Source organism: Micromonospora sp. LZ37 (assembly GCF_059359015.1).
Map to the genome: position 1 here is coordinate 112,620 of NZ_JCADBL010000011.1, position 55,148 is coordinate 167,767.

The following is a 55,148-nucleotide window of genomic DNA, read 5'->3' on the forward strand; positions in this document are numbered from 1 at the left end:
AGGTTGATGCAGCCGTGCGACCCGATCGCGCCGTTGTGCAGCCAGGTGGTGGTCTCGTGGAAGCCGATCCCGCCGTTGAACTGCTGCCAGTACGGCAGCCAGACCTCGTACGGGTCGGACCATTCCTTCAGGTCCCGGTTGAAGATCTTGTAGGTGCCGGCGGGGGTGGCGAAGCCGGCCATCCCGGTGCGGGTGACGGTCGGGCCGGCGACGACCTCGCCGCCGCGCATCACCCAGGTGGTCTGCCGGGTCAGGTCGACGCAGAAGGTGGTGCCGGAGCCGGCCTTGCACCGCTTGACGTCGGTGGTGGCGAGCCGCTTCGCCACGCCGTACGTGAGGGGGCCGGCGCGGCCGGCGACGGGGCGGATGTCGTACCGCTTCTGGAACTTCTTGATCGCTTTGCAGTCGGCGGCCGACTGCCGGCCGTCGACGGTGACCTTGCCGAACCCGCCGAGCTCGGCGAGGTACGCCTCGACCTCGCGCTGGTGTTCGCCCTGCGGGCACCCGGCGGCAGGGGCCTGCGTCGGCGCGGTTCGGCTGGGCTTCGGCTGCGGCGTCGCGGGGGTGCCGCGCACCGGTTTGGGGGCGGTGGTCGCCTTCGTCCGGGTGGGGGTGGGCTCCGACCGGGTCGGCTGGTCGGGCGCGGCGACGGCGCTCGCCCCCGATCCTTGTCCCGCCGAGCCGACCGGGGCGAGCCCTCCTCCAACGCCACCCGGGTCGGCCTGCGGATCGAGCGCGCATCCGGCGACACCGACCAGCGCGACCACGGCCAGGGCGGCGACCCGGAGGTGCAGTCGAACCTGTGTCATGTGTGTCCTCCCGAGTCTGCCGTCCTCTTGGTAGACGTGTCGGGCTTGCGAAACGTTGCACCCGGTGACCGTTTTTTTCGGGGGTCACCCGGTCGCGTGCAACACTGGATGGTCGGCCGGGCGGGCGGGTACCGCCTGTGAGCTGCCGACGATCCCGGTCGACGAGAGGACGCTGGCGTGAGTGGTGGACCGCTGATCGTGCAGTCGGACAAGACCCTGCTGCTGGAGATCGACCACCCCGACGCGCAGTCCTGCCGGATGGCGATCGCCCCCTTCGCCGAGTTGGAGCGCTCCCCGGAGCACGTGCACACCTACCGGTTGACGCCGCTGGGGTTGTGGAACGCCCGGGCCGCCGGCCACGACGCCGAGGCCGTGGTGGACGCGCTGATCAAGTACTCGCGCTACCCGGTGCCGCACGGGCTGCTGGTGGACGTGGCGGAGACGATGGACCGGTACGGCCGGCTCCAGCTCGCCAACGACCCCGCGCACGGGCTGGTGCTGCGGGCGCTGGACCGGCTGGTGCTGATCGAGGTGGCGAAGAGCAAGAAGCTCGCCGGCATGCTCGGCAACAAGATCGACGACGACACCATCCAGGTGCACCCGTCGGAGCGGGGCCGGCTCAAGCAGGCGCTGCTGAAGCTGGGCTGGCCGGCGGAGGACCTGGCCGGGTACGTCGACGGCGAGGCGCACCAGATCGACCTGGCCGAGGCCGGCAAGGAGGGCCGCAAGCCGTGGACGCTGCGGTCGTACCAGCGGGAGGCGGTGGAGGCGTTCTGGGCCGGCGGCTCGGGCGTGGTGGTGCTCCCCTGCGGCGCCGGTAAGACGCTGGTCGGGGCGGCGGCGATGGCCGAGGCGAAGGCCACCACGCTGATCCTGGTGACCAACACCGTCGCCGGCCGGCAGTGGAAGCGGGAGCTGATCGCCCGCACCTCGCTGACCGAGGAGGAGATCGGCGAGTACTCCGGCGAGCGCAAGGAGATCCGCCCGGTCACCATCGCGACGTACCAGGTGCTCACCTCGCGGCGCGGCGGCGCGTTCACTCACCTGGACCTTTTCGGGGCCCGCGACTGGGGCCTGGTCGTCTACGACGAGGTCCACCTGCTGCCCGCGCCGATCTTCCGGTTCACCGCGGACCTCCAGGCCCGCCGCCGGCTCGGCCTGACCGCGACTCTGGTCCGCGAGGACGGCCGGGAGGGCGACGTGTTCAGCCTGATCGGCCCCAAGCGGTACGACGCGCCGTGGAAGGACATCGAGCAGCAGGGCTGGATCGCCCCGGCCGAGTGCACCGAGGTACGGGTGACGCTGACCGACGCCGAGCGGATGTCCTACGCGACCGCCGAGGCCGAGGAGCGCTACCGGATGGCGGCGACCGCCCGCACGAAGCTGCCGGTGGTGCGCGCCCTGGTCGAGCGGCACCCGAACGACCAGGTCCTCGTGATCGGCGGGTACATCGACCAGCTGCACCAGCTCGGGGAGTACCTCGACGCGCCGATCGTGCAGGGGTCGACCACCAACAAGGAGCGGGAGCGGCTCTTCGACGCGTTCCGCACCGGGGAGATCCGGACCCTCGTCATCTCCAAGGTCGGGAACTTCTCGATCGATCTGCCGGAGGCGGCGGTGGCGATCCAGGTTTCCGGGACGTTCGGGTCGCGGCAGGAGGAGGCGCAGCGGCTGGGGCGGGTGCTGCGGCCGAAGGCCGACGGGCGACAGGCGCACTTCTACACGGTGGTGTCCCGGGACACCATCGACACCGAGTACGCGGCGCACCGGCAGCGGTTCCTGGCGGAGCAGGGGTACGCGTACACGATCGTGGATGCGGACGACGTACTGGGGCCGAGGCTCCCGACCAGTGACTGACGCGGGCATTTATCGACTCCGTGGCACTGTCCGGCCCACCCAGGGCTAATCGTCCGATCCCTCGTCCGACTCAGCTATCAACAGAGGCAGCATAGGAGCCGAGGCGGTGCCGGCACTATCGATAAGTTCTCGAGATAGCTCGCCTTAACGCCTCCCCTTTGCGGCTACTCAATCTTCTTAGATTTGCGGCTACTCATCTTCTTAGCGACTAGCAGGGATCCGCTGCTCATCGATGAGGGCGGCGTACCTTTCATATTCCGTGGCCACTTGAGAGGCGATGCGCACTAGGGTCCCCTCTTCCATTCGATAGGTCCGATCCGGGTCGCCGCGGAAGGAAAGCCAGTTGAAGCTTGTTGAAATCCAAGTATCATCAAAAATCAAGATCTTGGCGTGGGTGCTTGGCAGTCGCGCGAACGTGAACAGATCGTGATACCGGCGCTGAAGATTGCCCAGGCGCTCGAGCGCCTTCGGATCCGATCCACGATCGTCGTTTCCGAAACCATACGCGATGGACACTCGAACACCCGCGCGGATCCGCCGTTCCAGCCGGCTAAGGAAGCTAGCGTCAACCACAGCCGCCTTGACCCAAGGGGAAATCACCAGAATTCTAGAACGAGCGGTTTCCAGAGCCTCCCGCAGCAGTTCCCTGTGCTCCAGCATACTTACGCTCCGAACAGGAATGTTCGCAAGTTCCTGCTCTGCGCTGCTCGTTGGCGCCAACTGTGTAATCGACGGGGCGCTTACCTGGGCGGCTTCGAGCCGTCCGTTGATCGTCGTGGCGCGCAGGTCCGCGATGTCCGCTTGTCCGACCCGTGCAGCTTCAATTTCCTCGTTCAACATGGGCCGCGGCACCGGCTCAGCCACCCGGATACCAAGTCTTTCTGCCCCACCGAGCGCATTCAGGGCTAATTCGTGACGTTGACTAAGATCCCCGTCAACAGACACGGCAAGTTGCACCTCACCTCGGTCCACATCGCCGTAGACGAGGAGTTTTACGGGCAGGAATCTATGCGTGTTGGGATGCACCTTGCGGACGTTCAGAACCTCGAAACGGGGACGGTCGACGGTGCGGCCAGCGAGCAGAGCATTCAGGGCGGGAGCCGTCAAGTCAGCAGCGGAGATTCGGGACGTCCGCGACGCCGGAAGCAAAATCATTCCCGATTCTTCAGCCTCCCGCCTCGCGATCAGCTCATTTCTCGAGTAATCAGCGACTGCCCATGTGAGGCGGTCGAAGGTCACCGGCAATTGCTTCTCTACCGGCTGCACAGCCTCGAGTTCCTGCACCGCCCGTTTGCCGCGAGGAGTCAGGATCAGCGGACGCCTGCCAGCCGCCCGGCTGATGTTGTCTGAGCGCGCTTGATCGGCGACAGTTGATTCGACAAGTTGCGGCTCTAGCCCGAGAAAGGCGGCAATGTCGTCGACTGATGGCAGCCCCGCATCCGTGAAACGCAGGACGAACTCATCGAGAAGTGGGAGAGCCTTTCGCTCCTGTGCCAGCACGTCCGTGCCCACGACCGTCACCGGTAGAGCTGCATCTTCGATGGCTATCAATTCGAGACCAGGGCGCTGATTACGGAAGCGTTGCTGCAGGAGCGTATCGGCGTCAAGCATGGTCGGCCTTTCGAAGCTCGCAGTCTTCAGGATGGGAGGCGATGTAGTCCAAGACCTCGCGGAGTGCGCCAGGCGAAGACCGACAGAAGTCAGCATCACCAACGATGGTCAGGCCAAAGCGTGCTCTGGACAACGCGACATTAATACGCCGCCAGTAATCTGCTCCCAAGAAGCCCAGCCGACCCCCGGAATTGCTCCTCGTTACAGAGAAAAGAGCGACATCGCATTGCCGCCCCTGTACCGCGTCAACCGACTGAACATTGATGTCAAGATTGCGTAACGAGGCAGTCGCCGTACGTCGCTTGAGTTCGTCAACCTGCCTGCGATAGGGGGCAATCAGGAGAACCTCGAGTGGTCTACCATTTGAGGGCTTGGCAATCAAGTTCTTGCTGACCGCTCCGTCCAAGGCCCGCAGCCGATCGAGAACTATCCTTGCTTCCTCTCGGTTGGCCACACTTCTGTCCGAACCACTAGGCACGTCCTCCCGGCGTCGATCTCCGAGATGTGCGGTGTCTATCCACAGGACTGGTTTGCCGAGAAGCTCATAGCCTCGCAGGCCTTGCGTATTTGGTGAACGAAGCTTGCCGTCGTAGAAGCAGGTGGAGATCATGTCGCCGATGGCGCGGATCATTCGATATTGGTCAGTAAGCATGAACTGCGAGTGCGCCGGCAAGCGGTGCGCCATCCGCTGGAACAGCGTCTGTCGGACGAAATCCGCCTCGAGGCCATACTCGCCGAGCAACTCGGGCGAGCGAAGAAGCTCCTCGTCTAGCGGAGGAAGCTGGCTCGTATCTCCCACCAGGATCCAACGTCTCGCGCGGGCCATAGGCACGAGAGCCTCGGTCGCAGTGGCTTTAGACGCCTCGTCGAGGATGCATAGGTCAATATCTAGGCTTCTTACAGCAGCATGACTCAGGAACCCGAGGCACGTGCCAGCAACCACTCTGGCCGTATTTAGGAAGGCAGTCGCGAGATTGCGGTCAGAGGAAACCCGCTGGAGCCACTGGGCTTGAAGATCAAGTAGTCGCAGGAGTGTCTGCCCTCTACCGGTGCTGCCGATGAGCACGTCGACGGCCGACCGCGCATCATCGGCGGACATGTCCACACGGACCGTAAGATCGCCTGCCAATTGACGCTGCGCCTCTGCAACCAGTTCGGTCTGTTGATCCAGCAGGCGGTCCATCCGCTCCTGTAGGCCAGCAGCGTCGTCAACAACCCCGAGGCTGGTCGCAAGATCAGAAGAGTCGCCGGAACCGCTGGAGGCGTCAATGTATGCCTGCACAGCATCCTGCTCTTGCAAGACACTGACAAGCTGCTGCAGCGCCAGTGCTGCTCGCAGGTGAGCCGACTCGATTCCGACCGCGCCTGCTTCCTGCTCCAAATGCCCTTCGGCTTTGCGCCGAATGGCGGCTGCCCATTTACTCATACGTTGGTCTAGAAGCAGGTGTTTCACGGCCACGTCCACCCGCGGATCATCCGGTTTACCGAGCCGGACCAAGCCTCCAACACCTGCGGCTTCTAGTCGGGAAAGGGCATTGTCAACGGCAACGTGGGTCTGACTCACAATAAGCACACGGCCGTCGGGCTGCATCTGGAGGAATTGGTAGACGGTCTCGGCGATAAAGTCCGTCTTTCCGGTTCCGGGTGGGCCCTGCACCAGGACCAGGTCGGGAGCCCCGAGAGCTGCCGAGACAGCATTGCGCTTGCCGTCGTCGAGGCTTCGGTTCCAGGACGTGATCGTCTTTGGCACCGGCGCGGAGACCACGGTCGGATCGAGGACTATATCCCGCAGGTCATCCCGTGCCGACGTTCCACTCTTGATCGCCGAAACGGCATCCATCTGCCTTTGCAGGGCAATCTTGGTCGGACCGAGGTACGGAACGAGTGTGGCGCGGGCCGGCAAGACAGGAAGTGCACGCCTTGCTCGCAATGTGATTTCACCGTCAGCCTGCGCGATGACCTCTCCACGGGCAATGGTGCGACGCGACTCCTCAATTACTACTTCCATCTCGTCGCCGACAAGGTCAAGGTCCGTCTGGTTGGTCAGAGAGAAGTCCACCTCGCGACCACGCGCGTGGCGACCTTGGTACTGCAGTGGGCGTCGCTCGCCACGCGCGATCTCTTCACGCGCCTGGAGAAGGCGCCCCCAATCGTCGAAGAGGTCATCTTGCAGCGCTCGGTCCTGGGCGAAATCCCGCGCGGCCAGTTTCGAGTCGTAAAAGTCTTCTAGTCCTCGAATGAGAGCCTCAAGGCCAGCGTTAGCCGAGCTGCGGTCCTGCGGCGGTGCGCAGGTCCATGTCACCTGTCGTCCGACATTCATTGAACGGCGCCGTATGGCTTCGAGTGCCTCATAGTCGAGTGTTCGAGCGGCGGTAACGATGAAGGCGCCTTGACTTTCGTCGGGCTTCAAGGTCAGCCTCCAGCCAGCCCCAACTACGAAGATAACTTTCCGATCAATGTTCGCTGTTTCACGGTCGAACCGGAAATCGGCGAAAACCTCCCCCTTCAAATCGGCCATAACTAGCGCCTCGGGGGTGTCCGCATCGTCTGTAATGCCGCCGGCGAGCAGTTGCCGCTGGGCGCTCGCGGTCAACTTCAGCCATGCCACGTTTCGTCGGGCAGCGCGAAGGCCAACATCCCTGCCGACGGCTTGTCTGAGTTCTTCCGCAAATACCGTGCCATTTGCTGGCCTTTGTGTGGGGTCGGTACTAGTACAGCGTTGGAGAAGTCTGCGGACATCCGGTGGGACATTTATTGCTTCGAGCGCGGGGGCGACCTCGTGGAAGTCGGTAATGCGCGCTTGATGCATGGCCTGGATTAGGAGAACGCCCATCGAGTAAACGTCACGGACATACGGCAGGGGCGCATCGGCCTCGGGAGGCGCGTAAGGACCTGATCGAAACATCCCAACCGTTCGATCAGATTGGTCCAAACTGGTGCGGATCTTCGAAATACCGAAGTCTGCCAACAGCGGAGACCCGTCTGCTGCAATCAAAACGTTCTTTGGCTTGATGTCTCGATGCTCGATCAGTTTCAGATGGGCGTGGGACAACGCGGATGCCAGTGGTTGTGCGACCGAGGTGGCTAACTGCTCCCATTCATAGGGTCCGCCCTGTTTCAATACATCGTTGAGGGATCGGTCGACCCAATCGAGCACCAGGTAGAAAGCCCCAGTCTCTTCCTCAATTCCAGAATCCCGGAGTTGAATTATGTTTGGATGACGAAGAGCCTTAAGCCCTTCCATCTCTCGATCGAAGATCAGGCGAGTTAGGTGAGCATCGTCGTGGCTCACAAACTTGACGGCAACGGCCGTCCCGTCGAGCCGATCCACCGCCCTGTGGACCACCGAGAACCCACCTGTCTTGGGCTCGCCGGCCAGCAATACGTAGCGATCCGCGATCAGCGGGTCCACCCCGACCCCCCCAAACGTCGTAGACAGGCACCGTACCGCAGGACACCGAAGCTGGTCACGGGTCAAACCTCGGTAAGTCGTTCAACCTGACCGCTTAGGGTAGGTACGGGTGGACCCGACCCACTAGCACCAGGCCAGCGACCTCGCTAGCAACCTCTGGGTTACTCGCGCTGCCTGCCCGTGCCTATCCGCCTGCAGCAACGACACCTCTGATCCGGGCGTCGACCCGCTGATCGCTTGCAAGGTCTCTGAAATGCTCCGCTGAATCAGGATGCCGGCGCAGCACAGCCGCCACCACGCGCGCGGAGTCACCGGATAATGCAACAAGCCACGAAGCTATTTGGTCCTGCGGCCGCCATTGGTCCCACCGCCCGGCCCACAGAAATAACACGTCAGCAGCCTCCTCGAGAAGGTCCCAGTCACGAAGCTGAGCGGCACGTTCCGCGATCACGAAGAGCCACGTGATCACATCGTTGGCGCGCTCATGTGGAATCCCGCTAGCACCATTCAAATGTCCAGCCATTGCTCGGACGAGCTCAGCCGATCGAGCAGGGTTGCTAGTCACCGCTTGATACGTCCGCTGTCTTGGCACCTGCACCAGCGGACCTGTATAGAGATCGAAGTCACTAGTATGGGCAGCCGCCAACTCGAATAAATCATCCCCGGCCCTTGTGTCGCCGGACTTTGCCAGCATCAGCAGTTGCCCTGCGAGCTCGCCGGTCACCGGTGGCGGCTCGTCAACCTCGAAAGCAACCAGGGCACGAAAGCTGCCAACATCCTGAGGCCTGCGTTCAGGGTCAATTTGGGTTGCTGCCCTCACTATGCCGCGCCACGGCCCTTGCTTTGGAACCAACGGCATGTTCGCCTGTGGCCACTCGCGTCGAATGATCCAACCGATTAGCTGGCCCAAGCTGTAGATGTCTGAGGCTGGTCCCGCCGCGTGCGCGTCAGTCCCAAGCTCCGGCGGCGCGAATCCCTCAGTGCCAAGGAATGTCCCGACTCGGGTGCGGTTCGCTTCGGTTGTTTGACCACGTGGCCGCCGTCCCAAGCCCCAATCCGCTAGCATCCACTGCCCATCGAGGCGAAGGACGTTAGCGGGTTTCAGGTCGCGATGTACCCAGCCGAGCGAATGCGCCGCTTCAAGGGCATCACACACAGCCGAGACAAAGGACCGAAGCTCTTGAGCGTCTTGCAGTTCGTCGACGAAAGCTTCCGCACTTCCCTCTGCAAGCGGCATCACGAACCAGTCGTAGTTGGGACTAGAATCGAGCACCTGTATGACGTGCGGTGTAAAACCCAACTCCCGGCCACAGTCGATTTCACGCTTCATCCTGGCAACGGCCTCTGGGTTTCTGGACGTAAGCCGTTTAAACGCAACCCTTAGGTCCGTTTGCTTATGGATTGCGGCAAACACATCAGCTTGCCCGCCTCTGGCGAGCGGCGCGCGGTCGAGGCGGTAGTCGGTCCGAATCCCTCGCGCTAGCTGCAGGACGTCGTCGTAGGAAGCCACGGCCCAATTCTCAACCATTGCCGGCGAGCGGGCTTCACCCGTCACTGCTAAAGCTCGTGTCGAGATCTAGGGCAGAGGCCTGCCGCTCTCTGGCTCCCGTCGGCGTTGGTCCAGCAGGATCAGGGGCAGACGGTGACACCATGCAGGGCTGGGAAGTCGGACGATTGACGTTGCGCCTGCTCGCGTCTGCCGCCAGCAGTCAGCGTCGTGCGGACTCCGCAACGAAGACGCCGCGACCCGGGCGGCCGACCAGCACACCCTGCTTCCGCAGCCTCGCCACCGCCCGGCTGATCGTGGACTGCGAGACGTCGTACTCGTCTGCCAGCGCACGCCCTGAGGGAAGCTGCGAACCGGGCGGATACGTCCCGTCCTTGATCTTCCTCCTGAGGGCGTCGAGCAGGTCGTCCATCGTGGGCGGAATAGGCACGTGGGGCCCCTTGCAGTCGGTTGGCCCACCCAGTATTGATCAGCCGTTTCGACGCAGGCAACACACGTAGCGCGAGTGACACAAGTGACTAGCTGACTCAGAGACGTGCTTGACATAGGTGACTCGGTGGCAATAGCGTCGCTCTCGGTGATGCGGTGCTGCTGCGGTCGGTTGGCGCCTCTCGTACCGGTCTCGCATCGCCGCCGAGACCCCACCCGCCGCGCTCCCCGGCGCGGCCCTGCTGCCGTACCGCCGATCGAGGCTGCGGTGGCAGGGCGGGGCGGTCTCCGCCGACCGCAACCGGCGGAGGCCGCCCCCTCCACTTCGACGTGACCCGACGAAGGGCGGTCCCCCGTGCGCGACCTGTTCCGCCGGCTGTTGAGCCGGCGCGAGGAAAGACCACCGACAGCGGAAGCCCACCACAAGCAGCCCCTCCGGCCCTGGCAGATCCGCGAGCGGTGCTTCAACGTGCGCCGGCGCGGCCTCGACCCCGTCGAGATCCGCGCCTTCCTGCACCGGGTGGCCGACGAACTCACCGCCGCGCAGACCGCCCTGGTCGCGGTGCAGGAGGAGAACGTACGGATCAAGAACGCGCTGCGCGTCTGGCAGAGCGACCAGTCGGCGAACCACCGCTACCGATGACCGAGCGCTGGGTGATCCACCTGCCGGTCACCGCACCCGACCTGCTCCGGGCCCGGATCTTCGCCCGGACCGCCGCCCGGGTGCTGGCCCGGCTCAGCGCCCGCGTCGAGCCCGGCGGGGTGACCGTCTCGGCCGAGGACCAGCAGGGCGTACGCCACTGGGTCTTCTGTGATCGACCGCTGCCGGACGGCGGCGGGCGGTGTGCCCTGCCGGTGGATCACGCCTCGGCCTGCTCGCGGCGTCCGCCGTGGCTCAGGCAGCGCTGAGTCGTTTGCGTCATCAGCTCTAAAGCGCGCGCACATGGAGGCAGCCCGCGGACCTCGACCGCCCCCAAGGCCGAGGAAGGGGGCGCTCAGGGGCTCAGGACGGGCTCCGTTGATCTGCGCCAGCCGCCACGACGTGCTGCCCGCGACCATGTCCGATCCGGGGGCCGGGCGCGGCCGATGGCTCGGGCAGATCGACCGGCGCGTCCTGGCTGGCGAAGGGCAGGTCGACGGCGAGGCTGGACACGGCGTCGCAGCGCGCCGCCCTGCTCTCCGCCCGCTGACCGGCCCCCGCCAAGGAGCACCAGATGTCCCTGATCGCGCCCGACTTCACCGAGTCCGTCATCGTCCGCGCCGCCGACGCGGAGGTCGTCGGCCGGGCACCCACCACGATCCGGCTGCTCGCCGACAGCAGCGCCACCGGCGGTGCCCTCTCGACCCAGCGGGTCACCCTCACCGGCGGGGCCGACGGCGCCCGGCCGCACCACCACGCCAACTCGGCCGAGCTCTTCTACCTGTTGGACGGCGCCGCGCAGTTGCTCTCCGGCGACCAGGTGGTCACCGCGGAACGCGGCGATCTGGTCATCGTGCCGCCCGGTCTCGCGCACGCCTTCGCCGCCGCCCCCGGCGAGGACGCCGACATCCTCATCGTCATCACACCCGGCGTGGAGCGCTTCGAGTACTTCCGGCACCTGGAGCGGATCTCGTACGGCAAGGTGCCGCCGCAGAGCCTGCTGGAGGTGCAGGAGCTGTACGACACGTACTTCCTCACCAGCCCCGCCTGGGACGCTGCCCGTGCGACAACGGGGTCGGCGGGCCGCTGAGTGCGGCCCGCCGACCCCGGCGATGCTTCTTGTCAGCCGGCGCCGCCGGCCCGGAACGCCACCCAGGCGTCGCTCATCCGGTCCGCCTGTCCGGCGGTGAACATGTTCATGCAGGAGTCCTGCGTGTAGTCCATGAAGTTGTGGATCGGGTCCAGACCGGGTGCGGTGCAGGTGTCCGCGCCCACCGGGCAGTTGAACTGCGGGTGCGCCTCGCGCGGGGTGTCCGCGACGAAGTCGCCGGAGGCGGAGCAGCCGTGCGCGAAGGTGTGCTCCAGCATCAGCCAGTGCCCGACCTCGTGCGTCAGCGTGTCACCCAGGGCGTACTTGCCGGCCGTGCCGCCCGGCATCGACTCGTCCAGGATCACCACGCCGTCGATGTAGTCGCGGCCGTTGTTGTAGCCCTTCGGGAAGTACGCCCAGCCGAGCAGCCCGCCGCCGATGTTCGCCGCGTAGACGTTCAGGGTGCGGGAGTCGCCGGTGTACAGCGCCTTCTTCATGTCCCGCTCGTTCTTGCCCGGCACGACCGTGTACCAGTCGCTGTTTACCGTCCACGTGGTGTCGACCAGGTCGAACCGGAACGGCGTGTCGGCGGCGTTCGCCGCGGTGCTGCCGGCGAACGAATCGTTGAGCACCTCCATCTGCGCCGCGATCAGCGTGTTCCACCTGGTCGTCTCGGCCGGGGTGAGCGGGTGGTCGGAGACCATGTGGAAGACCGTCGGCACGGTGACGCTGCCGTTGGCCAGGCGCGGCGCATCCTTGATCACGCCGTAGGCGTTCGCCTCGTTCTTGGAGTAGAGCTCCGGCTCCTTGGCGGTGGCGCCCTCGGCGACCCGGGCGACGCTGTGGTCGTCGGCGTGCGGCTCACACGCCTCGACGCCGGGCGAGCCGGTCATGGGCGCTGCTGCCACCGCGCCGTAGGCGCCACCGGACGCCAGGAACGTCGCGGCGGTGGCGGTGAGGACTGCCAGTCGGAAGATCGGTCTCCTGTGCATCGGTGCACCTTTCAGAGATGGAGCGGTGCGGAATCGACGCGGGGTTGCCATGACCAGGGTCGATGACGTCGTCTTCCGGTATGAGACCACGTCAGCGGCACCGGCAACAGACCTGCGGCCTGGGCGGATGTGGCTGTAACGGCAGGGGGCCGGAGAGCGCTACCGGGCGCCCCTACAGGACCCGGGTGACCTGCTCGGCGGCGATCCGGGCGTCCCGCCGGGCCGGGTCGAGGTTGGCGCAGAGCACCACGGACGCGCCGACGGAGAGCGGTGCCAGCAGCCACTTCAGCGGCTGCTCGTGCTCGGCCGCGTCCACCAGCAGCCGGTCGCCGGCCCGCAGGTCGAGCTGGTCCGCCAGCTCCCGGGCGATGCTCCCCCACTCGTCGTAGCTGGTGCCGTCCGGGCTCGCCGGGTCCGACGGGCGGATCGAGGCGTGGTCGGGAGGCGTGTCGGTGTGCCGGAGCACCTCCGTGGACCAGTCGAGCCAGCCGCCGGGCACCTCGGTCAGCGGCTCCGCCCCGGTGCCGACGAGGTAGCGGTGCGTCCCCTCGGGTACGTCCTCCAGCCAGTCGTCGAGGCGTTCCGGGGTCACGAACACCGCGTCGTACGGCAGGTCGCCGCCCGGCTCCAGCACCGGCAGCCCGGCGGTGGCGCGCGGCCGGAACGACACCGCCATCCCGACCGACCAGGCGCCGAGCAGCACCGCGGCGGTACGCCAGTGCGGTGGCAGCAGCACCGCGACCCGGCTGCCCGGGGCCAGGCCGCAGCCGTCCCGCAGCAGGCCGGCGCTGCGCGCCGCCCAATCCCCGAGCTGCCCCGCGGTCAGGTCGACCCGCTCGCCGGTCGCGTCGTCGCACCAGCTGAGCAGCGGTGAGTCGAGCGTGGTGGCGGTGGCGGGCAGGCCGGTCATCGACGTACTCCTTCGGTCCGGATTCGCCTCACCCTAGCCACCGGCCGGGGCCGCTGGGCCACCCCCGCCGGGTCGGGCCCGGTCGGAGGCTGCCACCGGCCACGGCGGCGGGTTCGCCGGCGTCGACCTTTGTCGACCCGTCATCGACCTTGGGCTCTACCGCCCGGACCCGCGGCGGCCCCAGGGTTGGTGCAGCGGGGTCGCCCCGACCGCGCGGCGGGAGGTCGAGGATGTCCACAGACACCGGTCCCCACCTCGACCCGGCCGCCGTACCGCCGCCGGGTCGCTGGCGACGGATGGGCCCCGTCCTGGCGCTGCTGGCGCTCGCCCCCTGGGCCGCCGAGTGCTCGTGGGGTGGTTTCACCGCCGTGGACTCGCTCTTCGTCGTGGTGGTGCTGGCTCCGCTGTACGGGGGCGCGGCCGTGCTGGTCCGGGAGACCGCCCGGCGGACCGGCGGCGGCTGGCCGGCGATCGTCCTGCTCGCTGCGGCGTTCGGCGTGTACCAGGCCGGCCTGGTCGACCAGTCGCTGTTCAACCCGGCGTTCCTGGCCGACACCGAGTTCGCCGAGTCCGGCGCGGCGGCCGCCGGGACGCGGGTGCCGGGGCTGGGCTTCAGCGCCGAGCAGGCGGTCGACTTCGTCGGCAACCACGTCGCCCTGAGCATCTGCGCGCCGATCGCGCTGGTGGAGTCGTACGTCGGGCCGGAACGGCGGCACCGGCCGTGGCTGGGCCGGTGGGGACTGCTGGTGATCGCGGTGCTCCTCGTCCTCGGCAGCCTGATGATCTTCAGCGACGACGCGGCGGGCCGGAAGGGCTTCCTGCTCAGCCCGGTGCAGGCGACCGTCGCGGTGCTGACCGTGCTCGTGCTCGTCGGGGCGGCCCTGCTGCCCCGGTGGCGGCGTACGCCCCGGCGGGTGGCCGTCCCCGCCCCGCACCCCGGGTGGGTCGGCCTGGTGGTGCTCGGCGCCCACCTGAGCACCGTGCCGCTGAGCGGCTGGGTCCGGGTGGGCTGGCAACTGCTGGCCGCCGCCGCGGTGGTCGTGCTGGTGGTGCGCTGGTCCCGGCGCGTCGGCTGGGGGCAGCGCCACGTCCTCGCCGCCTGGGCGGCCGGTCTGCTCGTCGCCGCCGCCACCGCGTACGTCGTGCCGAACTACGCCCCGGCGTCCCCGACGGAGGCGCTGGTCGGCGACGTGGTGGTCACCGTGGTGGTGCTCGCCCTCACGGCCGGCGCCGTCCACCGGCTGCGCCGGCGGACTCCGGCCGGCGAGGTGACGAAGGCCGGCGCGGAGCGAGCGACGCATTGACAGACGTTGGCAGACTACGCGGCGGGGGCACGACCTGAATTGCTAGGAACGGAGGCCCACCGCCATGCGGAGACGAACCCGACGAGCGCTCACCGCGCTGACGGCCCTGCTGCTCGCCACCACGCTGGGCGGGGCGCTCCCCGCCCGGGCCGAGCCGCCGCCCGAGCTCGAACCGACGGTCACCGCCACCGTCTGGGCCAACGCCCCGACCACCGCCGAGTACCGCCCGAGCTGGGGCTACACCGCCACCAACACCGACGGTGGGGTGCTGGTCCGGCGCACCGGCACCGGGGCGTACACGGTGGTGCTGGAGCAGGCGCCGGCCCGCGGCGGCGTCGCGCACGTCGTGGCGTACGGCGGCGGGCCGGTCTTCTGTACGGTCGCCGGCTGGTACCGCAGCCTGGTCGCGCCGGACCTGCTGATCCAGGTGCGCTGCTTCGCGGCGACCGGCGCGCCGGTGGACAGCCGTTTCGTGGTCACCTACAGCAACGCCCGGTGGACCGGCGACGGTCGTTTCACCTGGTTCGTCACCGACCAGGCGGTCCCCGTCGGGCTACGTACCCTGGCGGCCACCTACCGGTACGACTCCACCCGCGGCGAGGTCCGCTACGAGCGGCTCGGCACCGGTCACTACCGCTTCCGCATGAACTACCGGTACGACTACTCCTTCCCGATGGTCCACGTGACGGCCGTGGGCAGCACAGGTGTGCACTGCCAGATCGGCCCGCCGGACCGGTGGGACGTGTGGTGCCGCAACGCCGCCGGCAACCCGGTCGACGCCCGGTTCGCGGTCACCTACGGCAACCGGGTGGATCTGCTCGGGTACGCCACCGGCCCGCGCTTCCACACCGGAGTGGTCTACGGCGAGCAGGCGCCCGAGACCGGGATCGGCGGGGAGGCCTGGAACTCGACGCTGCCGGGATTCGGCGGTGACGCCGTCCACCACCTCGGCACCGGCCGGTACGAGATCCGGGTCACCGGCACCGGCACCGCGTACGGCACCGCCTTCGTCGACGACTTCCTCACCGAGCACCGGCCGGGGCCGAACGGGTACTGCGTGGTGGCGGACTGGTCCCGGTCCGGCATCACCGACACCGTCGTCAACGTGCGCTGCTACGCGTACGGGGGCGTGCCGGCGAACATCAACGCGCGGATGTCGTACACCACCTGGCCGGCGACCTAATCCCCTGCTCCTCGACCTGCAAGATCGCGCTCGATCCTGGAAGTAGCGGCCATCCTCCGGCGGCGAGGCCACTACTTCCAGGAAACAGCACGATCTTGCGCATGGGCGCTCAGCGCAGCGGCAGCGCCGGGCCGCCGTCGAGCAGCGGCGCCAGCAGGTCACCGGACTTCTCGACCCGCTTGAGCACCTCCGTCGCGGTGTACGGCTTCGCCGACGGCCGCTTGCCCGCCGCGCCGGCCTCCACCTCGTCCCAGGTCAACGGGGTGGAGACCGACGGCACCGACTGGGCGCGCAGCGAGTACGGCGCCACCGTCGTCTTCGCCGCGTTGTTCTGGCTCCAGTCGATGAAGATCTTCCCCGGCCGCAGGTTCTTCGCCATCTTCGACACGATCAGCTTGGGCTGCGCCTTCTCCAGTTCCTGGGCGATCCGGCGCGCGTACGCGGACACGTCATCGGCGGACTGGGTGCCGCGTATGGGGCAGCAGAGCTGCATGCCCTTCTTGCCGGAGGTCTTCGGATAGGCCGCCACGCCGTCAAGAGCGAGCCGGTCGCGCATCAGCAGCGCCACCTGGCAGCACTGCCGCAGCGCCGCCGGCGCCCCCGGGTCCAGGTCGACCACCATCATGTCCGGGTGCCCGCCGATCTTCCACTGTGGCGTGTGCAGCTCCAGGGCGGCCAGGTTGGCCAGCCAGACCAGGGTGGGCAGGTCGTCGGCGACCACGTAGTCGATGGTCTCCCGCCCCTTGCTCGACCCGGGTGCGGGCAGCGTCTCGGTGCGTACCCAGGCGGGGGTCGCGGCCGGGGCGTTCTTCTCGAAGAACGAGCCGCCGGTGACCCCGTTGGGGAAGCGGATCCGGGTCAGCGCCCGGTCGGTCAGGTGCGGCAGCAGCACCGGCGCGATCCGGGTGTAGTAGTCGATCACCTCGCCCTTGGTGAACCCGGCGTCCGGGTAGAGCACCTTGTCCAGGTTGGACAGCTCCAGCGCCCGCCCCTCGACCTCCACCTTGAGCCGCTCAGCCGGCATCCTCGACCTCCTCGGCGGGCTTGTCGGGCCGCAGCCGGAGCACCCGGGGAAACCGCAGTCGCCCGTCCGGGGTGCGCTGGCCGTACTTGACCTCCACCACGACCTGCGGTGTTACCCAGATCGCGCCCCGGGCATCCTCGCGCGGCACGTCGGCGGCGAACGGTGACTCGCCGGAGCGCAGCGGTTCCAGCTCGCGCAGCAGTTCCCGCTCGATGGCGGCGCCGATCCCGCCGCCGACCCGCCCCCGGTAGGTGAGCCGCCCGTCCGGGCGGGGCACCCCCACCAGCAGCCCGCCGATCTTGCGCGCTCCGGGCCGCCAGCCACCGACCACGAAGTCGCCGGTCACCTCCAGCTTGACCTTGACCCAGTCCGGTGACCGCACCCCGGCTCGGTAGACGGACTCGACCCGCTTGGCCATCACCCCCTCCAGCCCGTGCTCGCCGGCCGCCTCGTAGGTGGCCGGGCCGTCGCTGAAGGTCGGCGGCACCGCCCAGCGGGCCGCGCCCAGCTCCAGGCCGTCCAACGCCGCCCGCCGCCGGGTGTACGACCAGCCGGTCAGGTCCTCGCCGCCCAACCGCAACAGGTCGAAGATCATGTACGTCACCGGGACGGTCGCCGCCAGCCGGGCCGCCTTCGCCGGGTCCCGCACGTGCATCCGCTCCGCCAGCGCGGTGAAGGAGGGCTGGCCGGCGGCGTTGAAGAGCACCACCTCGCCGTCGAGCAGCGCGTCGTCGACCTGCTCGGCCAGGGTGATCAGCTCCGGGTACGCGGCGGTGATCTGCACGCCGCTGCGGGCGTACAGGTGCTGGCGGCCGCCGGTGAGGTCGGCGAGCGCGCGGACCCCGTCCCACTTGAACTCGTACGCCCAGCCGTCACCCACCGGGAGCTGCCCGGTGATCGCGAGCATCGGCTTCAGCGGCGCGCCGGGCACCTCCTGACTGTAGTTGCGCACGGAAGCGCGTGCGTCCCCTTCGATCATTTGCGATCCTGGGCAGAACCGGGAGAGGAGCGCGGCATGCGGGCGATCTGGAAAGGAGCCGTGTCGTTCGGGCTGGTGTCGATCGGGGTGAAGCTCTACTCGGCCACCGAGGAGAAGGACATCCGCTTCCACCAGGTGCACCGGGACGACGGCGGCCGGATCCGCTACAAGCGCACCTGCTCCGTCTGCGGCGAGGAGGTCACCTACGACGACATCGCCAAGGGGTACGACATCGGCGGCGGGGAGATGGTGATTCTCACCGACGAGGACTTCGCGGACCTGCCGCTGACCAGCTCGCGCGCGATCGACGTGCTGGAGTTCGTCCCGGCCGAGCAGGTCGACCCGATCCTCTACAACAAGGCGTACTTCCTGGAGCCGGAGGGCACCGCCACCAAGCCGTACGTGCTGCTGCGGGACGCGCTCGCCGACTCCGAGCGGGTGGCGATCGTCAAGGTGGCGCTGCGTCAGCGCGAGCAGCTGGCCACCCTGCGGGTCCGCGAGGGGGTGCTGCTGCTCAACACGATGCTCTGGCCGGACGAGGTGCGTAGCGCCGACTTCGGTTTCCTGGACGAGGACCTCAAGGTCCGTCCCCCGGAGCTGGCGATGGCCAGCTCGCTGATCGACTCGATGGCCGGCGACTTCCAGGCGGACGCCTTCACCGACGACTACCGGGCGGCGTTGCAGGAGGTCATCGACGCCAAGGTCGAGGGGCGCGAGGTGGTGCAGCCGGAGGTGGAGGAGGCCGCGCCGGCCGCCGCGGTCGACCTGATGGCCGCGCTGAAGGCGTCCGTCGAGCGGGCCCGGGTGGCCCGGGGCGAGCAGCCGGCGGCGGCCGGCGGGGCGGGCGAGCCGACGCCGATCTCCTCGGCCCGGTCGGCGCAGAAGGCGGCGGAGAAGAAGGCCGCCAAGGCTCCGGCGAAGAAGGCGGAGAAGAAGGCCGCCGGGAAGAAGGCGGAGCCGGCCAAGAAGACCGCGGAGAAGAAGGCCGCTAAGGCGCCCGCCAAGAAGGCGGCGAAGAAGGCCGCCCCCCGCAAGACCGCCTGAGCGGCCCGCGTCGCACGGCCGTGATCGGGGCGGGTACCGAACACCTCAAAGAGCGTGATACCTCAGAGGTATCAAGATGTCTCTGAGGTATCACGCTCGATCAGACATCCGCCTTCCGACGCCGTCGAAACAGCGCCCCCGCTCCCTCAGCCGCGGCCGAGCTTCTGGGTGGGGGTGATGCGGACGATGACGCGCTGCTCGGCGGGCTGGCGGAACGGGTAGGTGTCCTGCCCGAGGTACTTCTTCGCCATCCGGTCGATGTGCTCGTCCGCGCCCTCGGTGACCAGCTCGGCGGTGCCCTTGACCCAGAGGGTGCGGAAGTCGTCCGCCTTGTCGACCACGGAGACCGCGACCACCGGGTTCCGCTCGATGTTGAGGTACTTCTGCCGCCCCTTCGCGGTGTTGAACACGATGTGCTCGCCGTCGGTGTCCACCCAGACCGGGGTGACGTGCGGGGTGCCGTCGGCCTCGACGGTGGCCACGTGGGCCAGCTGCGGTTCGGAGAGCAGGGCCAGGTCTTCGTCGGTGAGGATCGCCATGAGGTGGAACCTACCGCTGTCGGACTGTCCGCACCCGGACGAACGGGAGCAACGTGCGGCGACGGGACACCGGGGGCGGGCGAGCGGACACCCGGGGCATCGATCCGGGTACCGTGTGCGCTGGCCGCGGCAGCGGGTCGTCGGGCCGGTCACCCACACCAGCAGGGAGTCGAGGACGTGAGCGAGCGTACGGAGAACCGGCCGGCGGGCCAGGGCGAGACGAAGGCGCAGCGACGGCTGGCCGCCCAGCTGGCCGCGCAGAAGGCCGCCGAGGCGAAGAAGCGCCGGCAGGCGTGGCTGGGCGCGGTCGCCGGCCTGGCGGTCATCGCGGTGATCGTCGGCGTGTTCGTGGTGACCCGCAGCGGCGACCCGGAGCCGGCCGCCGCACCCGCCGGCTGCCCGGGCGGCTTCCCGACCCTGCCCGAGGGCGCCGACCGGGCGCTCTGCACCAAGCCGACCGTCGGCAAGGGCGAGGGGGACCTGAGCGGCGTGAACGCCACCCCGCTGATCAAGGGCACCGGCCCGGCCGCCCAGTCCGGCCAGGAGATCACCGTGAACTACGTGGGCGTGTCGTACCGGACCGGCGAGGAGTTCGACGCCTCCTGGAAGCGGTCCGAGCCGTTCTCGTTCATGCTCGGCCAGGGCAACGTCATCACCGGCTGGGACCAGGGCCTGCAGGGTCAGACCGTCGGCAGCCGGGTGCAGCTGGACATCGCGGCCGACCTGGCGTACGGCGAGAAGCCGCAGCGCCCGGGCGCGCCGGCCGGCCCGCTGCGCTTCGTCGTCGACGTGCTCTCCGTGCGGTAGCCCACAGGGGGCTTCCCGCACCTCGTACACCGGCAGTAGGTTCAAGGTCACCGTGGGCGGTCCGCCGCACCACGGTGACCCCTCACCCCTGCGGAGGTGCACGTGCCGGCGCTGGACGATCCCGGGCGGACCGCCCGACTGATGTGGACGCACGTCGAACCCCTGCACGCGGTCACCTACTTCCATCCCCGCGCCCGCGCCGCGTACGAGGCGGTCGGGCTGCGCGGCTACTGGCGCGGCTACTTCGCCGGCCGGGCCGCCCCGCTCGGCCCGACCGACGCCCCGCCGGTGATCGCGGCCTTCTTCACCTTCGCCCCGCCGATGGTGTCCCGGGCGCTGCCGGCCGTGTGGCGACTGGCCACTCCGGAGGAGTCGCTGCGGGCCCGGCTCACCGGTGCCGTGCAGGCGCTCGCCGAGCTGACCTACGAGCTGCCCGAGGAGCACCTGGTCGAGGCGGCCGACCTGCTGGAGAGCGCCGCCGCCGCGGCCGACACCGCGGGCCGGGTGCTCGGCGCGGCCAACGCCGCCCTGCCGCGCGGCGAGTACCCGCTGGCCCGGCTCTGGCAGGCCGCCACCACGCTGCGCGAGCACCGCGGCGACGGGCACGTAGCGGCGCTGGTCGCCGCCGGTCTCGACCCGGTCGAGACGCTGGCCTGGCGGGTCGCGGTCGACACCCACCCGCAGAACCTGCTCGGCCGCGGCTGGTCGGAGGAGCAGTGGGCGCGGGCCCGCGGCCGGCTGGCCGAGCGAGGCTGGCTCACCGGCGACGGCACCGCCACCGACGCCGGCCGCGCCGGCTTCCAGGCGGTCGAGGACGCCACCGACCGCGCCGCCGCCCGCCCCTGGCTGACCCTCGGCCCGGACCGCACCGACCGGCTGCGGGAACTGCTCGAACCGATGGCCCGCGCCTGCCACAGCGTGATCCCGGAGAACAGCCCGATCGGCCTGCCCGCCCTCCAGGGCTGAGCGGGACGGCCGCGCCCGGCCCGCCCGGTCGGGCAGGATGGGCGGGTGACGGTGGATGCGGTGGTTTTCGACCTGGACGGCGTGATCGTGGACTCCGAGCCGGTCTGGGAGGAGGTCCGGCGGGCGTACGTGGCGGCGCACGGCGGCACCTGGCAGTCGGACACCCAGCGCCGGCTGATGGGGATGAGCACCGGCGAGTGGGCCGACTACCTCAGCGGCGAGCTGGGCGTCGACCGCGCCGCCGGGCAGGTCGCCACCGAGGTGGTCGACGAGATGACCGACCGGTACGTGCGGCACGTACCCCTGATCGACGACGCCGACCGGGTCGTGCGCCGGCTCGCCGGGCGGTGGCCGCTCGGGCTGGCCAGCTCCTCGCCGACCCGGCTGATCGCCGCGGCGCTGGCCGCCACCGACCTCTCCGACGCCTTCCGGGTCACCCTCTCCACCGAGGAGACCGCGCGGGGCAAGCCGGCGCCGGACGTCTACCTGACCGTCGCCGAGCGGCTCGGCGTGGACCCGGCCCGCTGCGTCGCGATCGAGGACTCCTCCAACGGCGTGCGCTCGGCGGCCGCCGCCGGCATGCCGGTGGTGGCGATCCCGCACGGCTCGTACCCCTTGGACCCGGACGCCCGGGCGCTCGCCGCCGTGGTGCTGGCCTCGGTGCGGGAGCTGACCCCGGAGGTGGTGGACGGGCTCGCCTGAGCCGCGGCGTCAGATCCGGCGGCTGCGGCTGGACGCGGGCAGGAAGGGCACCTCGGGGCGCTCACCGGCGGCCGCGGCCTCGACCGGCTCGCCGGCGGGCTCCGGCGGGGCCGGCGGCACGACGTCGGCACCGGCACAGAGCGTCACGAGCGACGTCGGCGCCACCTCTGGTACGTCCCGCATGACCCCTCCTCGACCGGCTACCCGGTGATACGGACGGCGGGCCCGGCGGGATCGGTCGGCGGCAGCGGACCCGGCACCGGCCCGTAGCGGACGACCGGCCAACACGATCCTGTCCATCCCATCGATCGCGGCGGGTCGGCCGCTCGGTCGACCCGAGGTGCGCGGGCCACCACAGTAGGTGATCACCGCCGGGACCGGCGACGCCCCACCGACCCGGGCGGGATCGGCGAAGATGGGGAACGCGACTCTCGGAGGGAGACGGGGATGAAGGCGATCGTGTACGAGCAGACCGGCGACCCCTCGGTGCTGAAGCTGGTGGACCGGCCGGTGCCGGAGCCGGGGGCGGGCGAGGTGCTGGTCCGGCTGGCGGTCGCCGGGGTGAACCCGACCGACTTCAAGGCGCGGCGGCAGTGGCCGCTGCCGGCCGGCTGGCAGACCCCCGGGCAGGACGGCGCCGGCGTGGTCGAGGCGGTCGGCGAGGGCGTCGACCAGGACCTGATCGGCGAACGGGTCTGGGTCTGGGAGGCCGCCTGGCAGCGCCCCTGGGGCACCGCCGCCGAGTACACGGTGGTCCCGGTCCGGCAGGCGGTACGCCTCGGCGCCGCCCCCTTCGACCTGGGCGCCTGCCTGGGCATCCCGTTCCTCACCGCGCACCGCTGCCTCACCGCCGGCGAGTACATGCCGGAGAAGCTGCACGCGGGCGCGCTGAGCGACCACGTGGTGCTGGTGCAGGGCGGGGCGGGCGCGGTGGGCAACGCGGCGATCCAGCTGGCCCGCTGGGCCGACGCGCGCGTGATCGCCACGGTGAGCAGCCCGCAGAAGGCGCAGCTCGCGGCGGCGGCCGGGGCGTCCTTCGTGGTCGACTACCGTCAGCAGGACGTGGTCGAGGAGGTCCGCAAGATCGCCCCCGACGGGGTGCACACGATCGTGGAGGTCTCCCCGGCGCGCAACGCCGCGATCGACGTGCAGCTGCTCCGGCCGGGCGGCGCGGTCTGCGTGTACGCCGACGACGGCGGCGACGAGGTGACCCTGCCGATCCGGCCGCTGATGGTGCCGAACGCCCGTTGGCAGTTCGTGCTCGTCTACACCGAGCCGGCGATGGCGAAGGCGCGGGCGGTCCGGGACGTGTCGGCGGCGGTGGCGCAGGGTGCCGTACGGGTGGGTGCCGAGGCCGGCTTGCCGCTGCACCACCATCCACTGGCCGAGACGGCCGCGGCCCATCAGGCGGTGGAGGACTCCCTGGTGGGCAAGGCGCTCCTCATCACCGGCGAGCAGTGACGGTCACCGGGCGCGGGCCTGCGTGACGGAGGCCCGCACCAGCTCGGTCAGCACCTCGACGTCGACGTCGGCGAGGCGCTTGACGTAGAGGCAGCCCTTGCCGACGCTGTGCCGGCCCAGCCGGGCCAGCAGCCGCTCCTTGGCCGGGAACTCCTCGCCGAGGTAGAGCGTGGTGGCCGCCTTGCGGGGCGAGAACCCGACGAGGAACCAGTCCAGTTCGCGGCCACTGGCGTAGCGCAGGCGTCGCTGCCCGAACCCCACGATGGCGTCGCCCCACATGACCGGCGGCTCACCGGTGACCCGCTGCATGACCTCCCGTACGACGGCGGCGTCGCGCCGGCGGGCCTGGTCCGGCACGGCGGCCAGGAAGTCGTCGACGCTGGCCCCGGTGGGGGCGGTCTTGAGGGTGGCCATGACGCCTCCGGGGGCTCGACGGACCGGCCGGGGTACGGCCACGGGGCCGATCGTACGAGGGCGGACCGACAGGCGCGGGGAACCGGCTGAGCAGGGCGGATTTCCCCGTCATCGGGACAGAAGCGAACATGTTTCGCAAGAATGAATGCGCGGGTCGCCCCGCAAAGAAGCGGGCGGCCCCGGCGCGGTGCGAACGCCGGGGCCGCCCCTGGGGAGGGATGCTTAGGAGTACGTCCCTATCCCCAACGGCGACGGGTCCCCGAAAAACGTTACGGCCCGCTCAGCTCCCGCACCTCGAGACCGCCCTCGGCGTACCGCGACCGGACCACCTTCTTGTCGAACTTGCCGACGCTGGTCTTCGGCACCGCGTCGATGAAGGCCCACCGCTCCGGCAGTTGCCAGTGCGCCACCGACTTCGCCAGGAACGCCCGCAGCTCCTCCACGGTCACCGAGGCACCCTCGCGGATCACCACCGTGGCCAGCGGACGCTCGTCCCACCGCGGGTCGGGCACCCCCACCACGCACGCCTCCAGCACGTCCGGGTGGGCCATCAGGGCGTTCTCCAGCTCCACCGAGGAGATCCACTCCCCGCCGGACTTGATCACGTCCTTGGCCCGGTCGGTGAGGGTGATGTAGCCGTCCGGGGAGAGCGTGCCGACGTCCCCGGTGCGCAGCCAGCCGTCGCGGAACTTCTCCTCGTCCGGGGCCTCGTCCCCGACGTACCGGGCGGTCACCCACGGCCCGCGGACCTCCAGCTCGCCGACGGACGTCCCGTCGGCGGGCAGCGGCTCGCCCAGCGGGCCGACGATCCGCGCCTCGACGCCGGCCGGCACCCGACCCTGGGTGTAGCGGTAGCGCCACGCCTCGTCCCCGCTCGCCCCGGCCGGCGGCCGGGAGACCGAGCCGAGCGGGGACATCTCGGTCATCCCCCAGGCGTGGATCACCTCGATGTCGTGCCGCTCGGCGAACGCGTGCATCAGCGCCGGCGGGCAGGCCGAACCGCCGACGATCACCTCCTTCAGCGAGGAGGTGTCCGCCTCGCGACCGTCCAGGTAGGTCAGCAGGTCGTTCCAGATGGTCGGTACCGCGCCGGCCAGGGTGGGCCGCTCGGCGGCGATCATCTCGGCGATCGGCGCGGCCTGGAGGAACCGGTCCGGCATGATCAGCGACGCGCCGGAGAGGAACGCCGCGTACGGCAGCCCCCACGACATCGCGTGGAACATCGGCACGATGGCCAGCTCCCGGTCCACCGGCCCGAGGCCGAAGCCCTCCGGCATGCAGACCTGCATCGAGTGCAGGTAGATCGAGCGGTGCGAGTAGGCCACGCCCTTCGGGTTGCCGGTGGTCCCGGAGGTGTAGCAGAGCGCGGCGGCGTCCCGCTCGTCCACCTCGGGCCAGTCGTAGCTGTCGGGGCGGCCGGCCAGCAGCTCGTCCCAGTGGTGCACGGTGAGCCGGTCGCCGGTCGCCGCGACCAGCGGCGCCGGGTCACCCCCGCCGACCACCACCAGGTGCCGGACTGTGGTCATCTCGCCGATCACCCGGGCCAGCAGCGGGATCAGCGTCGAGTCGACCAGCACCACCCGGTCCTCGGCGTGGTTGGCGATGTAGGCGACCTGGTCGGGGAAGAGCCGGATGTTCAGCGTGTGCAGCACCGCGCCCATGCTCGGCACGGCGAAGTAGGCCACCAGGTGCTCGTTGTTGTTCCACATGAACGTGGCGACCCGCTCGTCGCCGGTCACCCCGCACTCGTCGCGCAGGGCGTGGGCGAGCCGCGCCGCGGCCCGGCCGACCTCCGCGTACGACATCCGGCGGGGCTCGGCTCCGGTCCAGGTGACGACCTCGGCCGTGCCGTGCACGGTGGAGCCGTGTTCGAGGATCCGGGATACCTGAAGGGGGGCGTCCATCATCGTGCTACGCATGGGTAACAAGCTAGTGTCGCCGGTCACAGCATGGGAACCCCGGAAACCGGGTCGGCCTCGGCGAGCCCCCGTAAATTCGTCCGGGTGAGCATCTCCTGGGCCGAATCGTACGTGGGGCAGCTGCGCGCCCTGGCCGGTGACCGGACGCTGATGTTCGTCGGCGCCCGTGCCGTGGTGCGCGACAACGCCGGACGGGTGCTGCTGATCCGGCGCTCGGACAACGGCCACTGGGCGCTGCCGGCGGGCGCCATGGAGCTGGGCGAGTCGATCGCCGACTGCGCGGTCCGCGAGGTCCGCGAGGAGACCGGCCTGCGGGCGCTGCGGGTGAGCGCGTTCGCCCTCTACACCGGCCCGGACCGCACCCACACCAACATGTACGGCCACACGTACCAGATCTTCACCGCCGCGTTCCGGGTGGAGGACTGGGACGGCGACCTGGCCCGGGTGACCGACGAGACCACCGACGCCGGCTTCTTCCCGCGCGACGCGTTCCCCTCGCCGCTGTCGGCCTCGGTGCCGGAGACCCTCGCCGACCTGGACGTCTTCGAGCAGACCAACCGCCTGATCCTCAAGTAGTCCCGGCCACCGCCGGCTCGGGTCGGGTCGGCGCGACCGCCTCGGCCCGCGCGCCGGTGCGTTCGGCCCCGATGCCGGCGGCCACCACGAAGGCGATCCCGACCACCGCCCCGACGCCCGGCACCTGGTGCAGCGCCACCAGGCCGATGGCCAGCGCTATCGCCGGTTCCAGGCTCATCAGCGTGCCGAACGCGGCGGTGGTCAGCCGGCGCAGCGCGAGCAGTTCCAGCACGAACGGCACCACCGGCAGGAGCACGGCCAGCCCCAGTCCGGCCAGCAGTACCGGCCAGGTGAGGTCGCCGAGGACGCCCGGCCCGACCACCATGGTGGCGACCAGGGCGGCCACCGGCATCGACACCGCCAGGCCCCGGATGCCGGCAACCTCGTCGCCGACCCGCTGGGTGAGCAGGATGTACGCCGCCCAGCAGGCGCCCGCGGCCAGGGCGAGAGCGACGCCCACCGGGTCCACGCCGCCGCGCCACGGCTCGGTGAGCAGCAGCACGCCCACGGCGGCGAGCGCCGGCCAGAGCTTGGTCCCGCCCCGCCCCCGGGCCACCGCCACCCCGAGCGGGCCGAGGAACTCCAGCGCGCTCGCCGTGCCCAGCGGCAGGCGGGCCACCGCCGCCATGAACAGGATGGTCACCCCGGCGGTCACCACGCCGAGCGCGACACAGGCCAGCAGGGCGCGCCGGGTGAAGCCCGACGGGCGGGGGCGGACCAGGACCACCAGCAGCAGGCCGGCCCAGGCCAGCCGCAGCCAGGCCGCGCCCTCGGGCCCCACGTCGTCGAAGAGGGAGACCGAGGCGGCCAGGCCGAGCTGCACGAACAACATCGCCGCGAGCGCCATCGCCGCGCCGGTACGGGTGGGAGCCATGCCCCCAGTAGAGCCGCCACCCACCGTTCATGTCCACGTGTCATTGCTGGACGAACCGTTCGGTGATGCTGAACAATCGTGGCGTGGACATGCGCCGGCTGCGACTGCTGCGCGAGCTGGCCCGGCTCGGGTCGATGCGCGAGGTCGCCGACGAGCTGGGCGTCACCACGTCCACGGTGTCGCAGCAGCTCGCCGCGCTCTCCCGCGAGGCCGGCGCGACGCTGATCGAGCCGCAGGGCCGCCGGGTCCGGCTCACTCCCGCCGGGCGGCGGCTGGCCGAACACGCGGTGACCATCCTCGCCGCCGTCGACGCGGCCCGGCTCGACCTCGACCCGCGCGCCGAGCCGGTCGGCACCGTCCGGGTCGCCGGCTTCGCCACCGCCGTCCGCCGGTCGCTGCTGCCGATCACCGCTCACCTCGCCGCCCGCCACCCGCAGGTCCGGCTGCGCATCCACGAGCACGAACCGGCCGAGGCGTTCGCGCTGCTGGCGACCGACGACGTCGACCTCGCCCTGACCTACGACTACAACCTCGCGCCGGCGCCCGTCGACCGGACGCTGGAGGCGACGCCGCTCTGGTCGGCGCCGTGGAGCCTCGGCGTACCGGCCGACGCCCTCGGGGAGGAACCCGTGCCGGCCGGCGCCGGAGCGGTCTTCGCCCGGTACCGGGCGCACGACTGGATCGTCAACTCCCGCAACAGCGCCGACGAGGTGGTCGTCCGGGCGATCGCGGCGATGACCGAGTTCGAACCCCGCATCGCGCACCGGGCGGACAGCCTGGACCTCGTCCAGGACCTGATCGTCGCCGGCCTCGGCGTCGGGCTGCTCCCCGCCGACCAACCGACCCTCCCCGGCGTACGGCTGCTCCCGCTCACCGGCCCGGAGGCCCGGCTGCGGTCGTACGCGGTCACCCGCCGGGGCCGTGCCGCCTGGCCTCCGCTGGCCCTGGTCCTCGACCTGCTCGCGGCCGTACCCGCATAGCCGCCGGCGTCAGAGCATGGTCTGCGACTTGGCCTCCATGTCGGCGGCGGCCTCCTCCCTAGACTCCTTCGTCAGCGGCTTGCCGCCCGGGGCGGGGGCCTTCCCGCCGAGCGGGTCGGCGCCGCCGGTGGCGCCCTGCGGACCGGCGCCGCGGAGCTGGTCGTCGGGGAGCGCCAGGGTGACCAGCACGGCCACGATGGCGATCAGCCCGGCGGTCAGGAAGACCAGCTGGAGCGATTCCACGAACGCGGCCTGGATCGCGGCGCGGACCGGGCCGGGCAGGGCCAGGATGGTGGCCGGGTCGTTGATCGAGATGTCCGCCCCGCCGCTCGCGGCGACCTCCGCGCGCTGCTGCGGCGGCAGCTGCGCGATGGCGCCGGGCAGCCGGTCGGCGAGCTGCCCGGCCAGGCGGGACGAGAGCACCGCCCCGAGGATGGCCACCCCGAACGAGCCGCCCAACGACCGGAAGAAGGTCGCCGACGAGGTCCCCGCGCCCAGGTCCCGGACGTCCACGGCGTTCTGCACGCCGAGGATGAGCGACTGCATGCACAGCCCCAGCCCGACGCCGATCACCACCATGAAGCCGAAGGCCACCCAGAGCGAGGTCTCCACCTCCAGGCGGGTGAAGAGCAGCGTCCCGACGAGCAGCACCACCGAGCCGGCGACCGGGAACCACTTGTACCGGCCGATCCGGCTCATCGCCCGGCCGGTGAGGACCGAGGTGACGATGATGCCGGCCATCATCGGCAGCATCAGCAGGCCGCTGCGGGTCGGCGAGGCGCCCTTGACGATCTGCAGGTAGAGCGGGATGAAGATGATCGACCCGAACATCACCAGACCGAGCACGAAGCCGGCCGAGTTGGCCAGCGCGAAGGTGGCGCTGCGGAACAACCGCAGCGGCAGGATGGGCTCGGCGACCCGGGCCTCCTGGAGCACGAACGCCACCCCGAGCACCGCGCCGGCCACGAAGAGCCCGACGATCACCGCGGAACCCCAGTCGTACTCGGTGCCGCCCCAGCTCAGCGCCAGCAGCAGGCAGCTCACCCCGGCAACCAGCAGCGCCGCCCCCAGCCAGTCGACCGCGTGTTCGCGCCGGGTGAACGGGATCAGCCGCAGGACGTGGTAGCAGACCACGATCGCCAGGATCGCCAGCGGCACGTTGATGTAGAAGATCCAGCGCCAGTTGGTCTCGGCGAAGTAGCCGCCGACCAGCGGGCCGGCCACCGACGACACCCCGAAGACGGCCCCGAATATCCCCTGGTAGCGGCCCCGCTCCCGGGGGGACACCACGTCCGAGATGATGGTGAACGCCAACGTCAGCAGACCGCCCGCCCCGACACCCTGGATGCCCCGGGTGACGATCAGCTGGGTCATGTCCTGCGACAGGCCCGCCAGCAGCGAGCCCAGCAGGAACGTGCCGATGGAGAAGAGGAAGACCGGCCGGCGCCCGTACAGGTCGGCCATCTTGCCGTACAGCGGGGTCGAGGCGGTGGAGGCGAGCAGGTACGCCGTCACCACCCACGAGTAGTGGTTGATCCCGCCCAGCTCGCCGACGATCGTGGGCAGCGCCGTACCGACGATGGTCTGATCCAGCGCGGCCAGCAGCATCCCGGTCATCAGGCCGAACATCAGCAGGCGGATCTGACGGCGGTTCAGCACCGGCCCGCTCGGGGCTTCCGTGGTCATCCCGCCTTCATTCCCGCACCGCGCCGAACATGCCTCGCCGGCGGCGGAAAGCCGTCGGCGCCGTGCGGGTGCGGCTCCCCGCCGAGCGTGGCCCGCCGCCCGGAACGCCGCCGGTCGGCACGCAGGTTTCGCCCGGGGCACTCGGGGGATCCCGGAAGGCATGGCAGCAGCAGCAGCGGAACAGCGCCGGCTGGCCACGGTCGTGGAGAGCTGGCTCGGGCGTCCCGTACTGGTCGTCGGCGACGCCATGCTCGACGAGTGGCGGTTCGCCGAGTCCGACCGGCTCTGCCGCGAGGCGCCCGCCCCCGTCCTCACCCTGCGCCGGCGCATCTCCGCGGCCGGCGGCGCGGCCAACACGGCGGTCAACATCGCCACCCTCGGCGGCCGGGCGGTGCTGGTCGCCCCGGTCGGCGCCGACGTGGCCGGCGACGAACTGCACGACTGCCTGGACCGGGCCGGCGTGTGGGACCGGACGGTCAGCCAGCCCCACCGGCACACCCCGGTGAAGCGGCGGATGCTGGCCGGCAACCAGATCCTGCTCCGGGAGGACTCCGGCGACCCCGACGACCCGCTCGACGACGAGGGCGTGGGCGGGCTGCTCACCGCGCTGGAGTGCGCGACCGAGGAGCTGCGGGCCGCCGCCGGCGGCGACCCGCCCACCCTGGTGGTCTGCGACTACGGCCTGGGCGCGCTGCCCGCGCCGGTCCGCGCGTGGCTGGCCGCCAACCGCGAGCGGTACGCCACCCTCGCGCTCGACGCCCACGACCTGGCCGACTGGCGGGGCCTCAACCCGACGGTGGTGACCCCCAGCTTCGCCGAGGCGACCCGGCTGCTGGCCCGCGCCGCCGCCGGCTTCGGGGCCGCGCCGCGCCCCGCCGGGCACAACGGCGCCGGCCTGCACCTGGACCACCCGCCGGTCGACCCGGCCGACGGCCCGTCCGAACTCGTCGTCGGCGCGGCCCCCGGCGGCGTCGGCGAACGACCCACCGGTCGCGGCGCGGCCGGCGGCCTCGACCGGGACGGCCGGCTGCCGGGCGCGGCGGCCTGCGGCCCGACCGGGGAGCCGACGCCCGGCGAGGACCGGGTGGCGATGACCGGCGACGGGTTGAGCGTCACCGGCACCGGCGTCACCGTGCAGGCCACCGCCGGAGCGGGCGTCGACCGGGCCGAGCTGGCCGAGTCGCGCCTGGCCGAGCTGCGGGAGCACACCGGCGCCGACGTGGTCGCGGTGACCCTCGACACCGAGGGGGCGGTCGTCGGCGGCGCCGACGGCGAGCCGCGGCGCAGCCACAGCACCCCGGTACCGGCCAGCCACGCGGTCGGCGCCGGGGACGCGTACCTGGCGGCGATGACCCTGGCGCTGGCGGCCGACGCGCCGCTGCCGACCGCGGCCCAGCTGGCCCAGCTCGCCGCCACCGTCACCGTCACCGACACCGGCACCTGCGTCTGCCACCGGGACGACCTGCTCGCCGCGCTGGGCTCCGACGGCACCGCCCACCCCACGCTGGTCGGCAAGGACGAGCTGGACGCGCTCGTGGCCGACCACCGGCACGCCGGCCGCTCGGTCGTCTTCACCAACGGCTGTTTCGACGTGCTGCACCCCGGCCACGTCCGCTACCTGGAACAGGCCCGGGCGCTCGGCGACCTCCTGGTCGTGGCGGTCAACTCCGACGGCAGCGTACGCCGGCTGAAGGGCCCGGACCGGCCGGTCAACCCGGTCGAGGACCGGGTCACCCTGCTCGCCGCGCTCTCCTGTGTGGACCACGTGGTGGTCTTCGAGGAGGACTCGCCGGCCACGCTGATCGAGAGCGTCCGGCCCGACGTGTACGTCAAGGGCGGCGACTACCCGCCGGAGATGGTCCCCGAGGCGCCGCTGGTACGCCGGCTCGGCGGTCAGGTCCGCACCCTGGGGTACGTGCCGGACCGGTCCACCTCGGCCATCATCGAGCGGATCCGGGCCCATTCCCCACAGCCCGACGGCCCTACCCGGGCCGCGCGGCCCGACGGCCACCCGGCCGCCTCGCCGCCGGGTGACCGGGTCACCGGCGGACGGCCGTGAACCGTCCCCTCGACCTCGGCTCACCCACGGAGTTCCGCCGGGCCCGGCAGCTGGACGTGCTGATCCCGACCCGGAACCGCCCCGCCGAACTGGCCGTCACCCTCTCCGGGCTGGCCGCCCAGGAGGACGTGCCCGGGTTCGGGGTGGTGGTCAGCGACCAGTCCGACGGCGACCCGGCGTACGCGCACCCGGCGGCGGCCACCATGGTGCGGGTGCTGCGCCACCGGGGGCATCCGGTGCTGCTGACCCGCCGGTTGCCGCGGCGGGGGCTCGCCGAGCACCGGGCGTACCTGCTCGGGAGGTCCGTGGCCCGGTACGTGCTCTGCCTCGATGACGACGTCTGGCTGGAGCCGGGCACCCTGCGCCGGCTGGTCACCGCGATCGGCGAGCTGGGCTGCGGCTTCGTCGGCAACGCGGTGCACGGCTTGTCGTACGCCGATGACGTGCGCCCGGAGACGCACGGGCACTACGAGGAGTGGACCGCGCCGCCCACCCCCGAGCGGATCCGCCCGGGCACCCCCCAGTGGCAGCGGGCCGCCATCCACTCGGCGGCGAACCTGCTGCACGTCACCCAGCAGGTCGACCTGCCGCCGGGGGCGTGGCGGGCGTACAAGATCTCCTGGGTCGGCGGGTGCGTGCTCTACGACCGGGCGGCGCTGGTCGACTCGGGCGGGTTCGAGTTCTGGCGCCGGGTGCAGGAGAAGCACCAGGGCGAGGACGTCGCCGCGCAGCTCGCGGTGATGGCCCGCCACGGCGGCGCCGGCGTGCTGCCCAGCGGGGCCTACCACCTGGAGTCGCCGACCACCGTCACCGAGCGGGACGTGGAGGCGTGGGAGGTCGTGCTCGCCGAGTCCGACACCCCGCAGCCGGCGTGAGGCGCGGCGCGTCCCCTACCTGCCGAGCAGTTCGGTGGCGGCCTCCAGCACCTCCACCGTGGGGACGTCCGCGACGAACGAGTCGCGGTGCGGGCAGTCGCCGTCGCCCGGCCGGTGGGGGTAGATCCCGGGCGTGCAGTCCACCCCGCAGACCGGGCAGCGCGTCGTCCAGGAGGCGATCGGGCGGTGCCGGGCGCGCAGCGGCGTCGCCCCGTTGATCAGGTTGCCCAGCCAGTAGACGCCCACCGTCGCGGTGCCGACCGCGCCGGCCAGGTGCAGCGGGCCGGTGTCGTTGGAGACGACCAGCTCGCAGCCGGCGTAGGCGGCGGCCAGGCCGCCCAGGCTGAGCGTGCCGACCTGCGGGCGTGCCGGCACGCCGGCCGCCGCGACCACCGCGTCGACCAGCTCCCGCTCGGCGGGGGTGCCGGTGACCAGCACCTCGTACCCGTCGCCGTGCAGCTCGCGGGCCACCTCGGCGAAGCGTTCCGCCGGCCAGCGTCGGCGGGTGTCGGTGGCCCCCGGGTGCAGCGCGACCCGGGGCCGGTCCGGCTCGCCGAGCACCTCGCGGGCCTCCGCCCGGTCGGCGTCGGTGACCGCCAGCGCCGGGACGATCGTGACGGCGGACGCGCCGACCAGGGCCACCGCCTCCAGGTAGCGGATCACCTCGTGCTGGTAGTAGACGTACCGGATCCACCGGTCCAGCGGGGGCGCGTCCTCGGCCCGCAGCCCGGCGGTGACCCGGGCGCCCAGCCGGCTGACGACCGGGTTGGAGTTCGCCCCGCCGCCGTGCAGCTGCAGCGCCAGGTCGAAGCGTTCCTTGCCGGCCCGCTCCAGGAAGTCGTCGATGTGGGACGGGGCCTCGTCCGGGCCGGGCTCGCGGATGCCGGGCGCCGGCGGTACCACCAGGACCCGGTCCACCGGGCCGGGCCGGTCGCGCCAGAGCTTCGCGTGCCAGGGCGCGCCGAGCAGCACGATCTCCGCCCCCGGGTACGCGGCGCGCAGCGACTCCAGCGCCGGCAGCAGGAAGATGAAGTCGCCGAGCGCGTTGGCGCGCAGCACGGCGATCCGCTCGACGTCGGGTACCCGCTCACCCACCGGGCCGAGCAGGGACGGGGTGGCCACCCGACCCCTACAGCCGGTCGACTTCGCCGGCGGTGGTGTCCGGGTGGTGCAGCTCCCGGTCCGCCGCCGGGTCGGCCGGCAGGGCCGCAGCCGCCGTGTCGCGTGGTCCGGCGCGGCCGACGGTGATGGTGCGCGGCGCGGGCCGCTTCGCCCGGGGCAGGTGGACCCGGAGCAGGCCGTGGTCCATCACCGCGTCGATGCCGTCCGGGTCCACCCGGGACGGCAGGTCCACCCGGTACTCGAAGCCCCGGGTCTCGAAGCCACCGGGGATGCCGTGGTCGGCGTTGACCTCGGCCTCGGAGCGGGCGCGGACGCAGAGCTCCCGGTCGTCCAGCTCGACGGCGACCTCCTCCGGCGCCACGCCGGGCAGCCGGACGATCACCTGCCAGCCGTCGGCGGTCTCGGTCAGCTCGACGTCGGGCGAGCCGCCGCGGGCGCTGCCCACCAGGCGGCTCAGCTCGGAGCGCAGCGACTGGAGTTCGCCCATCGGGTCCCAGCCCTGCTGCCGTCCGCGCCATCCCCGCCCGAAACCGCCGGACTGTTCGGTCATCGCATCTCTCCGATCCGTTCGGGGGCCGCCGGGGGCCGCAGTGAGCTGGGGGCGTCCAGGCCGGCGTCCCGGTCCACCCCGACGCCGAGCCGGTCGACCAGTTCCCCGCCGAGCCAGGCGCTGATGCCGAGGATGCCGAGGCCGACCACCTCGATGGCGATCAGCGCGCCGCCGGCCGCCCGGGACTCGGCGTTGAGCCGAACCGCCCAGACGGCGGCGAAGAGCAGGATGACCGCCAGGTTCGCGGCGGCGTGGGTGAGCGCCACCCGCTTCGCGCGGGTGCCGGTCGGGATGGCGAGCAGGTCGAACGTCCCGGCCGCCGCCGCCAGCAGGCCACCGACGAGACCGACGGTGATGTTCCAGTACGCCACCTCGGCGAGGAAGTCGGGCCCGCCGACCGTGTCCACGATGTCGAAGAGCGCGCCGGTCACCAGCAGCGCCACCGGGAACATCACCAGCATCGGGTGTACGGGGTGGCCCAGGACCTTCAGTCGGCTCTCCATGTCGGGCCTCCACTGCTCGCATCCGGGCGCGCCGTGGATGAGGCGGTACCCCCCGCGCCGGTGGGCAAACCTCATGCTCGCCGCGTCCGCCTAGGCTGACGGCTGGCGGCGCCCGCCCGGGCCGCCGCCACCCGGGTCAACGGACGGGGGAGTCGGACGTGACGGTGGAGATCACCTCCCACGAGGAACTGCGCGAACTGCTGGGGGCGCCGACGCCCCGGGCGATCACCAAGGAACGCACCGTCCTGCACGAGCGGGACCGGCAGTGGCTGGCCGCGTCGCCGTTCTGCCTGATCGCCACCGCCGGGTCGGACGGCACCTGCGACGTCTCCCCCAAGGGCGACCCGCCCGGCTTCGCCGTGGTGCTGGACGAGGCGACCATCGCCATCCCGGAGCGGCCCGGCAACCGGCGGGCCGACGGCTACCGCAACATCCTGGACAACCCGCACGTCGGGCTGCTCTTCATGATCCCGGGCCGGACCGACACGCTGCGGATCAACGGGCGGGCCCGGCTGGTCCGCGAGGCGGCGTACTTCGACGACATGGTGGTCAAGGGGCACCGGCCGATCCTCGCCGTGGAGGTCGCCGTCGAGCAGATCTTCTACCACTGCGCCAAGGCGTTCCTCCGATCGGAGCTCTGGCGGCCGGAGACCTGGCAGCCGGAGGCGATGCCGCCCCGCCCCCGCCTGATCAAGGAGGTCGAGGCGCCGGCGGAGAGCCTCGCCGACCTGGAACGGCGCTACGGCCCGGCCTACCTCGACACGTTGTACCGGGGGTAGGGGCGGAGCATCCGCCGCCGCGTCGTCGCCTGCCGTACGTGTTGCGGCTCCTTTAGAGCTGATGTCGTAGACGGATCACCTGATCCCGGCGACGACGGCGCCCTCGTGGTCGCGGAGCTGCGCCTGACGATCTCGACGAGGAGTTCCGGTGCGTTCGCCAGCCGACAGGTCCCGCACCAGGCCGCGCGACGGCCGCTCGGGCGGCCCCGCCCGGGACCGCCCGTCGGTCGGGACAGCCGATACTGGGCGGCATGTCCGAGCCGCAACTGCCGATCCGTACCGAACGACTGCTCCTGCGCCGGTACCGGGCCGATGACGTGGATGCCCTGCTCCGGTACTACAGCGATCCGCTCGTCGCCCGCTACATCCCGTGGGAGCCGTGGACGCGCGAGTTCGCGACGACGGTGGTCACCCGGCGGCTGGGCAACTCGGCCATCACCGGGCCGGAGTCCCGGTTGGCGCTGGTGGCGGAGCACGAGGGCGAGGTCGTCGGCGACGTGATCCTGTGGCCGGCCGACGACACGCTGTCGCGCGGCGAGATGGGCTGGGCCTTCCACCCGTCGGTGTCGGGTCGCGGGTTCGCCACCGAGGCGGTGCGCGCTCTCATCGACGTGGCGTTCACGCACTGCGGCATGCACCGCGTCCTCGCCCACGTCGATGCCCGCAACGAGGCGTCGGCGCGGCTCTGCGAACGGGTGGGCATGGTGCGGGAGGCGCACCTGCGCCGGGACCACTGGACCAAGGGCGAGTGGACGGACACGCTGATCTACGGACTGCTCGCCGAGCAGTGGCCCGGTTGACCGGGGCTGCGTCAGGCCCGTCAGCCACATCGCCGGCAACCGGCCACCGGACCGGGTCAGACAGCCACCCCTGGCGGCGGTCTTTCCGGTACGGGCGGCTGTAGAGCCCGACGACGGTCGGCTGACACGATCACGGCATGGACGTGGCAGACCCGAGACCTGATCCGAGGCGACCCTGCGGTGACGCCGTCGGCAGGCACCGATGACCCTTGCGAACGGGCAGGACCTGACGGCGGAGAGGGTGCACGTGTGGCCGCGCGCCCTGGCCGGTGCGGGCCTGCTGCCGTCGATCATGGCTGCTGCTCATCTGACCATGACCCGGTTCGACGGTCCGGTCTGGTGGGTGGTGGTCTGGCTTCCGGTACTGCTTGCGGCATTCCCGCTGGGCGTTGTGCACCCTGAGCCGTTCTGGGTCGCCTGCCTGGCGAGTGCGGTGCTGTTGATCGTCCTGGCGGTCCCCGGTTTCTGGTTCGGGTACTACCTGCACCTTCCGGCCGCGCTCGTGCTCTTCACCGCGGCGGCCGCGGATCCACGACGCGCGCCCTGGCGGGCGCGGGTGGCGGTGGCGTTCGGCGGGCTGCTGGCGGCGGCGACAACCGCGCTGTACGCCTGGGCGTGGGCCCACTCCTGACGCGTACTGCCACGTCGCGGAACGAGGTGTCCTCAGCGTTGCGCACCTGTGCTGATGGTGACCATGATTGCGCCGTCGCGATACCTAGAACTACTATGCATTGCAGTCCTAGGGTCAGGGGGGGGGCAAGTGCACATCACCAAGGACCTTGTCGCGGCGTCGGCGACGCCGCTCGTGCTGGGGATCCTCGCCGAGGGCGAGAGCTACGGCTACGCGATCCTCAAGCAGGTCAACGAACTGTCGGGCGGGCAGCTGGAGTGGACCGACGGCCTGCTCTATCCGCTGCTGCACCGCTTGGAGCGGTTCGGCCACGTCGAGTCGGCCTGGGAGACCCCGCCGGGGGGACGCCGCCGCAAGTACTACCGCATCACCGACCAGGGCCGGGCGGAGCTCGCCGAGCAGCGCCGCCAGTGGGCAGCCGTCGTGGACGCCCTGCGGAACGTCTGGAACACGACCCAGTCGATCAAGCCGATCATGGCACCGGCGTGGGAGGCGGCACGATGATCGCCGACAGCGACCTGGAGGGCCAGATCGCCGAGTGGCGGGCCTACACCCAGCGCCGCCGGGAGCTGCACCACACCGATGCCGAGGAGTTGGAAGACCACCTCCGCAGCCGGATCGCCGAGCTGACCGAGGCCGGCCTCCAGGCCGACGAGGCGTTCCTCATCGCCGTGAAGCGCATGGGCAGCCTCGACGAGCTGTCGCGGGAGTTCGCACGGGAGCACTCCGAGCGGCTGTGGAAGCAGCTCGTGCTGCCCGGGGAGCCGGACTCGGCCGTCGCCGCCCGGTCCCGCCGCGAGCTGCCCGTCATGGTGCTCTGTGCGGCCGTCGCGGCGCTCGCGATCAAGGTGCCGAGCTGGTTCGGGCTCGACTTCTCCGAGGACGATGGCTTCTACGCGCGAAACTTCAGCCTCTTCACCCTGCCGGCGCTGGCCGCGTACTTCGCGTGGCAACGCCGGGTCGGTCTCCGCACCATCGGCGTGCTCGCCGCGCTGTTCGTACTCGGCGCGGTCGCCGCGAACGCCTATCCGCTGGCCGGTGACTCGCAGAGCCTCGTGCTCACGACGATCCACCTGCCGCTCGCGCTCTGGCTGGTGCTCGGGGTCGCCTACGCGGGCGGTGCCTGGCGTTCGGGCCGACGGCGGATGGACTTCATCCGGTTCACCGGGGAGTGGCTGATCTACTTCGCCCTCATCGGACTGGGCGGGGGCGTGCTCACGGCCTTCACGGTCGGCACCTTCGGTGCCATCGGCCTCGACGCCGAGGGATTCGTCGAATCGTGGCTGGTGCCGTGCGGCGCCGTGGCCGCGGTCATCGTGGCGGCCTGGCTGGTGGAGGCGAAGCAGAGCGTCATCGAGAACATGGCGCCGGTGCTGACCCGCGTCTTCACGCCACTGTTCGCGGCCGCCCTGCTGGCCTTCCTGGTCGCCTTCATCTGGACCAACAACGGCATCGACGTCGAGCGCGACGCGCTCATCCTCTTCAACCTGCTGCTCGTCATCGTGCTGGGCCTGCTGTTGTACGCCATCTCCGCCCGTGACCTCACGGCCCGACCCGGTCTCTTCGACCGCCTGCAACTCGCGCTCGTCGTCAGCGCCCTGATCATCGACGTCCTGGTGCTGCTGGCGATCACCGGCCGGATCACCGAATTCGGCTTCAGCCCCAACAAGACCGCCGCCCTGGGCGAGAACCTCATCCTGCTCACCAACCTGGCGTGGTCGGCGTGGCTGTTCGTCGGCTTCGTACGGGGCCGGACGCCCTTCGCCCGCCTGGAACGCTGGCAGACCCGTTACCTGGTCGTGTACGGCGTCTGGGCCTGGACAGTCGTCCTCGCCTTCCCGCTCGTGTTCGACTTCGCCTGACCCGGATCCGGCCCGTTCACCCTGCCCGTCACCGGACAGGGTGAACGGGCCGATCGGCAGGTGGCTCCCATGATCTCGCTGGATCCAGGAAGTAGTGACTTCCCCGCCGGTTCGAGCCCACTACTTCCCGGATTGAGCGCGATCTTGTCAGGCCTCAATGTTGTCGAGCCGGGCGCTCGCCTTTTGCATGGCTGTACCGTCGATACGTGCAGCGCGAGGAGTTGATGTCCCTACTCGACAGCGCCGCTCCGGCCCACGTGGCGTGCCGGGAGGCCCTTGAGCAGGGTGCGTCCGTCCGCATCTGGGACGGACTGGTCCCCGCCAGCAACCTTGCGCCCACGTACCGGGTGCGGGAGGCAATCACCAGGGACCGGGGCATCCCGACGCTCGGCATGGCCGCGGCGGTCGAGGCCCTCGACGCGCTCGGTGACCAGCTGGTACGGCTCGGGGGCGTCACGCAGCTCGAGCCTCCGTACTACTTCCAGCTCTTTTTGTCAGCCGATGCGACCTCGGTCCTCGCGTGCATTGGTGTGGATCAACAACATCAGGCGCGAAGGCGCGAACCCCTCGGCCCCCGGTGACACCACCTCGCTCGCCCCGGCGGATTCCGTCGACCCACGATCGGAGCCGCCGGACAGTTGTCGTTCATTCAACGGGGGTAGTCAGGTTCGGTGCTGTCGGACCTGATACGGCTGGCAGCTCTGGGCCAGGAGACGGTGGTGCGGCCAGATGCATCGGTAGCGCCGCACCCGTTCCGATCGCGGAGGCTGCGCCACTGCTCGTGTGCGGCGAAGATCCGGTTCAGACCGTTGTACTCGTTGCGTAGCTCCAGGAACTCATCGAGCAGGTCGAACAGGGTCTCGACGGCGCGGGCGTCGAGGTCTGGATCCATCTCACCGAAGTTCTTGGGGCCGATGGGTTCCGTCAGGTGAGCGACGAGACTCCACCAGACGTGGCTGTCGCCGTACGCGGCTCGGGTGGCCAGCCACGGCTGGAACCCGGTCAGCAAGGCCCGGACGTTCGCCTCGTTGCAGCCATCCACAAAGGCCACGACGGAGGCGAAGTCGGACCGGATGAGCCACACTTCGGGACGATTGCGGATGTCGGCGAACAAGGTCCGGTAGTTGCTCATCGAGATCACGGCGGAATTGTGCCTGGTCCTGGTTGTTCACGCGCCCCTGCGGGTGGAGCTGGGCAGGCCTCTCGCGGAGGTCGGCGGGAAGCTCGGGGGCGGTGGGTCCTGGTCCCTGCGCAAGGACTTGTCGGACCGGCTGAGGGAGTAGCCGGCCCTACCGGTTCCGCTCGGTTCGTGTGCGGTCGCGGCCCGGGAACATCATCCTGGGGACCAGATCACCGCGGGGCTATTTGTCGAGGATGCGGGCCTTCTGGGCTTCGTACTCAGCTTCGGTCAGCGCGCCGGCCTCCTTGAGCTGGTGCAGCTTCTCCAGCAGGATCACCCGGTCATCGTGCGAGCGCTGCCCGCCGACCTCCTCGCCGATCTTTTTCGCCAACCAACTGTCGTGAAGCCGACCCCAGATGAACGAGACGATGGCGAGAACGATGATGACGAGGATGACCTCCATGCCAGGTAAGCGTAGAAAGGCTGGGCAACACTCGGCAGCCCGGCAGTTGACCGCCGTTGACCCTCGGCCTCGGTACGGTGAGGCACGCGACCGGCACGGTTAGAGGAAGTCTCTCCAGAAGGCGACCGCGGCTCGCGGCTCCCGACCTCGGTCCGGTGCCGGTCCGCCGAACTCCGAATGGATGTAGTGCTCCAGGTCGTCGCCGTAGTAGATGATGTCGGTCTGATGCATCGACAGGACCGGGTGCCCGTACGAGCCGCGGCCGGAGGGCAGGAAACGGTGGCCGTACACGGGCACCATCTGCGGCACGTTCCGGAGGTGCGACTCGGCGGCCGCTGCGGCCTCACGGCGGTTGCTGGGCCGCTCTCCCCAACTCTCATGCCAGTAGCCGTTGTGCTCGACATCGAACAACACGCCATGGGCGGGCCACGCAAGGCGATCGCGGAGGGCCGCCTGGTCTCCTCTTCGCCAATCTGGCCAGGAAGGCCCGGCGGGTAGCCCGGCGGCCAGGAAGGCGCGGTGGTCGTCGGCGAACTGAAAGCCGAAGGTGTGCTCCACGCGAGCAAGCTCCGCTTCCGTCAGCCCGCGCTGGATCTTGACGTGTCCGAGTTCCCTCAGCCGACGGGCGGCTGCGATACCGAGGGCAGCGCCTTCCGGGTTACGGCCCGGAGCAGGGTCATCTCGGTCGCCCCTGCGAAAGCGGTCCAGGAATGCGCCCACGGCTCCCCTCCTACCTCTTCACCCGGAACAAGGCTAAGACGCTTCACCAGCCGAACGGCCTTGGCCCTCGGGCAGGCTGGTAGCGGGATGCGGACTGATTGCGGACCGGCACCACCGACGGCGGCGTGATCGACCTTGGAAAACGGCGAAGCCCAGGCCGATGACCTGGGCTTCTGTACCGAGCCGCCTGACGGAATCGAACCGTCGACCTACGCATTACGAGTGCGTCGCTCTAGCCGACTGAGCTAAGGCGGCAACGATCGTCAAGTGTACGCCACGTCCCGCCGGCCACCCCAGGGGGTTCCCCGCCGACTGGATCCGGACATCGGGCGCGATCGGTACGTTCGCGGGAGAGCGGTCGCTGCGGGTCGGTACTACGCTGCGGCGGGTGAGCGACGATCACGCCGAGTACGCGCCGGGCGAGCGGGCCGCTCGCCGGCCGCGGAGCACCGACCCGATCGAGCTGGGTTTCACGCCGCGCAAGCCGGTGCCCTGGCTGGCACCGTTCCTGCTGGTCAGCACCGGCATCCGTACGCTGCTGGCGATGCTGTTCGGGGCGTACCTGGACAAGCGGGAGCTGCAGAACGCCCTGGACGCCAAGATCGCCAAGCAGGTCGGGCCGGACGGCGGGCTCTGGTTGGACTACGTGGCCGACCTGGGCGACGGCTTCAACGCCACCTACTCGGTGGCGTACCTGCTCGCCCAGCCGGAGCTGGAGGTGGACGGGCACCGGCTGCCACGGGCGCGGACCCTGGTGATGGGGGGCGACCAGGTCTACCCGTCGGCGGCCTACGAGGCGTACGAGGACCGGTGCAAGGGGCCGTACCAGGCCGCGCTGCCGGTCGCGCCGCCGGAGCGGCCGACGCTCTTCGCCGTCCCCGGCAACCACGACTGGTACGACGGCCTGACCGCCTTCCTGCGGCTCTTCGTCCGGTCCCGGGACCGGAACTTCGGCGGCTGGGCCACCGGCCAGTCCCGCTCGTACTTCGCCGTGGAGTTGCCGGCCGACTGGTGGCTGCTCGGCATCGACGACCAGTCGGGGTCGTACCTCGACGACCCGCAGCTCGCCTACTTCGACGAGGTGGCCCGCCGGCTGGGGCCGCAGTCCCGGGTGATCCTGGCGGTGCCGGCGCCGACGTGGGTGAAGTCCGTCGACCATCCCACCGCGTTCGACTCGATCGACTACTTCATCCGTACGATCATCAAGCCCACGGGCGCGCACGTGCGGCTCCTGGTCTCCGGCGACCTGCACCACTACGCCCGGTACGCCGGGCCGGAGCGTCAGCTGATCACCTCGGGGGGCGGCGGGGCGTACCTCTATCCGACGCACAAGCTCCCGGAGCGGATCGAGGTGCCGCCGAAGGACACGCTGGCCCGCCGGGCCAGCGCCACCCGCCCGTACGACCTGGTCGGCCGCTACCCGGACGCGGCCCGCTCCCGCCGGTACGGCTGGGGCATCTTCCCCCGGCTGCCGTTGCGCAACCCGGGCTTCACCACCCTGCTCGGCACGCTGCACACACTGCTGATGCTGGCCATGGCGGGTGTCGCGGCGAACCGGCCGGGCACCACCGAGCAGCGGCTGTTCAGCGTGCCGCTGGCGGTCATGCTGGCGGTGACGCTGCTCGCGGCGGCCTTCTTCGCCAAGCCGCCGAGCGCGGGTGGCAAGCGGCACGCCCGGCACTGGATCCTCGGGGTCGGCCACGGGGTCGGGCACGTCGGGCTGGCCGCCGCCGGCACCTGGGCCTGGTTGGCGCTGCCCTTCTACGACTGGCCGTGGCCGCTGCCGGCGGTCGCCGCCGCGGTCGTCTACGGCCCGGTGACGGGCCTGCTGTCCAGCCAGTTGGTGGCGGCGTACCTGCTGGTCGCCGGGGCGTTCGGGGTGAACCTCAACGAACTCTTCGCCGGGCAGGGCATCGAGGACGCGAAGTCGTTCCTCCGGATGCGCATCGACCCCGACGGCACCTTGACGATCTACCCGATCGCGGTGGACCGTGTCCCCCGCGCCTGGCAGCTCAACCCCGACCGGTCCCCCACCGCCTCCTGGCTGACCCCGAGGAGCCCGCTGACCCCCCGCCTGGCCGAACCCCCGATCACCCTCAGGTGACGCGCCGAGCGCACGGGAGGGAGCCGGGTCAGGGGGTGTAGTGCTGGTCGTGGGCCTGACGGGGGGCGCAGACGGAGGCGCGGCTGCACGAGCAGCGGGAGCCGTCGGCGTCCAGGCGTACGGTGACGGCGTCCCGGGGGACGCTGTGCCCGACCACCTTGCCGTCGCCCTCGGGGGTGGTCACCCGGCTGCCGATCGCCGGGGCGGACTCCTGAAAGCGCTGGTAGAGCGGATGCTCGTACTTCAGGCAACACATCAACCGGCCGCAGGCGCCGGAGATGCGGAGCGGGTTCAGCGGCAGGTCCTGGTCCTTCGCCATCCGGATGGTCACCGGCTCGAAGTCGTTGAGGAAGGTCGCGCAGCACAGGTCGCGGCCGCAGGAGCCGATGCCGCCCTGCACCTTGGCCGAGTCGCGGGCGGAGAGCTGGCGCAGCTCCACCCGGCAGTGCAGGGTCGCCCCCAGGTCGCGAACCAGGGAGCGGAAGTCCACCCGGTGCGGGGCGGTGAAGTAGACCGTGGTCCGGTCACCGCCGCCGTCGGCGGTTGCGAAAACGTGGTCGACGGCGACCACCTTCATCGGCAGGCCGTGCTCCCGGATGAGCCGCTTGGCGGCCACCTTCGCCTCGGCCTTGCGCCGACGCAGCAGCTCGTCGCGGCGCAGGTCCTCCTCCTGCGCCAGCCCGGCCAGCTTCGGGAAGCCGTCGGTCTCCTCGGTGACCCACTGCGCGGCCCAGACGCACTCGGCCACCTCGGGCCCGTCGTCGGTGGGCACCAGCACCCGGTCGCCGACCTGCGGGCGCAGCTCCCCCGGGTCCAGGTAGTAGAGCCGCCCGTACCGGTTGAAGCTGACCGCGCAGAGCATGCCCATGCCTTCACCCTACGACGAACCACCGGTGTCGGCCCGCCCAGCCGTCGCGGGACGGTCACCCGCAGTCAGCGGACCACCCGGGTGGCGCCGTCCTGGCGGAACACGCCGCCGCCCACCTGCCCCCGCCACGTCGACTCGGCCAGGCTCGGCGACCACTGGCGCAGCAGCGTCTCGGCGCCGTCGTAGGCGACGCCGAGCACCGAGAGCACCCGGGTGGCGATCTCGGCCGCCGCGAGGGCGTCGGCCGTGGAGCTGGTCGCCGCGAGCACCCGCACCGCCTCGGCCGAGCCGAGCACCTCGGCCAGCACCCGGGCCACCGCCAGCCGGCTGCCCTCCACCCAGTGGGCGAGCGCGTCGGCGTACCCGGCGGTCGCCTCCAGACGCCCGACCAGGCTCTCCGGCCCCTCGTCCAGGTGGCGCAGCAGGGCCACCCGGGTCTCGTCGTACGCCGACGCGGCCGGCCCGGTCCAGCCTCCCGGCTCGGTCAGGGCGGCGCAGGCGTCGTCGTACCCCCCGACGAGCCGGCGCACGGCGTGCCCGGCGGTGGCCAGCGGCGCGGGACTGAGGTCGAGGAAACCGCGCAGCGCCTCGCCCGGCAGCACCTGCATGCGGCGCAGCAGCGGCCAGACGGGATGGCCGTCGGGGGCGCCGGCGGCGAGCCGGATGTCGACCCGGCCGAGCAGGTCGAGGCCGGGTTCGGCGAGCCGGTCCAGGGCGTCCATCACGCCTCCCCGGCCAGCCGCCGGCGGGCGGCGTCGTCGGCGCCGGCGTAGTGGTCGGCGGCGCTGCGCACGGCGGCGGCCGTGGCGGCGAGCCGGGCGGCCGCCGCGGCGGCCTCGCGGGCCCGGTCCCCGGTGGCGGTGGTCCACTGCCGGTGCAGGGCGCGGCCGATCTCGCCGGGCCGGCCGGCGGCGTGCGCCCCGAACACCGGGTGGGCCGGGTCGCCGGCGGTCACCCGGCGGGCGAGCACGGCCAGGGTGTCGCTCGCCTCGTCCAGTCGGGCGGCGAGGGTGTGCAGCGCGTCCATCTCAGGCCCCCGCCAACGGCCGGTACGCCGCGAAGGTCTCGTTGTGCAGCTTCTCCCGGGCCCACTGCGCGGCGTCCGCCGCGGCGGTGACGGCGGCCTGCACCGAACCGGCGACCTCCCGGGCGGGCCGGGTGTGCAGCGGCCCGAGGAACCGGACGTCGGTGATCCGCCCGCCGGCGGTCACGACGACCTCGACCAGCCCGTCCGGTGAGCGGACGGTGACCTCCACGGTGGCCACCGCCTGGTCGAACTCGGCCTGGAGAGACTCGATGCGGCGGTAGCGCCGCACCGCCTCCTCGATCCACGCCTCGTCGATCTCCCCGCGCGGCATCGGTTCTCCCCCCGGCCAGCTTCACCCAGCGTGTCGCCACGGTCACCGCGGCACACCGGACCGTACCGCACGCCAACAACACGTGTCGATGCCGACGACGGTCAGCCGCGCCAGAGGGAGAGCATCATCGACTCCACCGCGATCCGCGGCTTGACGTTCGCCTCGATCGCCGCCCGGCACGCCAGCACGGCCTCCAGCCGCCGCAGCGCCCCCTCGGCGTCCCACTTCTGCGCGCCGGCCCGGGCCACGGCGGCGGTGTCGGTGTGCACCGGCTCGACCGGCGCGCCCAGCGCCATGGTGAGCGCGTCCCGGTAGAAGGCGGCCAGGTCCACCAGGGCCCGGTCCAGCGCGTCCCGCTGGGCCCGGGTGGCCCGCGACTTCTGCCGCTTCTCCAGGTCCTTGAGCTGCCCGGCGGCGCCGCGCATGGCGCCGGCCGCGCCCCGGCCGGTGCCGCCCGCGCCGAGCGCGGTCTGCAACGCGGCCCGCTCGGCCGCGTCCGCCTCCGCCACGGCCGCCTCGGCCTCCGCCTCGGCGGCCTCGATCAGGGCCGACGCGGCGTCCAACGCGGTGCCGACCCCGGTCAGCCGGCGGGGCACCGCGAGCACCGCGTCCCGGCGCTTGCGCGCCTCCGGGTCGCGGGCCAGCCGCCGGGCCCGACCCACGTGCCCCTGCGCGGCCGCCGCCGCCCACTGCGCCACGTCGGGCGCGACGCCGTCCCGATCCACCAGCATCTCGGCCACCGCGGCGGCCGGCGGCTGCCGCAACGGTACGACCCGACAGCGCGACCGGATGGTCACCGAGATGTCGTCCGGGTGGGTGGACGGGGCGCAGAGCAGGAAGACGGTTCGCGGCGGCGGTTCCTCGATGGCCTTGAGCAGCGCGTTGCCGGCCGCCTCGGTGAGCCGGTCGGCGTCCTCGATGATCACCACCTGCCACCGGCCACCGGACGGGGTGCTCGCCGCCCGGAGCACCAGGGCGCGCATCTCGCCCACGCCGATGGAGAGCCCCTCGGGCACCACCAGCCGCACGTCGGCGTGGGTGCCGGTCAGCGTGGTGTGGCAGCCGGGGCAGTCGCCGCAGCCGGTGCCGTGCACGCACTGCAGCGCGGCGGCGAAGGCGCGGGCGGCCACCGAGCGGCCGGAACCGGGCGGTCCGGTGAAGATCCAGGCGTGCGTCATGCCCGCCGCCGGGTCGACACCGTTGCCCGGTTCGTCCTCCCGCGCCGTGCGGCGCAGTACGGCGGCGGCGGCCGCGGCGGCGTGGCGCAGCGTCGCCACCGCCTCGTCCTGACCGACCAGGTCGGCGAAGACGTCCGGCATCAGGTCCGGTGCTCCATCGTCACGAGCTCCGCGTCGGATAACTCGGGCTGCACCGAGGTGTCCGGGCCGTGCGCGGGGCGCGGGTGCACGATGCCGGCCGGATCGGTCAGGAGTTCCTGCACCCGGCCGGCGACCAGCTCGGAGATCTCCTCCGCCGGGCGGGCGGCGTCGAGCACCAGGTAGCGCTTCGGGTCGTTGGCGGCGAGGTCCAGGAAGGCATACCGGACCCGCTCGTGGAAGGCGACGGACTCGGCCTCCAGGCGGTCGGCGCCCTGGCTGCGGGCGGCCGCCCGGGACAGGCCGGTGTGCGGGTCGACGTCGAGGAGCACCACCAGGTCGGGCTTGAGCCCACCGGTGGCCCAGGAGGAGAGCCAGGAGACCTCCTCCACCGGCAGGGTACGGCCGGCGCCCTGGTAGGCCAGCGAGGAGTCGACGTACCGGTCGCTGACCACCACCGCGCCCCGGGCCAGCGCCGGCCGGACCACGGAGGCGACGTGGTGCGCCCGGTCGGCGGCGTAGAGCAGCGCCTCGGCGCGCGGGGACGGCGCCTCCGTGAGGGACGGGTCGAGCAGCAGGGAGCGGATCCGCTCGCCCACCGCGGTGGCGCCCGGCTCGCGGGTGACCACCACGTCACGACCCTGCCCACGCAGCCGGGCGGCGAGCGCCTCCAGCTGGGTGGACTTGCCGGCTCCCTCGCCGCCCTCGAAGACCACGAAGAGGCCGGTGGAGACGAACGGCTCCGCCGGCATCAGCGGGCGGCCCCGGATCGAGCCCCACAGGTCGGCGAGGACGGGTACGCCCTTCTTGTCGTCCATCTGGCCGAAGGCGCTGATCCCGGCGAAGATGCCGGCGGCGCCGGCGGCGAGCAGCAGCAGGCGGGTGGAGGAGACCGAGATGCCGAGGTCGGCGATGGTCAGCTTGCGCGAGCCGCCGACGCCGACCAGGAGGCTGCTCAGCCCGATGGCCAGGATCAGCACCAGCCGGGTGCCGATCTGCACCACCGCGAAGACCCGGCCGCGCACCTCGTCGGCGACCTCGCCGCCGAGCAGCGTGGTCCCGGCGAGGAAGGCCATGCCGGCGCCGGCGCCGACCAGGATCGCGCCGAGCATCGCCATCGACAGGTGGATGGCGAAGGCGAGGGTCATCACCGCGGCGCTGGCCAGCACGATGCTCATACCGAACCAGCGGCGCCGGGACATGTCCCGGACGATCATCGGGCCGAGCCCGATGCCGATCGCCAGACCGATGAAGATCGCGCCGAAGAGCAGGTAGAACGCGGCGTCACCGGCGCCCAGCGAGGCGGCGAAGAACTTGGCCGTGCCGATCACGATGCCACCGCCGGCGAACGCGCCGAAGATGCCGAGCACCAGGCCACGGACCAGCGGGGTCTGGCCGATGTACTGCCAGCCCTCGGTGAACTGCCGCCGCATGCTCTGCTCGGTGCGCTCCCGCTCGCCGGTCTGCGCCCGGCTGATCTCCTTGATGCCGAACGCCACCACCAGGGCGGTGGCGAGTCGGGAGAAGGCGTTGACCCAGAGCGCGAGCTGGGCCGGCTCCGCCCAGCCGGGCATGTCGCCGCCGACGATCGTCCGGACGCTGCGGTCGAGCACCGCGGCGACGAGCGCCGCGAGGATCGGGGTGAGGCCGTACGTGGTGATCAGCGTGAGCTGGTTGGCCGCCTCCAGCCGGGCCCGCGGGATCAGGTTCGGAACCGCGGCCTCCTTGGCCGGGATCCAGAGCAGGGTGATCGACTCGATCAGGAAGGTGGCGACCGTCGCCCAGCCGACCACCACCCCGCCGCTGGCGCCGAGGAGCGCGACCAGCGGGATGGAGGCGAAGAGCAGGAAGCGCAGCAGGTCGCAGATGACCATCGTCCAGCGCCGGTCGAAGCGGTCGGCGAGCACGCCGGCCACCGGGCCGAGCACCAGCGCGGGCAGCAACCGGATCGCGATCACCACGCCGAAGGCGGCGCCCTTGGCGGTGCTCCCCTCGACCTGGGAGGCGGCGAAGACGGAGGTGGCCAGCAGGCCGAACCAGTCGCCGAAGGAGGCCGCGCCGAGCACGATCCAGAGCCGCCGGAACGGTCGGATGCGCAGCACCGACCGGATCGCGGCGTAGCCGGACGGGTCGGCCTGGGCGCCGGACTGACCAGACGACGACACGCCGGACGACTCGCCGTTCTTGTGGCTTTCGATGGCCGTACCTCCACGTGCCGGCCCAACGCTGGGCAGTCCCGGTGGAACACTCTAGTCCCGGTGGGGAGCAGCCCCGCCGCGACATTCTCCTGCTCGCCGAGCCTAGGCCGCCGGTACCAACGGCCGCAGCCCGGCGGTACGTGAGGGTGTTTCGTATTGCTCTCCGGACAGTTAGCGTGCACCCGTGGCCACCGACAGCGACATCCTGCGCGAGCGCCTCGACCGGGCGACCGCTCACCTCGACCCGCCGTACGCCGTGCTGGACCTCACGGCCTTCGACGCCAACGCCGCCGAGCTGGCCACCCGCTCCGGCGGCAAGCCCGTCCGGGCGGCCAGCAAGTCGATCCGCTGCCGCGAGCTGACCACCCGCGCGCTGCGCCGGCCGGGCTGGTCCGGGGTGATGGCGTTCACCCTGCCCGAGGCGATCTGGCTGGTCCGCGCCGGCGTCACCGACGACGCGCTGGTCGCCTACCCCACCGCCGACCGCGGGGCGCTCGCCGAACTGGCCGCCGACCCGGCGCTCGCCGCCGCGGTCACCCTGATGGTCGACGGCGCCGAACAGCTCGACCTGATCGACGCCGTGTCCCCGCCGGGGGCGCGCCCCGAGCTGCGGGTCTGCCTCGACCTGGACGCCTCCTGGCGACCCCTGCGCGGGCGGGTGCACGTCGGGGTGCGCCGCTCACCGGTGCACAGCGCCCGGGCCGCCGGCGCGCTCGCCGCCACCGTCGCCCGACGGCCGGGCTTCCGGCTGGTCGGGCTGATGTCGTACGAGGCGCAGATCGCCGGCCTCGGGGACGCGCCGCCCGGCCGGGCCGTGCTCGGCACGGCGATCCGGATCGCCCAGCGCGGCTCGTACCGGGAACTGCTGGCCCGCCGGAGCGCGGCGGTGGCCGCGGTACGCGAGCACGCCGACCTGGAGTTCGTCAACGGCGGCGGCACCGGCAGCGTCGCCGCGACCAGCGCCGATCCCGCGGTCACCGAGGTCACCGCGGGATCGGGCCTGTACGGGCCGACGCTCTTCGACGCCTACCGTGCCTGGCGCCCGACCCCGGCGGCGTTCTTCGCCTGCGCGGTGGTCCGCCGACCGGCACCGGGGTTGGCCACCGTGCTCGGCGGCGGCTGGATCGCCTCCGGCCCGGCCGAGTCGACCCGACTGCCCCGACCGTGGCTGCCCACCGGCCTGAGGCTGATCGGCACCGAGGGGGCCGGCGAGGTGCAGACCCCACTGGCCGGCGCGGCGGCCGCCACGCTCCGGGTCGGCGACCGGGTCTGGTTCCGGCACGCCAAGGCCGGAGAACTCGCCGAACACGTCAACGAACTGCACCTGGTGGAGGGCGACACGGTCGTCGCCACCGTGCCGACGTACCGGGGTGAGGGCCGGGCGTTCCTCTGAACGCACGCCCGGCCCGCCTCGGCCGTCCCGCACCGGTCCGCCCGGTCGCACCCGTTCGGCCCGTCGCTCTTCCTGCCACCCCGGTCGCACCCCGGGCTCACGTCTTCGTCGTGCTCCCCCGGTCGCACCCAGGGTCTGTGCTCTCGTGCCGCCCGGTCACACCTCCGGGCTCTGTGCCGCCCCGCCGCCCGGTCGCCCCCGGACCTCACTCGCGCTCCTCGTGCCGCCGCCCGGCCGGGCGGCGCCCCGCTCAGCCCGGCTGGGTGGCCTCCGCCGGGGCGTCGACCTGCCGGTGCAGGTACTCCCGGATGAGCGCCTTGGCCTCGACCAGCACCCGCTCGTCGCCGTCGGACTGCCGGCGGAACGCCAGCTTGATCAGCGCGTCGGCCGCCTCCACGGCGATCTCCAGGTGGAAGCGGAGTTCGGGGACGTCGGTCAGGCCGAAACGCTCGGTGAGCACCCGGGCCAACTGGTCGGCGATCACGCCGTTGTTGTCCCGCTGCTCGTCGAGCAGGTGCAGGTCGACGACGTCGCCGAAGTGCAGGGTCCGGAACCCCGGGACGGTGCGGTGCATCGTGATGTACTCGTCGATCCCCGCGTCGACCCCGTCCCACCAGTGGGTCATGTCGTCCGAGGCGAACCGCTCGTCGAGTCGCTGGAGGTAGGACTCCATCGTCCGCAGGGTCAACGCCTGCACGATCGCCCGCTTGTCCGGAAAGAACTGGTAGACCGACCCGATCGCCACCTCGGCCCGCTCGGCGAGCAGCGTCGTGGTCAACCCTTCGTAACCCACCTCGTCGACGAGTTCAGCGCAGGCGTCCAACATCCGTTGAACCCGAGCGACACTTCGGCCCTGCACCGGCACCCGGCGCAGCGGCCCGGTCGTGGCGGCTGGTGTGGACACTCGACGCCACCCCCCTTCGAAAAATGAACATATCTGCACGTCACGAGACCGTGACTACCGGTACAACGAGCAGACCTCAATTGCGGTATTTACCAGGTACAACGTTCCTGATATGAAGTCACTTCATATTCACTTCGAGGAGCGTGCATGGCCGGCACCGCACCGCCCACCGCCGCCTGGTCCAACTGGGCCGGCAATCAGCAAGGCACCGCCACCGCCGTTCTGCGTCCCACCTCCGTCGCCGAGGTCGCCGAGGCGATCCGGGCCGCCGCGACGACCGGCGACCGGATCCGGGTGGTCGGCAGCGGCCACTCCTTCACCGGCATCGCGCTCACCGACGGCCAGCGGATGGAACTGACCGAACTGGACGGCGGCACCAACGTCGACACCGAGCGCCGACTGGTCACCGTACCGGCCGGAATGACGCTGCGCGCGCTCAACGACCTGCTCGCCGCGCACGGGCTGGCCCTGCCCAACCTCGGCGACATCGACGCGCAGACCATCGCCGGCGCGATCTCCACCGGCACCCACGGCACCGGCGCCGCGTACGGCTGCCTGTCGACCTTCGTCGAGGCGCTCACCCTGGTCACCGGCGCCGGCGAGGTGCTGCGCTGCTCCGCCGAGGAGCACCCGGACGTCTTCGCCGCCGCCCGGGTCGGCCTCGGGGCGCTCGGCGTGCTGGTCGAGGTGACGCTGCGCTGCGTCGACGCCTTCGTGCTGCTCGCCCACGAACGGCCGGCGCGGCTGCGCGCCGTCCTGGACGACCTGCCCAAGCTGGTCGACGCGCACGGCCACGTGGAGTTCTACTGGTTCCCGTACACCGACCGGGTGCAGGTCAAGACTAACGACCGGGTACCCGCCGACGACCGGCCGCTGTCCCGGCTCCGCGGCTGGCTGGACGACGACTTCCTGTCCAACACCGTCTTCGCCGGGGCCTGCCGGCTCGGCCGCGCCGTGCCGGCGCTGGCCCCCGGGATCAGCGCCGTTTCCGCCCGGGCGCTGGCCGAACGCCGCTACACCGGCCGCTCCGACCGGGTCTTCTGCACCCCGCGCCGGGTCCGCTTCGTGGAGATGGAGTACGCGCTGCCGCGCGACGCCCTGCCCACCGCGCTCGACGCGCTACGGCGGATCGTGGACCGGCTGCCGTTCAAGGTGCTCTTCCCGGTCGAGGTGCGGTTCACCGCCGCCGACGACATCTGGCTGTCCCACGGGTACGGGCGGGACTCCGCGTACCTCGCCATCCACCAGTACGTCGGCATGCCGTACGAGCCGTACCTGCGAGCCTTCGAAAAGGTCGCCACCGAACTGGGTGGCCGTCCGCACTGGGGCAAACTGCACTACCGCGACGCGGCGTCCCTCGCCCCCGCCTACCCGAGGTTCGCCGACTTCCTGGCGCTGCGCGCCCGCCTGGACCCGGACCGCGTCCTCACCAACCCCCACCTGGCCCGCCTCCTGGGCCCGTGAGCCGACGGCGACCCGGAGATCGTGCTCGAACGTGGAAGTAGTGGCCTCGTCGCGAGGCGGAGGCCACTACTTCCAGGATCGAGCGTGATCTTGTGGTCCGGGCCGGGTCACTCGGGGGTGCTGGTGGCCTTCTTCGGGGCGGCCTTCTTGGCCGGGGTGGCCTTGGCGGTGGTCGTCTTCTTGGCCGTGGACTTGGCGGCGGCGGTCTTCTTCGCCGCCGTCTTCTTGGCCGGGGCGGCCTTCTTCGCCGGGGCCTTCTTGGTCGCCTTCTTCGGGGCCGGACCCTTCGCCCGCTTCTCGGCCAGCATCTCCGACGCCTGCTCGATGGTCAGCTCCTCCGGGGTCTGACCCCGGCGCAGCGACGCGTTGAACTCGCCGTCGGTGACGTACGGCCCGAACCGGCCATCCTTGATCACCAGCGGCTTCTCGGTCAGCGGGTCGACACCCATCTCCCGCAGCGGCGGCGCGGCGGCCCGACGCTGGCGGGCCTTCGGGGCGGCCAGCAGCGCCAGCGCCTCGTCCAGCGTGACGGTGAACATCTTGTCCTCGGAGTCCAGCGAGCGGAACTCGTCACCCTGCTTGACGTACGGGCCGAAGCGTCCGTTGTTGGCGAAGACCTCGACGCCGTCCGGGGCGACCCCGACCAGCCGGGGCAGGCTGAGGAGCTTGAGCGCCTCGTCGAGGGTGAGCGAGTCCGGTGACTGCGAACGCAGCAGCGAGGACTTCCGCTCGCCGCTGGCCACGTACGGGCCGAACCGGCCGGACTTGAGCAGGATCGGCTCGCCGGTGGCCGGGTCGTCGCCGAGCTTGCGCTCGCCCCCGCCGCCCAGGAACAGCTCGCGCACCTTCTCCGGGGTCAGCTCATCCGGTGCCAGGCCCTCGGGGATCGGCGCCCGGTCGCCCTGGGTGCCGCCCTCCTCGCCCTCCACCTTCGGCGCCGGCTGCTCGCCGGGGAGCGCCCGCTGCAGGTACGGCCCGAACCGACCCACCCGGACGACGACCTCGCGGCCCTCGTCGTCGACGTGCAGCGGGATCGAGTTGACGCTGCGCGCGTCGATGTCGGTGATGTTCTCGGTGACCAGCTTCTTCAGGCCACCGGCGTGGGCGATGGCCTGGTCGCCGGCGCCGTTGGTGCTGCCGAAGTAGAAGGAGGTGAGGAAGTCGACGGAGGCGTGGTCGCCGCCGGCGATCTCGTCCAGCTCGTTCTCCATGCTGGCGGTGAAGTCGTAGTCGATCAGGCGCGGGTAGTGCCGCTCCAGCAGCCCGATCACCGCGAACGCCAGGAACGAGGGGATCATCGCCTGGCCGCGCTTGAAGACGTAGCCCCGGTCCTGGATCGTCTGCATGATCGACGCGTAGGTCGACGGGCGGCCGATGCCCAGTTCCTCCAGTGCCTTGACCAGCGAGGCCTCCGTGTAGCGCGACGGCGGCTGGGTGTGGTGGCCCTGCGCGGCCAGCTCGTCGGCGGTCAGCGGCTGGTCCTTGACGAGGGTGGGCAGCCGGCGCTCGGCGTCCTCGGCCTCGGCGTTCTCGTCGTCGCTCGACTCGACGTACGCCCGCAGGAAGCCCGGGTCGGTGATGGTCTTGCCGGTCGCGCCGAAGTCGGCCTCCTCCTGGGCGGAGGAGACCGCGCGGATGCGCACCGAGACGCTGGAGCCGACCGCGTCGGTCATCTGCGAGGCGATGGTGCGCCGCCAGATCAGCTCGTAGAGCTTGAACTCCTCGGCCGACAGCTCCTTGGCCACCTCGCCCGGGGTGCGGAAGTTGTCCCCCGCCGGGCGGATCGCCTCGTGCGCCTCCTGCGCGTTCTTCACCTTGCCGGTGTAGCGGCGCGGCTCCGGCGGCACGCTGCGCTCGCCGTACAGCTCGGTGATCTGCCGGCGGGCCGCCGAGATGGCGGTCTCCGACAGGTTCACCGAGTCGGTACGCATGTAGGTGATGTAGCCGTTCTCGTAGAGGCGCTGCGCGGTGCGCATCGTCTGCTGCGACGAGAACCTCAGCTTGCGGGCCGCCTCCTGCTGCAGCGTCGAGGTGATGAACGGCGCGTACGGGCGACGGCGGTAGGGCTTCTCCTCGACCCGGGTGACCGTGAACGGCCGCCCCTGAAGCCGGGCGGCGAGCCCGCGCGCGCCACTCTCGTCGAGGTGGACGACCCCGGCCCCGGCCCGGACCCGACCGGTGGTGGGCTCGAAGTCCTTGCCGGTGGCGATCCGGTCGCCGTTCAACGCGACCAGGGTGGCGTTGAAGCTGCGCGGCCCCTCGCCGGCGTTCGCCACGGCCAGGGTGGCGAGGATGTCCCAGTACTCGGCGGTGCGGAAGGCCATCCGCTGCCGCTCCCGCTCGA

53 protein-coding genes and 1 tRNA gene (2 of these 54 cut by a window edge) are annotated in these 55,148 nt (G+C 71.4%); 24 read left to right on the forward strand and 30 right to left on the reverse strand.

The features are described from left to right. Positions 1-809, reverse strand: partial view of a L,D-transpeptidase family protein gene (locus tag AC5L3Z_RS22080; protein ID WP_494844716.1) — the 5' portion only. Its footprint begins 85 nt before the window's first position; 809 of the gene's 894 nt are visible here — the first part of the coding sequence; it begins with the start codon at positions 807-809; the stop codon falls past the left edge of the window. Between the two features lie 177 nt (positions 810-986). On the opposite strand from AC5L3Z_RS22080, the gene AC5L3Z_RS22085 reads away from it, so the two are divergent. Then, positions 987-2,666 carry a DNA repair helicase XPB gene (locus tag AC5L3Z_RS22085; RefSeq protein ID WP_494844717.1) on the forward strand — a complete coding sequence of 560 codons (1,680 nt, stop codon included), beginning with the start codon at positions 987-989 and terminating at the stop codon, positions 2,664-2,666. Between the two features lie 201 nt (positions 2,667-2,867). On the opposite strand, the gene AC5L3Z_RS22090 is transcribed toward AC5L3Z_RS22085, so the two are convergent. From AC5L3Z_RS22090 to AC5L3Z_RS22105, 4 genes are all read right to left on the reverse strand, one after another. Further along, positions 2,868-4,277 (reverse strand): phospholipase D-like domain-containing protein, encoded by a 1,410-nt coding sequence (locus tag AC5L3Z_RS22090; RefSeq protein WP_494844718.1) that lies wholly within the window; start codon positions 4,275-4,277, stop codon positions 2,868-2,870. Beyond that, positions 4,270-7,689 (reverse strand): AAA domain-containing protein, encoded by a 3,420-nt coding sequence (locus AC5L3Z_RS22095; protein WP_494844720.1) that lies wholly within the window; start codon positions 7,687-7,689, stop codon positions 4,270-4,272. The genes AC5L3Z_RS22090 and AC5L3Z_RS22095 overlap by 8 nt, the downstream gene beginning before the upstream one ends. A gap of 184 nt (positions 7,690-7,873) precedes the next feature. Beyond that, positions 7,874-9,199, reverse strand: coding sequence for a serine/threonine-protein kinase (locus AC5L3Z_RS22100; RefSeq protein ID WP_494844721.1), 1,326 nt, complete (start codon positions 9,197-9,199; stop codon positions 7,874-7,876). A 199-nt stretch (positions 9,200-9,398) separates the two neighbouring features. After that, entirely contained in the window at positions 9,399-9,608 is a 210-nt protein-coding gene (locus AC5L3Z_RS22105; protein ID WP_494844722.1) for a winged helix-turn-helix domain-containing protein, read from the reverse strand. Positions 9,609-10,001: 393 nt separating this feature from the next. Here AC5L3Z_RS22105 and AC5L3Z_RS22110 point away from each other — a divergent pair, with 393 nt between their 5' ends. The 3 genes from AC5L3Z_RS22110 to AC5L3Z_RS22120 all read left to right on the forward strand — a co-directional run bounded on the left by AC5L3Z_RS22110 (position 10,002) and on the right by AC5L3Z_RS22120 (position 11,355). Further along, positions 10,002-10,268 carry a DivIVA domain-containing protein gene (locus AC5L3Z_RS22110; protein WP_494844868.1) on the forward strand — a complete coding sequence of 89 codons (267 nt, stop codon included), beginning with the start codon at positions 10,002-10,004 and terminating at the stop codon, positions 10,266-10,268. After that, entirely contained in the window at positions 10,265-10,534 is a 270-nt protein-coding gene (locus AC5L3Z_RS22115) for a hypothetical protein (protein ID WP_494844723.1), read from the forward strand. Before AC5L3Z_RS22110 ends, AC5L3Z_RS22115 begins: the two co-directional genes overlap by 4 nt. Before the next feature lie 305 nt (positions 10,535-10,839). Beyond that, on the forward strand, positions 10,840-11,355 hold the full coding sequence (locus AC5L3Z_RS22120) for a cupin domain-containing protein (protein ID WP_494844724.1): 516 nt from the start codon (positions 10,840-10,842) through the stop codon (positions 11,353-11,355). Positions 11,356-11,387: 32 nt separating this feature from the next. Here the strand turns inward: AC5L3Z_RS22120 and AC5L3Z_RS22125 are convergent, their stop codons facing one another. Beyond that, positions 11,388-12,347 (reverse strand): zinc metalloprotease, encoded by a 960-nt coding sequence (locus AC5L3Z_RS22125; RefSeq protein ID WP_494844725.1) that lies wholly within the window; start codon positions 12,345-12,347, stop codon positions 11,388-11,390. Positions 12,348-12,519: 172 nt separating this feature from the next. Continuing rightward, positions 12,520-13,257 (reverse strand): TIGR03089 family protein, encoded by a 738-nt coding sequence (locus AC5L3Z_RS22130; RefSeq protein WP_494844727.1) that lies wholly within the window; start codon positions 13,255-13,257, stop codon positions 12,520-12,522. Positions 13,258-13,487: 230 nt separating this feature from the next. Here AC5L3Z_RS22130 and AC5L3Z_RS22135 point away from each other — a divergent pair, with 230 nt between their 5' ends. Together AC5L3Z_RS22135 and AC5L3Z_RS22140 are read left to right on the forward strand one after the other, a co-directional pair. After that, on the forward strand, positions 13,488-14,561 hold the full coding sequence (locus tag AC5L3Z_RS22135) for a hypothetical protein (protein WP_494844728.1): 1,074 nt from the start codon (positions 13,488-13,490) through the stop codon (positions 14,559-14,561). A gap of 64 nt (positions 14,562-14,625) precedes the next feature. Then, entirely contained in the window at positions 14,626-15,744 is a 1,119-nt protein-coding gene (locus AC5L3Z_RS22140) for a hypothetical protein (RefSeq protein WP_494844730.1), read from the forward strand. A 109-nt stretch (positions 15,745-15,853) separates the two neighbouring features. Here the strand turns inward: AC5L3Z_RS22140 and ligD (AC5L3Z_RS22145) are convergent, their stop codons facing one another. Both ligD (AC5L3Z_RS22145) and ligD (AC5L3Z_RS22150) read right to left on the reverse strand, forming a co-directional pair. Next, complete coding sequence (gene ligD, locus AC5L3Z_RS22145; protein ID WP_494844731.1) at positions 15,854-16,768, reverse strand: non-homologous end-joining DNA ligase; 915 nt, start codon at positions 16,766-16,768, stop codon at positions 15,854-15,856. After that, entirely contained in the window at positions 16,758-17,699 is a 942-nt protein-coding gene (ligD, locus tag AC5L3Z_RS22150; RefSeq protein WP_494844869.1) for a non-homologous end-joining DNA ligase, read from the reverse strand. Before ligD (AC5L3Z_RS22150) ends, ligD (AC5L3Z_RS22145) begins: the two co-directional genes overlap by 11 nt. Before the next feature lie 84 nt (positions 17,700-17,783). On the opposite strand from ligD (AC5L3Z_RS22150), the gene ku reads away from it, so the two are divergent. After that, positions 17,784-18,791, forward strand: coding sequence for a non-homologous end joining protein Ku (ku, locus tag AC5L3Z_RS22155; RefSeq protein WP_494844732.1), 1,008 nt, complete (start codon positions 17,784-17,786; stop codon positions 18,789-18,791). 146 nt (positions 18,792-18,937) lie between these two features. Here the strand turns inward: ku and AC5L3Z_RS22160 are convergent, their stop codons facing one another. Then, complete coding sequence (locus tag AC5L3Z_RS22160) at positions 18,938-19,330, reverse strand: PPOX class F420-dependent oxidoreductase (protein WP_334532013.1); 393 nt, start codon at positions 19,328-19,330, stop codon at positions 18,938-18,940. 177 nt (positions 19,331-19,507) lie between these two features. On the opposite strand from AC5L3Z_RS22160, the gene AC5L3Z_RS22165 reads away from it, so the two are divergent. The 3 genes from AC5L3Z_RS22165 to AC5L3Z_RS22175 all read left to right on the forward strand — a co-directional run bounded on the left by AC5L3Z_RS22165 (position 19,508) and on the right by AC5L3Z_RS22175 (position 21,805). Then, complete coding sequence (locus tag AC5L3Z_RS22165) at positions 19,508-20,137, forward strand: FKBP-type peptidyl-prolyl cis-trans isomerase (protein WP_494844734.1); 630 nt, start codon at positions 19,508-19,510, stop codon at positions 20,135-20,137. Between the two features lie 141 nt (positions 20,138-20,278). Continuing rightward, on the forward strand, positions 20,279-21,103 hold the full coding sequence (locus AC5L3Z_RS22170) for an SCO6745 family protein (RefSeq protein WP_494844871.1): 825 nt from the start codon (positions 20,279-20,281) through the stop codon (positions 21,101-21,103). 45 nt (positions 21,104-21,148) lie between these two features. Then, on the forward strand, positions 21,149-21,805 hold the full coding sequence (locus AC5L3Z_RS22175; protein ID WP_494844735.1) for an HAD family hydrolase: 657 nt from the start codon (positions 21,149-21,151) through the stop codon (positions 21,803-21,805). 9 nt (positions 21,806-21,814) lie between these two features. Here AC5L3Z_RS22175 and AC5L3Z_RS22180 read toward each other — a convergent pair whose 3' ends face one another. Continuing rightward, positions 21,815-21,988: a hypothetical protein gene (locus AC5L3Z_RS22180; protein ID WP_494844737.1), complete on the reverse strand. Its 174-nt coding sequence runs from the start codon at positions 21,986-21,988 to the stop codon at positions 21,815-21,817. Positions 21,989-22,252: 264 nt separating this feature from the next. On the opposite strand from AC5L3Z_RS22180, the gene AC5L3Z_RS22185 reads away from it, so the two are divergent. Next, positions 22,253-23,266, forward strand: coding sequence for an NADPH:quinone reductase (locus tag AC5L3Z_RS22185; protein WP_494844738.1), 1,014 nt, complete (start codon positions 22,253-22,255; stop codon positions 23,264-23,266). A 3-nt stretch (positions 23,267-23,269) separates the two neighbouring features. Here the strand turns inward: AC5L3Z_RS22185 and AC5L3Z_RS22190 are convergent, their stop codons facing one another. Beyond that, positions 23,270-23,680, reverse strand: a complete 411-nt coding sequence (locus AC5L3Z_RS22190; RefSeq protein ID WP_494844740.1) for a DUF1801 domain-containing protein — start codon at positions 23,678-23,680, stop codon at positions 23,270-23,272. A 269-nt stretch (positions 23,681-23,949) separates the two neighbouring features. Next, the gene (locus AC5L3Z_RS22195) at positions 23,950-25,584 is read right to left on the reverse strand and encodes a fatty acid--CoA ligase (protein ID WP_494844872.1); all 1,635 of its coding nucleotides are present in this window, start codon (positions 25,582-25,584) and stop codon (positions 23,950-23,952) included. Between the two features lie 99 nt (positions 25,585-25,683). Between AC5L3Z_RS22195 and AC5L3Z_RS22200 the strand changes: the two genes are divergently transcribed. Further along, positions 25,684-26,175 (forward strand): NUDIX domain-containing protein, encoded by a 492-nt coding sequence (locus AC5L3Z_RS22200; RefSeq protein WP_494844741.1) that lies wholly within the window; start codon positions 25,684-25,686, stop codon positions 26,173-26,175. On the opposite strand, the gene AC5L3Z_RS22205 is transcribed toward AC5L3Z_RS22200, so the two are convergent. Continuing rightward, positions 26,168-27,049 (reverse strand): EamA family transporter, encoded by an 882-nt coding sequence (locus tag AC5L3Z_RS22205; RefSeq protein ID WP_494844742.1) that lies wholly within the window; start codon positions 27,047-27,049, stop codon positions 26,168-26,170. The two genes, AC5L3Z_RS22200 and AC5L3Z_RS22205, sit on opposite strands and share 8 nt — an antisense overlap. Before the next feature lie 65 nt (positions 27,050-27,114). Here AC5L3Z_RS22205 and AC5L3Z_RS22210 point away from each other — a divergent pair, with 65 nt between their 5' ends. Continuing rightward, positions 27,115-28,029 (forward strand): LysR family transcriptional regulator, encoded by a 915-nt coding sequence (locus AC5L3Z_RS22210; RefSeq protein WP_494844743.1) that lies wholly within the window; start codon positions 27,115-27,117, stop codon positions 28,027-28,029. A 9-nt stretch (positions 28,030-28,038) separates the two neighbouring features. On the opposite strand, the gene AC5L3Z_RS22215 is transcribed toward AC5L3Z_RS22210, so the two are convergent. Then, complete coding sequence (locus AC5L3Z_RS22215) at positions 28,039-29,715, reverse strand: MDR family MFS transporter (protein WP_494844744.1); 1,677 nt, start codon at positions 29,713-29,715, stop codon at positions 28,039-28,041. Between the two features lie 160 nt (positions 29,716-29,875). Here AC5L3Z_RS22215 and rfaE2 point away from each other — a divergent pair, with 160 nt between their 5' ends. Both rfaE2 and AC5L3Z_RS22225 read left to right on the forward strand, forming a co-directional pair. Next, positions 29,876-31,774: a D-glycero-beta-D-manno-heptose 1-phosphate adenylyltransferase gene (gene rfaE2 / locus AC5L3Z_RS22220; RefSeq protein ID WP_494844745.1), complete on the forward strand. Its 1,899-nt coding sequence runs from the start codon at positions 29,876-29,878 to the stop codon at positions 31,772-31,774. After that, the gene (locus AC5L3Z_RS22225) at positions 31,771-32,649 is read left to right on the forward strand and encodes a glycosyltransferase family 2 protein (RefSeq protein ID WP_494844746.1); all 879 of its coding nucleotides are present in this window, start codon (positions 31,771-31,773) and stop codon (positions 32,647-32,649) included. Before rfaE2 ends, AC5L3Z_RS22225 begins: the two co-directional genes overlap by 4 nt. A gap of 15 nt (positions 32,650-32,664) precedes the next feature. Here AC5L3Z_RS22225 and AC5L3Z_RS22230 read toward each other — a convergent pair whose 3' ends face one another. The 3 genes from AC5L3Z_RS22230 to AC5L3Z_RS22240 are packed head-to-tail and all read right to left on the reverse strand — an operon-like array spanning position 32,665 to position 34,824. Next, on the reverse strand, positions 32,665-33,771 hold the full coding sequence (locus tag AC5L3Z_RS22230; protein WP_494844748.1) for a glycosyltransferase family 9 protein: 1,107 nt from the start codon (positions 33,769-33,771) through the stop codon (positions 32,665-32,667). A 7-nt stretch (positions 33,772-33,778) separates the two neighbouring features. Next, positions 33,779-34,321, reverse strand: coding sequence for an Hsp20/alpha crystallin family protein (locus AC5L3Z_RS22235; RefSeq protein WP_494844749.1), 543 nt, complete (start codon positions 34,319-34,321; stop codon positions 33,779-33,781). Continuing rightward, entirely contained in the window at positions 34,318-34,824 is a 507-nt protein-coding gene (locus AC5L3Z_RS22240; RefSeq protein WP_494844751.1) for a DUF2231 domain-containing protein, read from the reverse strand. Before AC5L3Z_RS22240 ends, AC5L3Z_RS22235 begins: the two co-directional genes overlap by 4 nt. Positions 34,825-34,982: 158 nt before the next feature. Here AC5L3Z_RS22240 and AC5L3Z_RS22245 point away from each other — a divergent pair, with 158 nt between their 5' ends. The 6 genes from AC5L3Z_RS22245 (at position 34,983) to AC5L3Z_RS22270 (ending at position 39,477) form a co-directional block, all read left to right on the forward strand. Next, the gene (locus AC5L3Z_RS22245; RefSeq protein WP_494844752.1) at positions 34,983-35,603 is read left to right on the forward strand and encodes a pyridoxamine 5'-phosphate oxidase family protein; all 621 of its coding nucleotides are present in this window, start codon (positions 34,983-34,985) and stop codon (positions 35,601-35,603) included. 251 nt (positions 35,604-35,854) lie between these two features. After that, complete coding sequence (locus tag AC5L3Z_RS22250; protein ID WP_494844753.1) at positions 35,855-36,403, forward strand: GNAT family N-acetyltransferase; 549 nt, start codon at positions 35,855-35,857, stop codon at positions 36,401-36,403. 202 nt (positions 36,404-36,605) lie between these two features. Continuing rightward, the gene (locus tag AC5L3Z_RS22255) at positions 36,606-37,034 is read left to right on the forward strand and encodes a hypothetical protein (protein ID WP_494844755.1); all 429 of its coding nucleotides are present in this window, start codon (positions 36,606-36,608) and stop codon (positions 37,032-37,034) included. Positions 37,035-37,163: 129 nt separating this feature from the next. After that, complete coding sequence (locus tag AC5L3Z_RS22260) at positions 37,164-37,538, forward strand: PadR family transcriptional regulator (protein WP_494844756.1); 375 nt, start codon at positions 37,164-37,166, stop codon at positions 37,536-37,538. Continuing rightward, entirely contained in the window at positions 37,535-38,896 is a 1,362-nt protein-coding gene (locus AC5L3Z_RS22265) for a permease prefix domain 1-containing protein (protein WP_494844757.1), read from the forward strand. The genes AC5L3Z_RS22260 and AC5L3Z_RS22265 overlap by 4 nt, the downstream gene beginning before the upstream one ends. Positions 38,897-39,102: 206 nt before the next feature. Further along, positions 39,103-39,477: a hypothetical protein gene (locus AC5L3Z_RS22270; RefSeq protein WP_494844758.1), complete on the forward strand. Its 375-nt coding sequence runs from the start codon at positions 39,103-39,105 to the stop codon at positions 39,475-39,477. A 68-nt stretch (positions 39,478-39,545) separates the two neighbouring features. Here AC5L3Z_RS22270 and AC5L3Z_RS22275 read toward each other — a convergent pair whose 3' ends face one another. The 4 genes from AC5L3Z_RS22275 to AC5L3Z_RS22290 form a co-directional block, all read right to left on the reverse strand. Next, positions 39,546-40,037: a hypothetical protein gene (locus AC5L3Z_RS22275; protein ID WP_494844759.1), complete on the reverse strand. Its 492-nt coding sequence runs from the start codon at positions 40,035-40,037 to the stop codon at positions 39,546-39,548. Between the two features lie 220 nt (positions 40,038-40,257). Then, complete coding sequence (locus tag AC5L3Z_RS22280) at positions 40,258-40,479, reverse strand: SHOCT domain-containing protein (RefSeq protein ID WP_494844761.1); 222 nt, start codon at positions 40,477-40,479, stop codon at positions 40,258-40,260. Positions 40,480-40,578: 99 nt separating this feature from the next. Next, positions 40,579-41,199 (reverse strand): hypothetical protein, encoded by a 621-nt coding sequence (locus AC5L3Z_RS22285; RefSeq protein ID WP_494844762.1) that lies wholly within the window; start codon positions 41,197-41,199, stop codon positions 40,579-40,581. Positions 41,200-41,380: 181 nt separating this feature from the next. Further along, positions 41,381-41,454, reverse strand: a tRNA-Thr gene (locus tag AC5L3Z_RS22290). Positions 41,455-41,587: 133 nt separating this feature from the next. Here AC5L3Z_RS22290 and AC5L3Z_RS22295 point away from each other — a divergent pair. Continuing rightward, positions 41,588-43,303: a metallophosphoesterase family protein gene (locus AC5L3Z_RS22295; RefSeq protein ID WP_494844763.1), complete on the forward strand. Its 1,716-nt coding sequence runs from the start codon at positions 41,588-41,590 to the stop codon at positions 43,301-43,303. Between the two features lie 28 nt (positions 43,304-43,331). On the opposite strand, the gene AC5L3Z_RS22300 is transcribed toward AC5L3Z_RS22295, so the two are convergent. The 6 genes from AC5L3Z_RS22300 to tmk form a co-directional block, all read right to left on the reverse strand. Next, positions 43,332-44,171 (reverse strand): PSP1 domain-containing protein, encoded by an 840-nt coding sequence (locus AC5L3Z_RS22300; RefSeq protein ID WP_334534540.1) that lies wholly within the window; start codon positions 44,169-44,171, stop codon positions 43,332-43,334. 65 nt (positions 44,172-44,236) lie between these two features. Beyond that, complete coding sequence (locus AC5L3Z_RS22305; protein ID WP_494844764.1) at positions 44,237-44,893, reverse strand: hypothetical protein; 657 nt, start codon at positions 44,891-44,893, stop codon at positions 44,237-44,239. After that, positions 44,893-45,198, reverse strand: coding sequence for a hypothetical protein (locus tag AC5L3Z_RS22310; protein ID WP_494844765.1), 306 nt, complete (start codon positions 45,196-45,198; stop codon positions 44,893-44,895). Before AC5L3Z_RS22310 ends, AC5L3Z_RS22305 begins: the two co-directional genes overlap by 1 nt. Position 45,199: 1 nt before the next feature. Further along, complete coding sequence (locus AC5L3Z_RS22315; protein WP_334530847.1) at positions 45,200-45,529, reverse strand: YbaB/EbfC family nucleoid-associated protein; 330 nt, start codon at positions 45,527-45,529, stop codon at positions 45,200-45,202. A 101-nt stretch (positions 45,530-45,630) separates the two neighbouring features. Further along, positions 45,631-46,848 carry a DNA polymerase III subunit delta' gene (locus AC5L3Z_RS22320; RefSeq protein ID WP_494844767.1) on the reverse strand — a complete coding sequence of 406 codons (1,218 nt, stop codon included), beginning with the start codon at positions 46,846-46,848 and terminating at the stop codon, positions 45,631-45,633. Continuing rightward, entirely contained in the window at positions 46,848-48,947 is a 2,100-nt protein-coding gene (tmk, locus tag AC5L3Z_RS22325; RefSeq protein WP_494844873.1) for a dTMP kinase, read from the reverse strand. Before tmk ends, AC5L3Z_RS22320 begins: the two co-directional genes overlap by 1 nt. Positions 48,948-49,227: 280 nt before the next feature. Between tmk and AC5L3Z_RS22330 the strand changes: the two genes are divergently transcribed. Further along, a complete protein-coding gene (locus tag AC5L3Z_RS22330; RefSeq protein WP_494844769.1) occupies positions 49,228-50,436 on the forward strand; it encodes an amino acid deaminase/aldolase in 1,209 nt (402 codons plus the stop codon). A gap of 250 nt (positions 50,437-50,686) precedes the next feature. Here the strand turns inward: AC5L3Z_RS22330 and AC5L3Z_RS22335 are convergent, their stop codons facing one another. Beyond that, positions 50,687-51,262: a TetR/AcrR family transcriptional regulator gene (locus tag AC5L3Z_RS22335; RefSeq protein ID WP_334530838.1), complete on the reverse strand. Its 576-nt coding sequence runs from the start codon at positions 51,260-51,262 to the stop codon at positions 50,687-50,689. Positions 51,263-51,487: 225 nt separating this feature from the next. Here AC5L3Z_RS22335 and AC5L3Z_RS22340 point away from each other — a divergent pair, with 225 nt between their 5' ends. Beyond that, complete coding sequence (locus AC5L3Z_RS22340; RefSeq protein WP_494844770.1) at positions 51,488-52,804, forward strand: D-arabinono-1,4-lactone oxidase; 1,317 nt, start codon at positions 51,488-51,490, stop codon at positions 52,802-52,804. Between the two features lie 107 nt (positions 52,805-52,911). Here the strand turns inward: AC5L3Z_RS22340 and topA are convergent, their stop codons facing one another. After that, on the reverse strand, positions 52,912-55,148 hold the 3' portion of the coding sequence (gene topA, locus AC5L3Z_RS22345) for a type I DNA topoisomerase (protein ID WP_494844771.1). 580 nt of this gene lie beyond the right edge of the window; only the last 2,237 of its 2,817 coding nucleotides appear in the window; its start codon lies off the right edge, out of view; its stop codon occupies positions 52,912-52,914.

What these genes read in the sequence shown, in the direction of transcription:
- AC5L3Z_RS22300 (WP_334534540.1), bottom strand. Translation starts at nt 44,171, where the DNA reads ATGGGCATGCTCTGCGCGGTCAGCTTCAACCGGTACGGGCGGCTCTAC.
- AC5L3Z_RS22195 (WP_494844872.1), bottom strand. Translation starts at nt 25,584, where the DNA reads ATGGACGCCCCCCTTCAGGTATCCCGGATCCTCGAACACGGCTCCACC.
- AC5L3Z_RS22340 (WP_494844770.1), top strand. Translation starts at nt 51,488, where the DNA reads ATGGCCGGCACCGCACCGCCCACCGCCGCCTGGTCCAACTGGGCCGGC.
- AC5L3Z_RS22240 (WP_494844751.1), bottom strand. Translation starts at nt 34,824, where the DNA reads ATGGAGAGCCGACTGAAGGTCCTGGGCCACCCCGTACACCCGATGCTG.
- AC5L3Z_RS22265 (WP_494844757.1), top strand. Translation starts at nt 37,535, where the DNA reads ATGATCGCCGACAGCGACCTGGAGGGCCAGATCGCCGAGTGGCGGGCC.
- AC5L3Z_RS22170 (WP_494844871.1), top strand. Translation starts at nt 20,279, where the DNA reads ATGTGGACGCACGTCGAACCCCTGCACGCGGTCACCTACTTCCATCCC.
- AC5L3Z_RS22185 (WP_494844738.1), top strand. Translation starts at nt 22,253, where the DNA reads ATGAAGGCGATCGTGTACGAGCAGACCGGCGACCCCTCGGTGCTGAAG.
- AC5L3Z_RS22280 (WP_494844761.1), bottom strand. Translation starts at nt 40,479, where the DNA reads ATGGAGGTCATCCTCGTCATCATCGTTCTCGCCATCGTCTCGTTCATC.
- AC5L3Z_RS22135 (WP_494844728.1), top strand. Translation starts at nt 13,488, where the DNA reads ATGTCCACAGACACCGGTCCCCACCTCGACCCGGCCGCCGTACCGCCG.
- AC5L3Z_RS22105 (WP_494844722.1), bottom strand. Translation starts at nt 9,608, where the DNA reads ATGGACGACCTGCTCGACGCCCTCAGGAGGAAGATCAAGGACGGGACG.
- AC5L3Z_RS22090 (WP_494844718.1), bottom strand. Translation starts at nt 4,277, where the DNA reads ATGCTTGACGCCGATACGCTCCTGCAGCAACGCTTCCGTAATCAGCGC.
- AC5L3Z_RS22190 (WP_494844740.1), bottom strand. Translation starts at nt 23,680, where the DNA reads ATGGCCACCCTCAAGACCGCCCCCACCGGGGCCAGCGTCGACGACTTC.
- AC5L3Z_RS22315 (WP_334530847.1), bottom strand. Translation starts at nt 45,529, where the DNA reads ATGCCGCGCGGGGAGATCGACGAGGCGTGGATCGAGGAGGCGGTGCGG.
- AC5L3Z_RS22120 (WP_494844724.1), top strand. Translation starts at nt 10,840, where the DNA reads ATGTCCCTGATCGCGCCCGACTTCACCGAGTCCGTCATCGTCCGCGCC.
- rfaE2 (WP_494844745.1), top strand. Translation starts at nt 29,876, where the DNA reads ATGGCAGCAGCAGCAGCGGAACAGCGCCGGCTGGCCACGGTCGTGGAG.
- ligD (WP_494844731.1), bottom strand. Translation starts at nt 16,768, where the DNA reads ATGCCGGCTGAGCGGCTCAAGGTGGAGGTCGAGGGGCGGGCGCTGGAG.
- AC5L3Z_RS22235 (WP_494844749.1), bottom strand. Translation starts at nt 34,321, where the DNA reads ATGACCGAACAGTCCGGCGGTTTCGGGCGGGGATGGCGCGGACGGCAG.
- AC5L3Z_RS22205 (WP_494844742.1), bottom strand. Translation starts at nt 27,049, where the DNA reads ATGGCTCCCACCCGTACCGGCGCGGCGATGGCGCTCGCGGCGATGTTG.
- AC5L3Z_RS22305 (WP_494844764.1), bottom strand. Translation starts at nt 44,893, where the DNA reads ATGGACGCCCTGGACCGGCTCGCCGAACCCGGCCTCGACCTGCTCGGC.
- AC5L3Z_RS22310 (WP_494844765.1), bottom strand. Translation starts at nt 45,198, where the DNA reads ATGGACGCGCTGCACACCCTCGCCGCCCGACTGGACGAGGCGAGCGAC.
- AC5L3Z_RS22130 (WP_494844727.1), bottom strand. Translation starts at nt 13,257, where the DNA reads ATGACCGGCCTGCCCGCCACCGCCACCACGCTCGACTCACCGCTGCTC.
- AC5L3Z_RS22210 (WP_494844743.1), top strand. Translation starts at nt 27,115, where the DNA reads ATGCTGAACAATCGTGGCGTGGACATGCGCCGGCTGCGACTGCTGCGC.
- AC5L3Z_RS22140 (WP_494844730.1), top strand. Translation starts at nt 14,626, where the DNA reads ATGCGGAGACGAACCCGACGAGCGCTCACCGCGCTGACGGCCCTGCTG.
- AC5L3Z_RS22335 (WP_334530838.1), bottom strand. Translation starts at nt 51,262, where the DNA reads ATGTTGGACGCCTGCGCTGAACTCGTCGACGAGGTGGGTTACGAAGGG.
- AC5L3Z_RS22125 (WP_494844725.1), bottom strand. Translation starts at nt 12,347, where the DNA reads ATGCACAGGAGACCGATCTTCCGACTGGCAGTCCTCACCGCCACCGCC.
- AC5L3Z_RS22255 (WP_494844755.1), top strand. Translation starts at nt 36,606, where the DNA reads ATGACCCTTGCGAACGGGCAGGACCTGACGGCGGAGAGGGTGCACGTG.
- AC5L3Z_RS22250 (WP_494844753.1), top strand. Translation starts at nt 35,855, where the DNA reads ATGTCCGAGCCGCAACTGCCGATCCGTACCGAACGACTGCTCCTGCGC.
- AC5L3Z_RS22180 (WP_494844737.1), bottom strand. Translation starts at nt 21,988, where the DNA reads ATGCGGGACGTACCAGAGGTGGCGCCGACGTCGCTCGTGACGCTCTGT.
- ku (WP_494844732.1), top strand. Translation starts at nt 17,784, where the DNA reads ATGCGGGCGATCTGGAAAGGAGCCGTGTCGTTCGGGCTGGTGTCGATC.
- AC5L3Z_RS22115 (WP_494844723.1), top strand. Translation starts at nt 10,265, where the DNA reads ATGACCGAGCGCTGGGTGATCCACCTGCCGGTCACCGCACCCGACCTG.
- AC5L3Z_RS22160 (WP_334532013.1), bottom strand. Translation starts at nt 19,330, where the DNA reads ATGGCGATCCTCACCGACGAAGACCTGGCCCTGCTCTCCGAACCGCAG.
- AC5L3Z_RS22320 (WP_494844767.1), bottom strand. Translation starts at nt 46,848, where the DNA reads ATGCCGGACGTCTTCGCCGACCTGGTCGGTCAGGACGAGGCGGTGGCG.
- AC5L3Z_RS22215 (WP_494844744.1), bottom strand. Translation starts at nt 29,715, where the DNA reads ATGACCACGGAAGCCCCGAGCGGGCCGGTGCTGAACCGCCGTCAGATC.